52 protein-coding genes (1 of these 52 running past the window's edge) are annotated in these 57,671 nt (G+C 72.8%); 16 read left to right on the top strand and 36 right to left on the bottom strand.

Annotated elements, in window-relative coordinates; translation table 11 throughout:
- On the bottom strand, positions 1-356 hold the 5' end (the start) of the coding sequence (locus tag ABZS77_RS16860) for a glycosyltransferase 87 family protein (RefSeq protein WP_354823443.1). Its footprint begins 919 nt before the window's first position; 356 of the gene's 1,275 nt are visible here — the first part of the coding sequence; the start codon lies at positions 354-356; the stop codon falls past the left edge of the window.
- Between the two features lie 35 nt (positions 357-391).
- Here ABZS77_RS16860 and ABZS77_RS16855 point away from each other — a divergent pair, with 35 nt between their 5' ends.
- On the top strand, positions 392-973 hold the full coding sequence (locus tag ABZS77_RS16855) for a GNAT family N-acetyltransferase (RefSeq protein ID WP_354823441.1): 582 nt from the start codon (positions 392-394) through the stop codon (positions 971-973).
- 54 nt (positions 974-1,027) lie between these two features.
- Here the strand turns inward: ABZS77_RS16855 and ABZS77_RS16850 are convergent, their stop codons facing one another.
- The 7 genes from ABZS77_RS16850 to truB all read right to left on the bottom strand — a co-directional run bounded on the left by ABZS77_RS16850 (position 1,028) and on the right by truB (position 8,854).
- A complete protein-coding gene (locus ABZS77_RS16850) occupies positions 1,028-1,498 on the bottom strand; it encodes a GNAT family N-acetyltransferase (RefSeq protein WP_354823439.1) in 471 nt (156 codons plus the stop codon).
- Between the two features lie 67 nt (positions 1,499-1,565).
- Positions 1,566-2,315: a 4-hydroxy-tetrahydrodipicolinate reductase gene (gene dapB, locus ABZS77_RS16845; protein WP_354823437.1), complete on the bottom strand. Its 750-nt coding sequence runs from the start codon at positions 2,313-2,315 to the stop codon at positions 1,566-1,568.
- A gap of 96 nt (positions 2,316-2,411) precedes the next feature.
- Positions 2,412-3,809, bottom strand: coding sequence for a pitrilysin family protein (locus ABZS77_RS16840; RefSeq protein ID WP_354823435.1), 1,398 nt, complete (start codon positions 3,807-3,809; stop codon positions 2,412-2,414).
- A gap of 47 nt (positions 3,810-3,856) precedes the next feature.
- Entirely contained in the window at positions 3,857-6,247 is a 2,391-nt protein-coding gene (locus ABZS77_RS16835; protein WP_354823433.1) for a polyribonucleotide nucleotidyltransferase, read from the bottom strand.
- Between the two features lie 225 nt (positions 6,248-6,472).
- Positions 6,473-6,742, bottom strand: coding sequence for a 30S ribosomal protein S15 (gene rpsO / locus ABZS77_RS16830; RefSeq protein WP_030337594.1), 270 nt, complete (start codon positions 6,740-6,742; stop codon positions 6,473-6,475).
- Positions 6,743-6,933: 191 nt separating this feature from the next.
- Complete coding sequence (locus ABZS77_RS16825) at positions 6,934-7,863, bottom strand: bifunctional riboflavin kinase/FAD synthetase (protein ID WP_354823431.1); 930 nt, start codon at positions 7,861-7,863, stop codon at positions 6,934-6,936.
- A gap of 106 nt (positions 7,864-7,969) precedes the next feature.
- On the bottom strand, positions 7,970-8,854 hold the full coding sequence (truB, locus tag ABZS77_RS16820; RefSeq protein WP_354823429.1) for a tRNA pseudouridine(55) synthase TruB: 885 nt from the start codon (positions 8,852-8,854) through the stop codon (positions 7,970-7,972).
- Between the two features lie 150 nt (positions 8,855-9,004).
- Between truB and ABZS77_RS16815 the strand changes: the two genes are divergently transcribed.
- Entirely contained in the window at positions 9,005-9,307 is a 303-nt protein-coding gene (locus ABZS77_RS16815) for a hypothetical protein (protein ID WP_354823427.1), read from the top strand.
- Positions 9,308-9,317: 10 nt separating this feature from the next.
- Positions 9,318-9,680 carry a hypothetical protein gene (locus tag ABZS77_RS16810; protein ID WP_354823425.1) on the top strand — a complete coding sequence of 121 codons (363 nt, stop codon included), beginning with the start codon at positions 9,318-9,320 and terminating at the stop codon, positions 9,678-9,680.
- Between the two features lie 65 nt (positions 9,681-9,745).
- Here ABZS77_RS16810 and ABZS77_RS16805 read toward each other — a convergent pair whose 3' ends face one another.
- On the bottom strand, positions 9,746-11,086 hold the full coding sequence (locus tag ABZS77_RS16805; protein WP_354823423.1) for an MATE family efflux transporter: 1,341 nt from the start codon (positions 11,084-11,086) through the stop codon (positions 9,746-9,748).
- A gap of 194 nt (positions 11,087-11,280) precedes the next feature.
- Here ABZS77_RS16805 and ABZS77_RS16800 point away from each other — a divergent pair, with 194 nt between their 5' ends.
- Positions 11,281-12,123 (top strand): hypothetical protein, encoded by an 843-nt coding sequence (locus ABZS77_RS16800; RefSeq protein WP_354823421.1) that lies wholly within the window; start codon positions 11,281-11,283, stop codon positions 12,121-12,123.
- A 570-nt stretch (positions 12,124-12,693) separates the two neighbouring features.
- Here ABZS77_RS16800 and ABZS77_RS16795 read toward each other — a convergent pair.
- The 9 genes from ABZS77_RS16795 to rimP all read right to left on the bottom strand — a co-directional run bounded on the left by ABZS77_RS16795 (position 12,694) and on the right by rimP (position 20,656).
- Positions 12,694-12,903, bottom strand: a complete 210-nt coding sequence (locus ABZS77_RS16795; RefSeq protein ID WP_354823615.1) for a DUF6186 family protein — start codon at positions 12,901-12,903, stop codon at positions 12,694-12,696.
- The gene (locus ABZS77_RS16790) at positions 12,903-13,310 is read right to left on the bottom strand and encodes a hypothetical protein (RefSeq protein WP_139586908.1); all 408 of its coding nucleotides are present in this window, start codon (positions 13,308-13,310) and stop codon (positions 12,903-12,905) included. The genes ABZS77_RS16795 and ABZS77_RS16790 overlap by 1 nt, the downstream gene beginning before the upstream one ends.
- A 93-nt stretch (positions 13,311-13,403) precedes the next feature.
- Entirely contained in the window at positions 13,404-14,462 is a 1,059-nt protein-coding gene (locus tag ABZS77_RS16785) for a bifunctional oligoribonuclease/PAP phosphatase NrnA (RefSeq protein WP_354823419.1), read from the bottom strand.
- The gene (gene rbfA / locus ABZS77_RS16780) at positions 14,459-14,953 is read right to left on the bottom strand and encodes a 30S ribosome-binding factor RbfA (RefSeq protein WP_354823417.1); all 495 of its coding nucleotides are present in this window, start codon (positions 14,951-14,953) and stop codon (positions 14,459-14,461) included. The genes ABZS77_RS16785 and rbfA overlap by 4 nt, the downstream gene beginning before the upstream one ends.
- Positions 14,954-15,079: 126 nt before the next feature.
- A complete protein-coding gene (locus ABZS77_RS16775; protein WP_354823415.1) occupies positions 15,080-15,376 on the bottom strand; it encodes a DUF503 domain-containing protein in 297 nt (98 codons plus the stop codon).
- A 90-nt stretch (positions 15,377-15,466) separates the two neighbouring features.
- Complete coding sequence (gene infB, locus ABZS77_RS16770; RefSeq protein WP_354823413.1) at positions 15,467-18,481, bottom strand: translation initiation factor IF-2; 3,015 nt, start codon at positions 18,479-18,481, stop codon at positions 15,467-15,469.
- Between the two features lie 93 nt (positions 18,482-18,574).
- The gene (locus ABZS77_RS16765; protein ID WP_354823411.1) at positions 18,575-18,907 is read right to left on the bottom strand and encodes a YlxR family protein; all 333 of its coding nucleotides are present in this window, start codon (positions 18,905-18,907) and stop codon (positions 18,575-18,577) included.
- A 16-nt stretch (positions 18,908-18,923) separates the two neighbouring features.
- Complete coding sequence (gene nusA, locus ABZS77_RS16760; RefSeq protein ID WP_354823409.1) at positions 18,924-19,967, bottom strand: transcription termination factor NusA; 1,044 nt, start codon at positions 19,965-19,967, stop codon at positions 18,924-18,926.
- The gene (rimP, locus tag ABZS77_RS16755) at positions 19,964-20,656 is read right to left on the bottom strand and encodes a ribosome maturation factor RimP (protein WP_354823407.1); all 693 of its coding nucleotides are present in this window, start codon (positions 20,654-20,656) and stop codon (positions 19,964-19,966) included. The genes nusA and rimP overlap by 4 nt, the downstream gene beginning before the upstream one ends.
- 153 nt (positions 20,657-20,809) lie before the next feature.
- Between rimP and ABZS77_RS16750 the strand changes: the two genes are divergently transcribed.
- The 7 genes from ABZS77_RS16750 to ABZS77_RS16720 all read left to right on the top strand — a co-directional run bounded on the left by ABZS77_RS16750 (position 20,810) and on the right by ABZS77_RS16720 (position 27,340).
- The gene (locus ABZS77_RS16750; RefSeq protein WP_354823405.1) at positions 20,810-21,337 is read left to right on the top strand and encodes a hypothetical protein; all 528 of its coding nucleotides are present in this window, start codon (positions 20,810-20,812) and stop codon (positions 21,335-21,337) included.
- Positions 21,334-21,771: a ferritin-like domain-containing protein gene (locus ABZS77_RS16745; RefSeq protein WP_354823403.1), complete on the top strand. Its 438-nt coding sequence runs from the start codon at positions 21,334-21,336 to the stop codon at positions 21,769-21,771. The genes ABZS77_RS16750 and ABZS77_RS16745 overlap by 4 nt, the downstream gene beginning before the upstream one ends.
- Positions 21,772-21,823: 52 nt before the next feature.
- Positions 21,824-22,420 (top strand): PadR family transcriptional regulator, encoded by a 597-nt coding sequence (locus ABZS77_RS16740; protein ID WP_354823401.1) that lies wholly within the window; start codon positions 21,824-21,826, stop codon positions 22,418-22,420.
- On the top strand, positions 22,417-23,151 hold the full coding sequence (locus ABZS77_RS16735) for an ABC transporter ATP-binding protein (protein WP_354823399.1): 735 nt from the start codon (positions 22,417-22,419) through the stop codon (positions 23,149-23,151). The genes ABZS77_RS16740 and ABZS77_RS16735 overlap by 4 nt, the downstream gene beginning before the upstream one ends.
- Positions 23,148-25,934 (top strand): FtsX-like permease family protein, encoded by a 2,787-nt coding sequence (locus ABZS77_RS16730; protein WP_354823397.1) that lies wholly within the window; start codon positions 23,148-23,150, stop codon positions 25,932-25,934. The genes ABZS77_RS16735 and ABZS77_RS16730 overlap by 4 nt, the downstream gene beginning before the upstream one ends.
- A gap of 75 nt (positions 25,935-26,009) precedes the next feature.
- Entirely contained in the window at positions 26,010-26,510 is a 501-nt protein-coding gene (locus ABZS77_RS16725; protein ID WP_354823395.1) for a nitroreductase family deazaflavin-dependent oxidoreductase, read from the top strand.
- A 92-nt stretch (positions 26,511-26,602) separates the two neighbouring features.
- A complete protein-coding gene (locus ABZS77_RS16720) occupies positions 26,603-27,340 on the top strand; it encodes a nucleotidyltransferase domain-containing protein (protein WP_354823393.1) in 738 nt (245 codons plus the stop codon).
- Positions 27,341-27,346: 6 nt separating this feature from the next.
- On the opposite strand, the gene ABZS77_RS16715 is transcribed toward ABZS77_RS16720, so the two are convergent.
- The gene (locus ABZS77_RS16715; RefSeq protein ID WP_354823391.1) at positions 27,347-28,057 is read right to left on the bottom strand and encodes a VIT1/CCC1 transporter family protein; all 711 of its coding nucleotides are present in this window, start codon (positions 28,055-28,057) and stop codon (positions 27,347-27,349) included.
- Positions 28,054-28,911, bottom strand: a complete 858-nt coding sequence (gene map, locus ABZS77_RS16710; protein WP_354823389.1) for a type I methionyl aminopeptidase — start codon at positions 28,909-28,911, stop codon at positions 28,054-28,056. The genes ABZS77_RS16715 and map overlap by 4 nt, the downstream gene beginning before the upstream one ends.
- Before the next feature lie 95 nt (positions 28,912-29,006).
- On the opposite strand from map, the gene ABZS77_RS16705 reads away from it, so the two are divergent.
- On the top strand, positions 29,007-29,321 hold the full coding sequence (locus ABZS77_RS16705) for an STAS domain-containing protein (protein ID WP_354823387.1): 315 nt from the start codon (positions 29,007-29,009) through the stop codon (positions 29,319-29,321).
- A gap of 26 nt (positions 29,322-29,347) precedes the next feature.
- Here ABZS77_RS16705 and ABZS77_RS16700 read toward each other — a convergent pair whose 3' ends face one another.
- The 12 genes from ABZS77_RS16700 to pcaF all read right to left on the bottom strand — a co-directional run bounded on the left by ABZS77_RS16700 (position 29,348) and on the right by pcaF (position 45,508).
- Positions 29,348-33,007, bottom strand: a complete 3,660-nt coding sequence (locus tag ABZS77_RS16700) for a SpoIIE family protein phosphatase (protein WP_354823385.1) — start codon at positions 33,005-33,007, stop codon at positions 29,348-29,350.
- 194 nt (positions 33,008-33,201) lie between these two features.
- On the bottom strand, positions 33,202-33,753 hold the full coding sequence (locus ABZS77_RS16695) for a pyridoxamine 5'-phosphate oxidase family protein (RefSeq protein ID WP_354823383.1): 552 nt from the start codon (positions 33,751-33,753) through the stop codon (positions 33,202-33,204).
- Between the two features lie 42 nt (positions 33,754-33,795).
- Positions 33,796-34,512, bottom strand: coding sequence for a gamma-glutamyl-gamma-aminobutyrate hydrolase family protein (locus tag ABZS77_RS16690; protein ID WP_354823381.1), 717 nt, complete (start codon positions 34,510-34,512; stop codon positions 33,796-33,798).
- On the bottom strand, positions 34,509-35,276 hold the full coding sequence (locus ABZS77_RS16685; RefSeq protein WP_354823379.1) for a 3-oxoacyl-ACP reductase: 768 nt from the start codon (positions 35,274-35,276) through the stop codon (positions 34,509-34,511). Before ABZS77_RS16685 ends, ABZS77_RS16690 begins: the two co-directional genes overlap by 4 nt.
- A gap of 5 nt (positions 35,277-35,281) precedes the next feature.
- Positions 35,282-36,637: an aldehyde dehydrogenase family protein gene (locus tag ABZS77_RS16680; protein WP_354823377.1), complete on the bottom strand. Its 1,356-nt coding sequence runs from the start codon at positions 36,635-36,637 to the stop codon at positions 35,282-35,284.
- 98 nt (positions 36,638-36,735) lie between these two features.
- Positions 36,736-38,100, bottom strand: coding sequence for a glutamine synthetase family protein (locus ABZS77_RS16675; protein ID WP_354823375.1), 1,365 nt, complete (start codon positions 38,098-38,100; stop codon positions 36,736-36,738).
- A gap of 125 nt (positions 38,101-38,225) precedes the next feature.
- On the bottom strand, positions 38,226-38,639 hold the full coding sequence (locus tag ABZS77_RS16670) for a hypothetical protein (RefSeq protein WP_354823373.1): 414 nt from the start codon (positions 38,637-38,639) through the stop codon (positions 38,226-38,228).
- A gap of 34 nt (positions 38,640-38,673) precedes the next feature.
- Positions 38,674-40,227 (bottom strand): amino acid permease, encoded by a 1,554-nt coding sequence (locus tag ABZS77_RS16665; RefSeq protein WP_354823371.1) that lies wholly within the window; start codon positions 40,225-40,227, stop codon positions 38,674-38,676.
- A 352-nt stretch (positions 40,228-40,579) separates the two neighbouring features.
- On the bottom strand, positions 40,580-41,080 hold the full coding sequence (locus ABZS77_RS16660; RefSeq protein ID WP_354823369.1) for a DUF456 domain-containing protein: 501 nt from the start codon (positions 41,078-41,080) through the stop codon (positions 40,580-40,582).
- A 96-nt stretch (positions 41,081-41,176) separates the two neighbouring features.
- Entirely contained in the window at positions 41,177-43,333 is a 2,157-nt protein-coding gene (locus tag ABZS77_RS16655) for an EAL domain-containing protein (RefSeq protein WP_354823367.1), read from the bottom strand.
- A 4-nt stretch (positions 43,334-43,337) separates the two neighbouring features.
- On the bottom strand, positions 43,338-44,150 hold the full coding sequence (locus tag ABZS77_RS16650) for an SAM-dependent methyltransferase (protein WP_354823365.1): 813 nt from the start codon (positions 44,148-44,150) through the stop codon (positions 43,338-43,340).
- A gap of 152 nt (positions 44,151-44,302) precedes the next feature.
- Positions 44,303-45,508: a 3-oxoadipyl-CoA thiolase gene (gene pcaF / locus ABZS77_RS16645; protein WP_354823363.1), complete on the bottom strand. Its 1,206-nt coding sequence runs from the start codon at positions 45,506-45,508 to the stop codon at positions 44,303-44,305.
- Positions 45,509-45,614: 106 nt separating this feature from the next.
- Here pcaF and ABZS77_RS16640 point away from each other — a divergent pair, with 106 nt between their 5' ends.
- The 4 genes from ABZS77_RS16640 (at position 45,615) to ABZS77_RS16625 (ending at position 49,848) form a co-directional block, all read left to right on the top strand.
- The gene (locus ABZS77_RS16640) at positions 45,615-46,580 is read left to right on the top strand and encodes a glutathione S-transferase C-terminal domain-containing protein (RefSeq protein ID WP_354823361.1); all 966 of its coding nucleotides are present in this window, start codon (positions 45,615-45,617) and stop codon (positions 46,578-46,580) included.
- Positions 46,573-47,253, top strand: a complete 681-nt coding sequence (locus ABZS77_RS16635) for a DUF998 domain-containing protein (RefSeq protein WP_354823359.1) — start codon at positions 46,573-46,575, stop codon at positions 47,251-47,253. The genes ABZS77_RS16640 and ABZS77_RS16635 overlap by 8 nt, the downstream gene beginning before the upstream one ends.
- Positions 47,254-47,419: 166 nt before the next feature.
- A complete protein-coding gene (locus ABZS77_RS16630) occupies positions 47,420-48,712 on the top strand; it encodes a dicarboxylate/amino acid:cation symporter (protein WP_354823613.1) in 1,293 nt (430 codons plus the stop codon).
- Between the two features lie 68 nt (positions 48,713-48,780).
- A complete protein-coding gene (locus tag ABZS77_RS16625; protein ID WP_354823357.1) occupies positions 48,781-49,848 on the top strand; it encodes an NADH:flavin oxidoreductase/NADH oxidase in 1,068 nt (355 codons plus the stop codon).
- Between the two features lie 45 nt (positions 49,849-49,893).
- Here the strand turns inward: ABZS77_RS16625 and ABZS77_RS16620 are convergent, their stop codons facing one another.
- The 4 genes from ABZS77_RS16620 to ABZS77_RS16605 all read right to left on the bottom strand — a co-directional run bounded on the left by ABZS77_RS16620 (position 49,894) and on the right by ABZS77_RS16605 (position 57,156).
- Positions 49,894-53,409: an ABC transporter ATP-binding protein/permease gene (locus tag ABZS77_RS16620; protein ID WP_354823355.1), complete on the bottom strand. Its 3,516-nt coding sequence runs from the start codon at positions 53,407-53,409 to the stop codon at positions 49,894-49,896.
- A 96-nt stretch (positions 53,410-53,505) separates the two neighbouring features.
- Positions 53,506-54,099, bottom strand: coding sequence for a TetR/AcrR family transcriptional regulator (locus tag ABZS77_RS16615; RefSeq protein ID WP_354823353.1), 594 nt, complete (start codon positions 54,097-54,099; stop codon positions 53,506-53,508).
- Between the two features lie 10 nt (positions 54,100-54,109).
- The gene (locus tag ABZS77_RS16610; RefSeq protein WP_354823351.1) at positions 54,110-56,344 is read right to left on the bottom strand and encodes a YhgE/Pip domain-containing protein; all 2,235 of its coding nucleotides are present in this window, start codon (positions 56,342-56,344) and stop codon (positions 54,110-54,112) included.
- Entirely contained in the window at positions 56,341-57,156 is an 816-nt protein-coding gene (locus tag ABZS77_RS16605; protein ID WP_354823349.1) for an ATP-binding cassette domain-containing protein, read from the bottom strand. The genes ABZS77_RS16610 and ABZS77_RS16605 overlap by 4 nt, the downstream gene beginning before the upstream one ends.
- Positions 57,157-57,671: the final 515 nt, after the last annotated feature.

The following is a 57,671-nucleotide window of genomic DNA, read 5'->3' as shown; positions in this document are numbered from 1 at the left end:
CGGGTCCAGCCGGCGCGCCGGGCGATCGGGTCGACCAACCACCAGACCAGGACCGTGGTCGTGACCACGCTGGCCAGCACGCTCACCACGATCGCGGCCGTCCACGGCAGGTACGCCATCGGCAGCATGACGAGCGCGGCGAACGGCGGATAGGTGAAGCCGTACTGGGTGTTCGGCTTCAGGTAGTCGTAGATCTCCCCGCCGTCGTGCACCCACCACGTCAACGCGCCGTAGTAGACCTTCAGGTCGAAGAAGCCGTGCCGTACGGCCGCGACGGCGAGGAACGCGGTGACCGCCGCGGCGAGCACCACCACCCCGACGACCTGCGCGGTCGTCCTGTTGGCACCCTGCGCCACCGTCGCCTCCCTCGCCCTGCGTAGGCTTCCGTCCCATGGCTCTCGGGTACGTCCGCCCGGCGCGTCCCGAGGACGCCGGCGAGATCGCACGCATCCAGCTCGCGACCTGGCGGGTCGCGTACCGCCGGATCCTTCCTCGGCACGTCCTCGACAACCTGGACGAGGCGTTCCTCGCGCGGCGGTGGAGCGCCGCGGTGCTGGAGCCGCCGTCGGCCGCGCACCGGGTGCTGGTCGCCGTCGAACAGGCCGAGCAATCGTATCTGGTGGGTTTCGCCGCCTCCGGCCCGGCCGACGCCGAGGCGCTCGCTCCGGGTGAGCCGGCCGACGCGCTCGGCCCGGACGTGGCGGCCGTGACCGACCTGCTTGTCGAGCCGCGCTGGGGCCGGCGGGGGCACGGCAGTCGACTGCTCGCCGCGGCTGTCGACCTGTGGCGTGAGGACGGCCTGAGCCGCGCGGTGGCCTGGGCGTTCGAGGGTGACGAGGCGACCCGGAAGTTCCTGACCAGCACCGGCTGGGAACCCGACGGCGCGGCCCGGGCGCTCGACGTCGACGACATGCTGGTGCCGCAGGTGCGCCTGCACGTGGCCGTGCCGGCCGAGAAGGTCCCGACCGAGTGACGGGTGCGGAGATGTGCGCATTGTGTCGCGACGGGAAGTGCGTGATCGCGGGGGTCAGCGGGTGAGTTCGGCGATCAGCTCGTCGTCGTCCACGGCACCCGTGGGGTGGAAGCCGAGAGACTCGTAGAGGGTCGCGGCCGCGGTGTTGTCGGGGTGGTACGAGAGGCGGACCGGGGGATCGCCGGGTCGGGCCGCCAGCCACGGGGCCAGCGTCCGCACGGTGGCCCGGCCGACGCCCCGGCCCTGCTCGGCCTCGTCGATCAGCATCCCACCGATCCAGTGCGAGCCGTCGTCGTCCACGCCCCACATGACATGGCCGACGACGGTCTCGTCGGCGTACACCGCGAGCGACGTCCACACCTCGGAGCGCATGCTGAGCAGCAGGTAACGCGCCCCAAGCGCGGCCACGAACCGGCGCTGGTCGTCGCGCGGGGCGACGTCGGCCACCGCCCGCCAGTTGTCGTCGTCGACCGGCCGCAGCGTCACTCGCCGCCCGCCCCGGTCACCATGTCCACCATCGATCACCGGGGCAGCCTAGGGACAGCCAGGTCCGCGCCGCGACCAGGTTTCACCCGGGAGGAATCCCGCCCGGTCAGTCGAGCAGGGCGTCCAGGCCGACGGTGAGGCCGGGGCGGTCGCGCACCGCGCGGACGGCCAGCAGCACACCCGGCATGAACGACACCCGGTCGTACGAGTCGTGCCGGATCGTCAACGTCTCCCCCGTGGTGCCGAACAGCACCTCCTGGTGGGCGACCAGACCGGTGGCGCGGACGGCGTGCACGCGTACCCCGTCGATGTCGGCGCCGCGCGCGCCCGGCGCCTCGTCCCTGGTGGCGTCCGGCACCGGGCCGAGGCCGGCGTCGGCGCGGGCCTGGGCGATCTGTCGGGCGGTGTGCGTGGCCGTGCCGCTCGGCGCGTCCAGCTTGCGCGGGTGGTGCTGCTCGATGATCTCGACGGACTCGAAGTGTCGGGCGGCCCGCGCGGCGAACTGCATCATCAGCACCGCGCCGATACCGAAGTTCGGGGCGATGACCACGCCCACCCCGGGCTTGTCGGACAGCCAGCCGCGTACCTGCTCCAGCCGCTGCCCGGTGAAGCCGGTCGTGCCGACCACCGCGCTGATGCCCTGCTCGACGCACCAGCGGAGGTTGTCCATGACGACGTCCGGGGTGGTGAAGTCGACGACCACGTCGGCGCCGGAGACGGCGGAGCGGCTGTCGCCCTGGTCGATCGACGCCGCCAGGGTGAGATCGTCGGCGGCGTCGACCGCCTTGCAGACCTCCATGCCCATCCGGCCACGCGCACCGAAAACGCCGACCCGGGTCTTCTCCTGCTCAGTCACGGGGCACAACCTATCCCAATCGGGACGTGCCCCAGTCGTCGGAGCCGGTCGGCTCCACCGACCGGGACGCGCCGCCGGACCGGGCGGGAGGCGCCCTCAGACCGCGAAGTCGCGCTCCCCGAACGGGCCGACCACGGCCAGCGACATCGGGCGGCTGAGCAGTTCCGCGGCGAGAGTGTTGACGTCGTCCACGGTCACCTCGTCGACCCGGCGGAGCAGCTCGTCCACCGGCATCAGGTCGCCGTAGAGCAGCTCACCCTTGGCCAGGCGGCTCATCCGGGAACCGGTGTCCTCCAGGCCGAGCACGAACGAGCCCTTGCTCATGCCCTTGCCCCGGGCCACCTCGGCCTCGGTCAACCCGTCGGCGGCCACCCGGGCCAGTTCGGCGCGGGTCAGGGCCAGCACCTCGTCCACCTTGCCCGGCGCGCAGCCGGCGTAGACGGCGAACAGGCCGCTGTCGGCGTACTGGCTGGCGTACGAGTAGACCGAGTACGCGAGGCCGCGCTGCTCGCGGATCTCCTGGAACAGGCGGCTGGACATGCCTCCGCCGAGCACGTTGTTGAGCACCCCGAGGGCGAAACGCCGGTCGTCGAGGCGGTCGATGCCGGGGCAGCCGAGCAGGACGTGCGCCTGCTCGGTCTCCTTCGGCTCGACAAGGGTGGTCGCCGGCTTGGTGCGTACCGCCGGGGTGGCCGCCCGGTGCGGCGCCGGGCCGGCCGGGTCGCTGTCCAGTGGGGTGCCCCGGACCGCCTGGCGGACCAGCTTGACCACCGCGGCGTGGTCCAGGTTGCCGGCGGCGGCGATGACGATCTGCGGCGCCGTGTAGCGACCCCGGTAGAAACTCTGGATCTGCCGCCGGGTCATCGGCGTGACGGTCTCCTCGGTGCCGGAGATCAGCCGACCCAGCGGGTGGTCGCCGTAGACGGCGCGGGCGAAGAGGTCGTGCACCTCGTCACCGGGCTCGTCGTCGTGCATGGCGATCTCCTCCAGGATCACGCCACGTTCGGTCTCCACGTCGGCCGGCTCCAGCAGCGAGTCGGCGACGAGGTCGCACATCACGTCGATCGCCAGCGGCAGGTCCTCGTCCAGCACGCGGGCGTAGTAGCAGGTGTATTCCTTCGTGGTGAAGGCGTTCGTCTCGCCACCCACCGCCTCGATCTGCGAGGAGATCTCCAGCGCCGTGCGTTTGTGGGTGCCCTTGAAGAGCAGGTGCTCCAGGAAGTGCGCGGCGCCGGCCTGCGGGCCGGTCTCGTCACGCGAACCCACCGCCACCCAGACGCCGAAGGACACGCTGCGCATCGCCGGGATCGCCTCGGTGAGGACGCGCAGACCGCTGGGCAGCACGGTACGACGTACCGTGCCGCCCAACGGGTCGTCACTGAGCGTCCGGGTCACCGCGCGGGCGGTGCCGCCGGAGCGGCCCGTCCCGGTGGCCCGAGACGGAGCCACCCCCCGTCGACCCGGTGGAAACGGCGCACTGAAGGCCCGACTCACGTGGTGCTCCCGGTTCGACGAGGGGTGGGTGATGCGGTGTACGACTGTCAGCTGTGCCGGGTCCGGCGGCGCGGACGCTCGCCGCCCTCGCCACCACCCTCGCCGCCGCCGCCTTCGCCACGGTCGCCGCGCTCCGGGCCACGCCCGCCCCGGTCGCCGCCACGCTCGCGGTCGCCCCGGTCACGCGGACCCCGGTCGCCCCGGTCCCGGCCTGCCGGCCGGTCGCCGCCGGCGGACTCACCGGCGGCCGGCGCCTCGGCGCCCTCCGGGCGGACCTTGTCCAGGTAGATCTTGCCGCGGGCGTCGATGTCGGCGATCTCGACCTCGACCCGGTCGCCCACGTTGAGGAAGTCCTCGACGCGCTCGACCCGCTTGCCGTCGCCCACCTTGGAGATGTGCAGCAGGCCGTCACGGCCCGGCAGCAGCGAGATGAACGCACCGAACGCGGCGGTCTTGACCACCGTGCCGAGGAACCGCTCGCCCTGCTTGGGCAGGGTCGGGTTGGCGATGCCGTTGATCCGGTCGACGGCCGCCTGGGCCGACGGGCCGTTGGTGGCGCCGACGTAGATCGTGCCGTCGTCCTCGATGGAGATCTCGGCGCCGGTCTCGTCCTGGATCGCGTTGATGGTCTGCCCCTTCGGGCCGATCACCATGCCGATCTTGTCGACGGGGATCTTGACCGTGGTGACCCGCGGCGCGTAGTCCGACATCTCGGCCGGAGCCTCGATGGCGGCCTTCATCACGCCGAGGATGACCTGCCGGGCCTCGTTGGCCTGCTGAAGCGCGGCGGCCAGCACGTCCGACGGGATGCCGTTGAGCTTGGTGTCGAGCTGGAGCGCGGTGACGAACTCCGGCGTGCCGGCGACCTTGAAGTCCATGTCACCGAACGCGTCCTCGGCACCGAGGATGTCGGTCAGCGTCACGTACTGGGTCTTGCCGTCCACCTCGTCGGAGATGAGCCCCATCGCGATGCCGGCGACCGGCGCCTTGAGCGGGACACCCGCGGAGAGCAGGCCCAGCGTCGACGCGCAGACCGAACCCATCGAGGTGGAGCCGTTGGAGCCGAGCGCCTCCGACACCTGCCGGATGGCGTACGGGAACTCCTCGCGCGACGGCAGCACCGGGATCAGCGCACGCTCGGCGAGCGCGCCGTGGCCGATCTCGCGCCGCTTCGGCGAGCCGACCCGGCCGGTCTCACCGGTCGAGTACGGCGGGAAGTTGTAGTTGTGCATGTAGCGCTTGCGGTTCTCCGGGGACAGCGTGTCCACCATCTGCTCCATGCGGAGCATGTTCAGCGTGGTGACGCCCAGGATCTGGGTCTCGCCGCGCTCGAACAGCGCCGAACCGTGCACCCGGGGCAGCACGCCGACCTCGGCGGTCAGCGCCCGGATGTCGCGCGGGCCACGCCCGTCCATGCGGACCTGCTCGCGCAGCACGCGGTTGCGCACCTCGGACTTGGTCAGCGAGCGGAAGGCGGCGCTGAGCTCCTTCTCCCGACCCTCGAACCGGGCACCCAGCTCCTCGGCGACCCGGGCCTTGACCCGGTCCAGGGCCTCCTCGCGGTCGGCCTTGCCGGCGATGGTGATCGCCTCGGCCACGTCACCGAGGGCCAGCTCGGAGACCGCGTCGTAGACGTCGTCCTGGTAGTCCAGGAAGACCGGGAACTCGGTGACCGGCTTGGCGGCGACCTCGGCCAGCTCGCTCTGCGCGCGGCACAGCTCGCGGATGGCCGGCTTGGCGGCCTCCAGGCCGCTGGCGACGACCTCCTCGGTCGGCGCGGTGGCGCCGGCCGAGATGAGGGCGACGGCGTTCGGGGTGGCCTCGGCCTCGACCATCATGATCGCGACGTCGCCGTCGTCGAGCGTGCGGCCGGCCACGACCATGTCGAAGGTGGCGCGAGCCAGCTCCTCCAGGGTCGGGAAGGCGACCCACTGGCCGTCGATGTGGGCGACGCGGGTCGCACCGATCGGGCCGGAGAACGGCAGGCCGGAGAGCTTCGTCGACATCGAGGCGGCGTTGATCGCCACGACGTCGTACGGGTGCTGCGGGTCGAGCGCGAGGATGGTCTCGACGACCTGGACCTCGTTGCGCAGGCCCTTGACGAAGGACGGGCGCAGCGGCCGGTCGATCAGCCGGCAGGTGAGGATCGCGTCCTCGCTGGGCCGGCCCTCACGGCGGAAGAACGAGCCGGGGATGCGGCCCGCAGCGTACATCCGCTCCTCGACGTCGACGGTCAGCGGGAAGAAGTCGAACTGCTCCTTCGGGTGCTTACCGGCGGTGGTGGCGGAGAGAACCACCGTCTCGCCCAGCTGGGCGATGACGGAACCGGCGGCCTGGCGGGCCAGCCGACCGGTGGAGAAGGTGATCTCACGGGTGCCGAAGGACCCGTTGTCGATCACGGCGGTGCGGGATTCGGTGCCGAGTTTGGTCTCGGTCATGTGCTGTCGTGCTCCTTCGCGTCGTGGGCCCGCGACGTCGGGGAGCTGCTCAGCCGGCCGGTCTTCGATCGAAGCGCCCGGGTGGCCGGCACAATGCCGGGTTCCCGGGGGCCACTACCGGAGACCGGTACGCTGACCGGCTCCCTCTCGGGTGGTCGCGCGGCCCGTGTTCTTCAGGTGGGACGCGGTGCGGGGGAGCGGCCGGTCGGCCACTCCCCCGTCACGTCACCGGCGCAGACCGAGCCGCTCGATGAGCGACCGGTAGCGGGCAATGTCCTTCTTCTGGACGTAGTTGAGCAGCCGACGGCGACGGCCGACCAGCAGCAGCAGCCCACGGCGGCTGTGGTGGTCGTGCTTGTGCACCTTCAGGTGCTCGGTCAGCTCGGCGATCCGCTTGGTGAGGACCGCGACCTGGACCTCCGGCGAACCGGTGTCGCCCTCGGCGGTCGCGTACTCCGCGCGGATGCTGGCCTTGGCTTCCTGGTCGAGCGCCATGTTCTCCCTGTTTCGATGGGTTGATCAAATGGGTGTCCGTCGTCCCGATGGACCGGGAACGGACCGGTACCTCGCACCCGCGGCGTCGAGCAGGCACGCGAGGCCCCACGCCGGTCACCCGACGTCCCGGCAAGACTACCAGCACCAGCCGGTAACGCCCGGCCAAGGGCCCTCGACCGGGGTCGCGCCGGTCAGCGCAGAGCGCGTCGGGTGCGCTCGACGTCCTGGTTCATCTGGGCGATCAACGGCTCGATCGAGTCGTACCGGATCTGCCCCCGCAGGTGCGCCACGAAGTCCAGGGCGAGCCGCTCGCCGTACAGGTCGCCGGAGAAGTCCAGCGCGTACGCCTCGACCCGCCGCTCCCGGCCGGAGAAGGTCGGGTTGGTGCCCACCGACACCGCCGCCATCAGCGGTTCATGCTGCCCACGGCGGATCAGCCGGGCCGCGTACACCCCGTCGGCGGGCACCGCCGCGTACCGGTGGCAGAGCAGGTTGGCGGTGGGGAAGCCCAGCTCCCGGCCGCGCTGGTCACCGCGGACCACCACGCCCTCCAGCCGGTGCGGTCGGCCCAAGGCGGCGGCCGCCGCGCCGACGTCGCCCGCGTCGACGCAGGACCGGATGTACGTGGAGGAGAAGACGGTGCCGTCCTCGGCGACCAGCGGGGCGCCCTCGACGCCGAAGCCGAAGGTCCGCCCCAGCCGCTCCAGCAGCGCCACGTCGCCGGCGGCCCGGTGCCCGAAGCGGAAGTTGCCGCCGACCACCACCAACGCGGCGTGCAGGTGCTCGACCAGCACGTCGTGCACGAACTGCTCGGCCGGCAGTCGGGAGAACTCCGGGGTGAACGGCACCACGCAGAGCACGTCCACGCCGAGCGCCTCGATCAACTCGGCCTTGCGGGCCGGCTCGGTGAGCACCGCCGGATGCGAGCCGGGGCGCACCACCTCGGCCGGGTGCGGGTCGAAGGTGACCACCACCGACTGCACACCCAGCTCGCGGGCGCGGGCCACGGCGTGCCCGATGGTCGCCTGGTGCCCCTTGTGCACGCCGTCGAAGACGCCGATGGTGACGACCGAGCGTCCCCACCCTCCGGGCGCCGCGTCGTACCCCCGCCACCGCTGCATGCCGCTCCTCCCCTGCAAGGAAGGGCCCCCTCTTAACGCCTCAGGCATAGGAAGGGTCCCTTGTTAACACTGGCCAGGCGGCTGCACACCAGCCTGCACCCCGCCGTCACGCCGGGGCGAGCACGATCTCCGCGCGGGCCCGCCCGTCCCGCTCGCTGACGATAGCGATCAGGCCACCCGCCGGGCCGAAGACGGCGTACGGTCCGGTGCGTCCCGTGGGGTCCAGTGGGCCGCCGTGTGCGAGCACCCGCGCCTCGTCGGGCGTGGCGTCGCGGCGCGGGAAGAACCGGTCGGCCGCCGCGTCCAGCGGGAGGTTCACCACGGCGGGGGCGCGCTGCTCCAGCTCGTCGAGGGTCGCCGCCTCGTCGAGGGTGAAGCCGCCGACCGCGGTCCGGCGCAGGGCGGTCAGGTGCCCGCCGACGCCGAGCGCCAGGCCCGCGTCCCGGGCGATGGCCCGGATGTACGTGCCGGAGGAGCAGGTCACGTCCACGTCCACGTCGACCACGTCCGGTTCGGTACGGCGGATCGCCAGCACCTCCAGCCGGGAGATGGTGACCCGACGCGCGGGCAGTTCCACGCTCTCGCCGTCGCGGACCCGCTTGTACGCCCGCTGCCCGTCGATCTTGATGGCGCTGACCGCGCTGGGCACCTGGTCGACCTCGCCGCTCAGCGCCGCCAGCGCCGCCCGGATCGCGTCGTCGGTCACGAGACCGGCCGGGGTGGTGGTGATCACGTCGCCCTCGGCGTCGTCGGTGACGGTGGCCTGCCCGAGTCGGATGGTGCCGGTGTAGCTCTTGGCCGCGCCGATCACGTAGGTCAGCAGCCGGGTGGCCCGGCCCACACCGATGACCAGCACTCCGGTGGCCATCGGGTCGAGGGTGCCGCCGTGGCCGACCCGTCGGGTCTTCGCCAGTCGGCGGATCCGCGCCACGACGTCGTGCGACGTCATGCCGCCGGGCTTGTCGACCACGATCAGGCCATCGATGCTCACGTCGTGCAAGCCTGCCAGACGCCCCGTACGGGGAGGTGCGTGGGCGGCGCGTCGGGTGCGGCCCGCCACGGGACACGGACGGGGCGCCGCGCTGTCCGCGGAGATGCGATGATCATCCGCCCTGCCGCCATCTCCCCACCAGGACCGCCGATGACCGCCGACCGACGTCCGGCCACCGAGCACCGCGCCCCCGTCGACCTGCCGGACTGGATGCGCCAACCCGCCCCGACGCGTCGCACCCCCGCGCGGCTCCTCGACGACCTCGTCGAGCGCCAGCCGGGGTTGAACGCGGCCCGCCGGGCCTGGTGGCGGTGGCGCGACCGGACCCGGTGGAGCGACGCGCATCCACACGTCGTCGCGGTGGTGTCGTTCGTCGTCGCCGCCGTGCTGGGGACCGCCGCGGTGTTCGGCGCCTACTACCTGCTCGCGATTGCCCTGCGCAGCTACTACTGACGGAGGAACTGTGGCGGACACGCCGACGACTCGCGAGCCCACGTCGCCGTCGTCGGGACGGTCCCCCGGGCCCGCCCCGGTCGCCGAGGTCAACCCGGTCCACCTGCCGGACTGGATGCGGTCACCGGCGGTCGAACACCAACCGACCGGGTTCGACCGGTTGCGCTTCTTCTCGGCCCGGCACAACGGCGCACTGCTGCTCGGCGTCAGCCTGGCGGTGGCGCTCCTCATGGTGATCGGCTTTGCGATCATGGTCGGCTGGGTCGCCCACGGCGTCCGCGCGGCGACCACGCCGTGCGCCACCCCGGGCAGCGCCGCCCCGGTCGACGCGGCTGGCGCCTCCGCGTCGACCCCAGGTCCGACGCCCTGCTGATCCGGGGGTCGGGTCACTCCCTGCGGATCCGGGGGTCGGGTCACCCCCTGCGGACCCGGGTCGGGTCAGCGGACGGCCCCGACGACCGCCCACCTGCCGTTGCGTAGACGCAGCAGCAGGGCGACCAGCCGGATCACCACGAACAGGGTGAGCCCCGCCCAGATGCCGCCCAGCCCGAGATCCAGCACGTACGCCAGCCAGATGGCGGGCAGGAAGCCGCCGAGCGCCGCCACGATGGTGAGGTTGCGCAGGTAGCGCACGTCACCGGCGCCGATCAGCACGCCGTCGAGGGCGAACACCACCCCGGCCAGCGGCAGCATGGCGACGAACCACGGCCAGGCCACCACGGCCTGTTCGCGTACCTGCGGATCGGAGCTGAACCACGACGGCACGACGCCGGCGCCGGCGGCGATGAGCAGCGCGAAGACGATGCCGCAGACGCCGCCGAGCCTGCCGATCCGCCGGGCCAGCGCCCGGGCGTCGGCCGCGTCGCCGGCGCCGAGCGCGGCGCCGACCAGGGACTGCGCGGCGATGGCGAGGGCGTCGAGCACCAGCGCCGAGAAGAACCAGAGTTGCAGGGCGATCTGGTGGGCGCCCACGGCGGCGGCGCCGAAGCGGGCGGCGACGGCGGTCGCGGACAGGAAGCTGGCCTGGAACGCCACTCCCCGGATCAGCAGGTCCCGGCTGAGCACCAGTTGCTGGCGGATCACCCGGGGTTGCGGCCGCAGCGACACGCGTTCGGCGACCAGCGCGGCGGCGAAGAGCCCACCGGCGATGGTCTGGGCGACGACGTTGGCGACCGCGGAACCGACCAGGCCGAGCCCGCCGGGGTAGACCAGCAGCGGGCAGAGCAGCGCGGAGAGCAGGTTGGGGCCGAGCACGAAGTACAGCGGGCGGCGGGTGTCCTGCACGCCGCGCAGCCAGCCGTTGCCGGCGGCGGCGAGCAGCAGGCCGGGGGCGCCGAGGGCCGCGATCCGCAGCCACTGCGCGGCGGCGTCGGCCACGTCGCCGCCACCTCCGGCGAGGGTACGCGCCAACGCGCCACCGCCGAACTGCATGCCGATGGCGATCAGCAGTCCGACGCCGAATGCCAGCCAGGTCGACTGGACGCCCTCGGCGACAGCGGCGGCCCGGTCGCCCGCGCCGAAGCGACGGGCCGCCCGCCCGGTGGTGCCGTACGCGACGACGGTGCCGACCCAGGCGGTCAGCGTCATCACGGTGCCGCCGACGGCGAGCGCGGCGAGCGGAACCTGGCCGAGGTGCCCGACGACCGCCGTGTCGACGAGCACGTAGAGCGGCTCGGCGGCGAGCACCACGAGGGCCGGCAGGGCGAGCGCGGCGATGCGGCGCGGAGAGGCCGACCCGGCGGTGGCCGGCGCGGTGTCGGTCTGGGCTGACTGGCTCATCGCCGCCGATCCTGGCACGGCCACGGTAAGGAGTGCAAGGCACGTAATGACTTACGCGGGCGCTCTCCCGTCCGACGCGGACCGGCGGGGCGAACGTTGTCGGAACGAGTGCCGGGCGTCGCACTTGCAGGGCTCACTACCCTGACGACGTTCCCAGGATCTTGGCAACGTTCCGATAGCGATAAGGGCTTACGATGAGTGACCAATACCCTCCGTACGGGCAGCAGCCCGACCCGAACGTCACGCCCTGGAGCGGGCCTCCCGCGCCACAGCAGGGCGGGTACCCGCCCTACGGGCAGCCGCCCCCGATGCCGCAGTACGGCGCCCCCGTTCCGCCGGCGAAGAAGTCGAACAAGGGCCTGATCATCGGACTCGCGGTCGGCGCGGTCGTCCTCCTGCTCGCCATGTGCGGCGGCGGTATCGGACTCCTCGTCGCCTACGGGAGCGACGACGAGGAGCCCACGACTGCCACGTCCTCCGAACCCACCCCCGGCGCGACGGCCTCCCCCACGTCCGGGCAGTCGGAGGAGCCCTCGAGCGACAACAACTCGATGACGGCCCGCTTCTCCAGCGACATGTCGAACGTCTGCGAGGGCAGCCGGATCCTGAACGCGGCACCCTACAACGGCCCGGCCGGCGCCAAGGCGTACACGTTCTCGAACAGCCCGGACCGGCCGACGTTCTGGTCGTCGAAGTACATCGTGTCGACCAAGCCCTACTCGGCCAAGACCACCGAGTACGAGGCGGTGTCGGTGGTCGGCTGCCTGAAGTTCGTCGAGGGCAGCCAGGGTGAGCCGAAGAAGTGCCTGTACAAGGACAAGGACGGCAAGCAGGTCACCGTCGACTACATCTCGTCGCGCTACACCCTGACCTTCTACGCCGCCAAGACCGGCGAGAAGATCGGCGACGGTGGCACCGTGGCCGCCCCGGCGACCAGGTGCCCGAGCGTCATCTCGTACAACAACACCACCAGGAAGGCGTACGCGTCGCCGGACTCCGGCACCATCGAGAGCGCACTGGACAAGTTCCTGTCCTGAGCGGCTCCCACGGGCGGCCGGGGCAGGACGGGGACACCCGCCCGCCCCGGCCGCCCCGGCGGTGGGTTCGTCGCATTCGGGTCGAGCGGGACAGGCGCAGCACGGTGCAGACGCCGAGGATTGCCAGCGGCAACCGGGGCAGGGCGTCAAGCCGGACGCGTGGGCGCGCCGCCGCGGGACGCCTCGGCCGCGTCCCGCCGCCTGGAACGATCTACTGGCGGGTGTCCATCGACGTCTGCAGCGCGCGGCGGGCCTGCTCGCGGGCGTCGTCAGTGGTTTCCGGCTTGGGCTTGTTCGCCATGGTGGCGCTCCTTCCAGGGTGCGAGCCACCGGCGCGCGGCGGCCCTCACGGGCGGTCGTGCTGAGCGCCCCACGGCGGTCCGGGGTTACCGGAGCAGCCGACTGGGCAGCGTGAGCCCGGGTCGGTGCGACCCTGGAGGGAGGCGGCGCGAGGTGTGGCACCACAGCCCACGACCTGCACCGCAGCGCGGTGCCGGCCGTCTCCCAAGTTATCGTTCAGGTCCACATGCTGCTCATGGTTCCCGCCATTTGGACGGCCGGCATCCCCGTTCAGCGGGCCAGGAAGTGCCAGCCCAGCCACCACCAGAACCCGAACAGACCGATCCGGCCCACCGGTACCGGGCCGACCTCGTACCGCATCACGTACGCGCAGACCTCGCCCAGCGTCGGGATGCGGGAGCCCTCCCGCCGGGCCAGCCACTCCACCACCGCGAACAGGGCCAGCGCGGTCAGGAAACCGCCGATCGCGAGCGCCCGCATCATCGCCGCACCAGCCCCCAGAACGCGGCCAGCCAGGCGAACCACGCCGCCGAACGGGTCAGATGGTCCTCCAGCAGAGGATCGGCCAGCCGGGAGAAGGTGGGAAAGTCGTCGCCGACCGCCATGACGAAGGTGACGCCCTCGAAGACCCCGAACACCACCACCGGCAGCGCCCACCAGGCCGCGCCCGCCCCCAGCCGGCGTGGCGCCGGTCGGCGGGGCACCCGGTTACTCAGACCGAGCCAGATCAGCACGCCACCGGTGCCGAGGGTGTAAAGATTCGCCTCGGTGGAGAATGACGCGAACCGCCCACCGACGAGCGACAGGCAGACCAGGACGGGGACGGAGACGGCGGGCCGATCCCAGGCGCGGGGGGCCTCCACGGTGAGGTCGTGCGGCTGCTCCATCCCGCAATTCTTCCCGCTACCACGGAGCGCGGGAAGACCGACACTCCCCGGAGCTGACCCTGATCTTCCCGCGCGGGCCGAACGGCCGCCGCGTCAGACGTCGGCGGGGAGCACCGCCGCGTCCACCTGATCGCGGATCGAACCGATCACCTGCTCGGCGGTCCCACGACCGGTGAACCCCGCCGCGAACCGGTGGCCGCCGCCGCCCAGCGCGACCGCGACCCGGCTGACGTCGACCGCGCCCTTGCTGCGCATGGACACCGCCCACTCGTCGGGCCGGACCTGCTTCAACACGCAGCTCACGTCCGCCTCGGCGGTGCACCGCACCGAGTCGATGAGCGCCTCCAGCACGTACGGCCGCTGGTCGTGGCGGGCCAGGTCGTCGAGCGTGGCGTAGGTCCACACCAACCCGCGGCCGCCGGCGGCGGCCGGCTCCAGCCGGGCCCGGCCGAGCACCTCACCGAAGAGACGCACCGCGCCGAAGGGACGGGTGTCGAAGACCCGCCGGGAGATGTCACCGGGCGAGATGCCGGTGGCCAGCAACCGGGCGGCCAGGTGGTGCACCGCCGGGGTGGTCGCCTCGAACCGGAACGACCCGGTGTCCGTGGTCAGCGCCACGTACAGGCACTCGGCGATGGCCCGGTCCAGCGGCACGCCGAGCCGGGTCAGCAGCTGCTCGGCCACCACCGACGTCGCGGCGGCGGCCGGGTCGACCAGGTTGACGGTGCCGAAGCCCGCGTTGGACGCGTGATGGTCGAGCACCAACGCGGCACCGGCGCTCGTCAACCGCCCGGCCAGCTCACCCAGGCGCGACTCGCTCGCCGCGTCGAAGCAGATCACCAGGTCCGGCGCCGGGTCCACGTCACTCGACGGGACCAGCAGCTCCAGGCCGGGCAGCCCACGGAACGGCTCCGGCACCTCCGGCGGACCGGGGAAGGTCGCCTGCAGCCCGCCCACACCGAACCGCAGCAGCCCCAGGCCGAAGCCGAGCATGCTGCCCAGCGCGTCACCGTCCGGATTCACGTGGCAGATCAGCAGCACCCGCCCGGTCGGTGCGATAGTGCGGATCAGGGCCTCGGCCGCCGCCCAGTCCGCCTCGGCGGGGCCGGCGCCGACCGTCGGGGCGAGCTGCGCGCCGGCGGTGCCGGTCACCGCGCTTCCCCACCCCGAGGGGTCTCCGTGACGTCGGCGGCGTCCTCCGCCTCGTCCGTCTCGTCGTCGACCTCGTCCTCGACCCGGTACGGCTGCGCCTCGCCCGCGTACTCCGCCCGGGCGGCGAGCCGCTGCACCTCGGCGTCGGCGTTGCGGGCGGCGGCCAGCAGATCGTCGATGTGCTTCACCTGGTCCTGCACGTCGTCCAGGACGAACGTGAGGGTCGGCGAGTGCCGCAGCCCGAGGGCCTTGCCGACGGTGCTGCGCAGCAGCCCCTTGGCGCTCTCCAGGGCCGCCGCGGTGTCGGCCTGGGCCACCGCGTCACCCAACACCGTGTAGAACACCGTCGCGTCCCGCAGATCCGCGGTGATCCGGGCGTCGGTGATAGTGATCATGCCGAGCCGCGGGTCCTTGATCTGGCTCCGCACCACCGACGCGACCAGCTCACGCACCCGTTCCGCGTGCCGGCGTACCTTGGCCGGATCAGACATCTCGCCACCTCCACGGCGTCCTGCTCCCGGCCGGCCGGCGACCCGCAGGACGCCGGCCGACCGGCCAACAACTCGAACACTACCTTCGCGGCCGGACCCGGTCGCCCGGGCCGGCCGGCACCCTGGTCAGTCGTCGTCCGCGCCGTACAAATGGCGTCGTACCGACAGCAACTCGACCTCGGGGCGAGCCGCCACCAAGCGCTCACACGAGTCGAGCACCTCGCGGACGTGCGCCGCCTCGGCGGCCACCACGGCCACCGCTATCTCCGCTCGACCGTGCAGGTCGAGCGCACCCACCTCGGCGGCCGACACCTCGAAGCGGCGCAGAGCCGCCACGATCGGCCGTACATATGATCTCTTGGCTTTGAGCGACCGGGAGTCGCCTGGCAGCAGCAGGTCGAAGACCGCGTTTCCGGTGAACATCGCCCCGGACGATACCGCCACCCGGCCCCGCATGATCAAGGGGTTTACGCCGTCCGGCGTAAACCCCTTGATCAGCGTGTCACTGCCGGATCAGGCGCGAACCTTCTCCCGCATCTCGAAGGTCTCGATGACGTCGCCGACCTGGACGTTGTTGTAACCACCCAGGGTCAGACCACACTCGAAGCCCTCGCGGACCTCGGTGGCGTCGTCCTTGAACCGCTTGAGCGAGGTGATCGTGAGGTTGTCCGCCACGACCGCCCCGTCCCGAAGCAGTCGAGCCTTCGCGTTGCGTCGGATGATGCCCGACCGGACGATACAACCGGAGATGTTGCCGATCTTGGACGAGCGGAAGACGTCGCGGATCTCCGCGGTGCCCAGCTCGACCTCCTCGTACTCCGGCTTGAGCAGGCCCTTGAGCGCTGCCTCGATCTCCTCGATGGCCTGGTAGATGACGGTGTAGTACCGGATCTCCACGCCCTCGCGGTCGGCCATCTCACGGACCTTGTTCGAGGCCCGCACGTTGAAGCCGATGATCGTGACCGGCTCGGACGAGGCGCTCGCGAGCATGACGTTGCTCTCGGTGATCGCGCCGACGCCCCGGTCGAGGACCTTGAGCTGGACCTCCTCGGGGATGTCGAGGTTGAACAGCGCGTCCTCCAGGGCCTCCACCGAACCGGAGACATCGCCCTTGAGGATGAGGTTGAGCGACGTCTTCTCGCCCTCCTTGAGCTGCTCCATGAGCGTCTCGAGGGTGGCCCGGCCACGGGAGTTGGCGAATGCCGCCGCCCGCCGCCGCGCCTGGCGCTGCTCGGCGATCTGCCGCACCGTCCGGTCGTCCGCCGCGGCGAGGAACGTGTCACCCGCGCCGGGAGGCGCGGTCAGACCCAGGACCATGACCGGACGCGCCGGCCCGGCCTCGGAGAGCTGGTTGCCGTTCTCGTCGAGCATGGCCCGGACCCGGCCGTGGGCCCCACCGGCGACGATCGAGTCGCCCGCCCGCAGGGTGCCCTTCTGCACCAGCACCGTCGCCACCGCACCGCGGCCCTTGTCCAGGTGCGCCTCGATGGCCACACCCTGCGCCGGCCCGTCGATCGGAGCGGTCAGCTCCAGCGACGCGTCGGCGGTCAGCAGGACGGCCTCGAGCAGCTCCTCGATGCCGATGCCCGGCTTCGCGGCCACGTTGACGAACATGGTCTCGCCGCCGTACTCCTCGGCGACCAGGCCGTACTCGGTCAGCTGCTGACGGACCTTGTCCGGGTTGGCCTCCGGCTTGTCGACCTTGTTGACCGCGACCACGATCGGCACGTCGGCCGCCTTGGCGTGGTTCAACGCCTCGATGGTCTGCGGCATCACGCCGTCGTCGGCCGCGACCACCAGGATCACGATGTCCGTCACCTGGGCACCACGAGCACGCATGGCGGTGAACGCCTCGTGACCCGGGGTGTCGATGAAGGTCACCGCGCGGTCCACACCCTCGTGCGGAACGTGCACCTGGTACGCACCGATGTGCTGGGTGATGCCACCCGCCTCACCAGCGACGACGTTCGCCTTACGGATGGCGTCGAGCAGCTTGGTCTTACCGTGGTCGACGTGACCCATGACGGTCACCACCGGCGCACGGCTGACGAGACGCTCCTCGGCCACCTCCGCGTCGAGGTCGATGTTGAACTGCGCGAGCAGCTCGCGGTCCTCGTCCTCCGGGCTGACGATCTGGATGTCGAAGCCCAGGTGCTCACCCAGCAGCTGCAGGGTGTCGTCAGAACAGGACTGGGTCGCGGTGACCATCTCGCCCAGGTTGAACATCTCCTGGACCAGCGAACCCGGGTTGGCGTTGATCTTGTCGGCGAAGTCCGACAGAGAGGCGCCACGGGACAGCCGGACGACCTGACCCTGACCCCGGGGAGCACCCGAGCTCATGGTCGGAGCCGACAGGTTGTCGAACTCCTGTCTGCGCTGCTTCTTGGACTTGCGACCGCGCGTCGGCCGACCACCCGGACGCCCGAAGGCACCCGCGGCGCCGCCGCCACGGCCACGACCACCGGCACCCGGACGACCGCCGCCGCCGGACGGGGCACCCGGACGGAAACCGCCGCCGGGAGCACCGCCACCGCCGCCGGGACCGCCACGGTAGCCACCGCCACCGCCGGCACCCGCACCGCCACCAGGGCCGCCGCGGTAACCGCCGCCGCCACCGGCGCCACCGCCGGGGCCGCCACGGAATCCGCCGCCACCGCCACCGGGACGACCCGCGCCGCCACCGGGACGACCAGCGCCACCGGGGCCGGGGCGACCGGCTGCCGGACGCTGACTCGGCATGGACGCCGGGCTGGGCCGCGGCGGCATCGAGTTCGGGCTGGGCCGCGGCGGCATACCCGCCGGGCTGTTCGGACGAGGGCCACCCGCACCGGCGGCCGGGGGCCGCTGCTGCTGGCCACCCTGGATACCGAACGGGTTGTTACCGGCGCCGCGCGCCGGCGGGCGACCGCCCGGCCGGGCACCCGGACCGGGAGCCGGCGTGCTCGGACGAGCTGCCGGCGAACCGGGACGGGGAGGCATCGCGGCCGGACCCGGCCGAGGGCCGGGGCGGGTGCCGTCCGTCGGAGGCTCCCGACGAACGGGGTTGTCCCGCTGCTGCTGGCGGGCGGCCTGCGCGGCCTTGACCGCGGCCTCCTGCTCAGCCTTCAGCGCGGCGGCACGCGCCTCCGCGGCCGCCACCTCGATGTCGTGGGCACTCGCCGGCTTGGCGACCGGAGCCGCGGGCTGCGGCGCACCGGGCACCGGACCCTTCGGCTTCGGGCCGGGAGCCGGCGCGGCCGGCCGCCGGGGCGGCATCGGCTTGGCCGAGACCCGTGGCGCGCCCGGGGTCGGGGACGGCGTCGGGGTCGGGTTCGTGGCCGGCGCCGAAGCGGGCGCCGACGGGGCCGCGGGCGCCGGAGCACCGGCGGACGCGACGAATGCGTTACGCAGCCGACGGGCGACGGGCGCCTCGACGGTGCTGGACGCGGACTTCACGAACTCGCCCATTTCCTTCAACTTGGCGAGAACGGTCTTACTCTCGACCCCGAGCTCTTTTGCAAGCTCGTGTACGCGGGCCTTGCCTGCCACTGCACTCCTCACTCCGAGGTCGTGCGGGCAGCACCCGCAGCGACCTCACTCGTGCACTTGAAGCCTGGTCATTTCAGGGACTTCATCGTGTGCTCATGTCGGTCGTCCTACCCTGCTAGCGACCCTCGCCCGGTCGGGCTGACCGGACGTAGTGGTTGGCGCATCGACGTGCTCCGCCAGCGCACCGTGGTCCAGGACCTCGGTGATGCGCAACGCCCGCCCGAAGGCGCGGCGCCGCACAGCCAGCGCGAAGCAGGCCGGATCCGGGTGCATGTTCGCCCCCCGACCCGGCAGCCTGCGGCGTGGATCAGGCCGGAGGCTGTGACCAGCCTCGTCCCCGATCGCGACGACCCGCAGCAATTCGCTGGCCGGCGCACGTTTTCGGCAGCCCACACAGGTGCGCTCCGGCTGCGTGCGTCGTACCACTGGAGGAAGTCTACCCCTAGCTGCCCGAGATCGCGCCGCCCGGCTCCGGCACGTGATCAGTCGCCCCCCGCGCGGCGGGTGCGGTCTGCTCCGCGTCGGACCGGATATCGATCCGCCAACCGGTCAACCGGGCAGCGAGTCGGGCGTTCTGCCCCTCCCGCCCGATGGCGAGGGAGAGCTGGAAATCCGGAACGGTCACCCGGGCGGCCCGGCCGGCCAGATCCACCACCTCGACCCGCAGCGCCTTGGCCGGCGACAACGCGTTGCCGACGAAGGTGGCCGGGTCGTCCGACCAGTCGATGATGTCGATCTTCTCGCCGTGCAGCTCGCTCATCACGGCACGCACCCGCTGACCCATCGGGCCGATGCAGGCGCCCTTGGCGTTCACCCCGGGAGTGGTGGAACGGACGGCGATCTTCGTACGGTGACCTGCCTCACGGGCGATCGCACCGATCTCCACCGTGCCGTCGGCGATCTCCGGAACCTCGAGCGCGAACAGCTTCTTGACAAGCGCCGGGTGTGACCGGGACAGGGTGATCTGCGGACCGCGCATGCCCTTGGCCACGTGCACCACGACGCAGCGGACCCGCTCACCGTGGGCGTACCGCTCGCCGGGCACCTGCTCGGACTGCGGCAGCACACCCTCCAGCTTGCCCAGGTCGACGCTGACGATGCCCTTCTCGGTCCGCGTCTCGTGCGCCTGCACCACACCGGTGACCAGGTCGCCCTCACGGCCCACGTACTCGCCGAAGTGCACCTCGTCGGTGGCCTCCCGCAGCCGCTGGAGGATCACCTGCTTGGCGGTCATGGCCGCGATCCGGCCGAAGTCGTGCGGGGTGTCGTCCCACTCGCGCACCAGGCTGCCGTCGGCGTCCATCTCCTGCGCGTACACCAGGGCGGCGCCCGACTTACGGTCGATCTCCACCCGGGCGTGCGGCTCGGCGCCGTCGGTGTGCCGGTAGGCGGTCAGCAGTGCGGTCTCGATCGCCGCGAGAATCGTGTCGAACGGGATCTCCCGCTCGCGCTCGAGGGCGCGCAGCGCCGCGAGGTCGATGTTCACCTCTCCTCGTCCTCCACATCATCTTCGTCGTCGATGTCGTCTGAATCGTCGAACTCGTCGGTGTCGTCCGGCTCGCCCAGCTCGGCGAGGCGGGTGAACTCGACCTGCACCCGGCCCGGACCCAGTTGGGCGTACGCCCACGAGGTGCGGCCGTCGTCGGTCTCCAGCTGCACGCCGTCGTCGGCGGCGCCCACCACCCGGGCGGTCAGCTGACGGTCACCGGTGGGCTGCTCGCCGCGCTGTCCGGGCACCGACTCCGCCGCCCGGACGGTGACCTTGACCAGCCGGCCGACGTTGCGCCGCCAGTGCCGGGGCAGGGTGAGCGGCCGGTCCACGCCGGGCGAGCTGACCTCGAGCTGGTACTCCCCGGCGACGATGTCGCCGTCGGCCTCCTCGGCCGCGTCCAGCGCGGTCGAGACGGCGCGGGAGACGTCGGCGACGGCGTCCAGGTCGATCCCACCGTCGCGGTCCACGATCACCCGCACCACGTGCCGGCGGCCGGCCCGGGAGACCGACAGGTCCTCCAGGTCGTAACCGGCGCCGTTGACGACCGGCTCGATCACGGTCCGCAACCGGGTACGTCGCGCCGCGAGATCACCGCCGCGGGGACCGCCCTCGCGCGGCCCACGGGGACCCGCGCCGTCGCGGGGTCGACCCGTCGACCTGGTGGCACGGCCACGCTGCGTCATCTCCGCACCCTTTCCCTGGTCGACCGGGACGTCGTCCCGGCATGCCGGCACACCACCGGAGCGGACGCGCCGGTGGCTGCGCAGAGCGTAACGCGCCGGCCGCCCGGCGGGCCGGGCGGCGCACCGACGCCGGTGGCCCCCGCGGCGGCCCGGATGGTGTTGACTTGCCCGGTGGGGATCGGCAGAACGACACAGCGCGACCAACCATCCGGACAATCGCGGCGAAAGCTCCTGCGTACCGGAGCACTTCTCGCCCTCGGCGGCGCGGTGGCGCCGCTGACCGGCTGTGATCTTTTCGACCGTGACGACCAGCCGGCGCCGCCGCCGGACCCGCTGCGGCCCATGGTGGACGAGTCCCTCGGCCTCGCCGCGGCGCACCGGGCGAGCGCGACCGCGCACCCGGAGCTGGCCGACCGGCTCGGCCCGATCGCCGAGGCGCACACCGCCCACGCGACCGAACTGGCCCGGGTGATCGGCGTCGCGGTGCCCTCGACACCCGTCGCCGCACCGAGCACCACCCCGGCGGCCGACCCGGCCGGCGCGCTGGCCGCCCTGCGCGACCTGGAGAAGGTCGGCCAGCGGACCGCCACCGCCGCCTGCGCCGCCGCACCCGCCGAACGGGCGGCGCTGCTCGGCTCGATCGCCGCCGCCCGGGCCACCCACCAGGAGGCACTGAAGTGAGACAGCCGTCCGCCGCGGAGGCCCTCGCCACCGCCCTGTCCGCCGAGTACGCGGCCATCTACGCCTACGGCCGGATCGGCGTACGGCTGACCGGGGCGGCCCGGGACACCGCCCGCCAGGCGGAGGCCGCGCACCGACGCCGCCGCGACGCTCTCGTCGTCCAACTCAGCACCGGTGGCGGCACCGTCCCACCGGACCGCGCCGGGTACGCGCTGCCGTTCCCGGTCACCGACCGGGCGAGCGCGCTACGGCTCGCCGTCGAGGTGGAGGAACGCACCGCCGCGCACTGGCGGGCCGCACTCGCGTCGACCACGGGCGCCGACCGGGACCAAGCGCTCGCCGCCCTCGTCGAGTACGCCGTACGGGCCACCCGGTGGCGCAAGACCGCAGGGGTGACCCCGCCGACTGTCGCATTTCCCGGCCGTCCGACCTGAACCCGTCTGCTCCGGTTGCGGTGCGCATACCAGGTATGCATACTCCGTTGCCATGTCCATCCGTCACGGGCTGCTCGCCCTGCTCGAACGCGGCCAGATGTACGGCTACCAGCTGCGCGCCGCGTTCGAGGAGTCGACCGGCTCGACCTGGCCGCTGAACATCGGGCAGGTCTACACCACGCTGTCCCGGCTGGAACGGGACGGTCTGGTGCGCCCGCTGCCGGAGAGCGAGGCCGGGCAGCGCCCGTACGAGATCACCGACGCCGGCCGGGCCGACCTCGCGCTGTGGTTCGCCACCCCGATCAGTCGTACCGACCGCCCCCGCGACGAGCTGGCCATCAAGCTGGCACTCGCACTCACCACCCCCGGCGTGGACGTCCGCTCGGTGGTGCAGGCGCAGCGCAGCGCCACGATGCGGGCGTTGCAGGAGTTGACCCGGTTGAAGTACGGCAGCGACCGACCCGAGGATCTGCCGTGGCGGCTGGTCCTGGACTCGATGGTGTTCCAGGCCGAGGCCGAGGTCCGCTGGCTGGACCACTGCGAGACGAGCCTGGTGCGCCACCGACCCGCCGTGCCACCGCCGTCCGCACCCGGGCCGGGTGACACGCCCGATCCGACACGGTGGGCCGACGAGGAGGCACGACGGTGAGCGGACCGGACGACGCGGTGCTGGAGCTACGCGCCGTCCAACGCACCCACGGGGCCGGCCCGGCCGCCGTGCACGCCCTGCGGGGCGTCAGCCTCGTCGTCCGACCCGGTGAGCTGGTGGCCGTGATGGGCCCGTCCGGCTCCGGCAAGTCCACCCTGCTGGCCCTCGCCGGCGGGCTGGACCGCCCGACCGACGGCGAGGTGTTCATCGAGGGGCAGCCGTTGGGGACGCTCGACCGGCGCGGGCTGGCCCAGCTGCGCCGCCGCCGGATCGGCTACATCTTCCAGCAGCTCAATCTGCTGGGCAGCCTGAGCGCCGCGGAGAACGTCGCGCTCCCGCTGGAACTCGACGGCACCAGCGGCCGGCGGGCACGTTCGCTGGCCATGGCCGCGCTCACCGAGGTTGGCCTGCCGACGCTCGGCGATCGCTTCCCCGACCAGCTCTCCGGCGGCCAGCAGCAGCGGGTGGCCATCGCCCGCGCGCTCGTCGGCGAACGGCGACTGGTACTCGCCGACGAGCCGACCGGCGCGCTGGACTCGCAGACCGGCGAGGCGGTGCTGCACCTGCTGCGCCGCCGTATCGACGCGGGCGCGGCAGGCGTGCTCGTCACCCACGAGGCGCGGCACGCCGGCTGGGCCGACCGGGTGGTGTTCCTGCGCGACGGGGTGCTGGTCGACACGACGGCCCCGTTGGGCAGCGTCGAACAGTTGCTGTCCGGCAGCGACAGGTGACCATCCGCCGTACGCTGCGGACCGCCCACCGGGCCGTCGTCCCGACCCGGCGGCCGGTCACCCCGCCGGTCCGGACCGGTCGGCGGCGGTTCGCCGAGCTGACCGGCTCGTGGCGGGCGGCGCTGCGGATCGCCCGCCGGGAGGCACGCCGCTCCCGCCGGCGCACCGCCCTGGTACTCGCGATGATCGCCCTGCCGGTGCTGGTGCTGGCCTTCCTCGCGGCGAGCTACGACATGGCCGAGCTGACCCCGCAGGAGCAGGTCGACAGGCGACTCGGCGTGGCCGACGCGGAGCTGCGCTGGGTCTCCCAGTCCCCCGTCGAGCAGGACGAGTGGGGTGGGAGCTGGTACACCCGGGAGGGTGAATCCCTGCCCGCCGGCCCGGCCACCGCCGGGCAGGTCGCCGCGCTGCTGCCCCCGGGCAGCCGGGTCGCCGAGGTACGCGCCCGCGTTCCGTTGACCGTGCGCGGGCCGGACCGCGACGAGAACGTGGCCGGGCGGGTGCTGGACCTCGGCGACCCGCTGGCCCGGGGACTGGCCCGGTTCCGGGCCGGCCGCGCGCCGCAGCAGCCCGGCGAGGTGGCCCTGAGCCCCGCCGCACTGCGCCACCTTGACCTGCACCTCGGCCGGACGCTGACGATGGCCGACGGGAACGGGGCGTACACCGTCGTGGGGGTGGTGGAGTTTCCCGACGACCTCGGGCCGGTGGTGGCGCTGCACCCCGGAGCCGTGCCACGGACCGGTCCGGAGCTGGAGAGCGCCTGGCTGGCGGACGTTCCCGGCGACGTCGACGCCGCACTCGTCGACCGACTCAACGACCGCGGCGTCCTGGTCACCCCACGCCACCCGACCGTCTCCGCGCCCGAGCCGGAACGCGGTTGGGTCGGATCGATCGGCGCCACCGACACCAACGACCTGAGCACTGGCGTACTCATCGCCGGTCTCGGCCTGCTGGAGGTCGTTCTGCTGGTGGGGCCGGCGTTCGCGGTCGGCGTCCGGCGCCGACGGCGGGACCTGGCGCTGGTCGCGGTGGCCGGTGGAGACGCCGCCCAGCTGCGCCGGGTCGTGCTCGCCGACGGGGTGGTGCTGGGTGTGCTGGGCGCCGCCGTCGGCCTGGTCCTCGGCGTCGCGGCGGCGTTCGCCTGTCGTCCGCTCGTGGAGCAGTACGTCTTCGGCGCCCGCTTCGGCGGGTACCGCTGCTGGCCGGCGGCCCTGGTGGTGCTCGGTGGGGTCGCGGTGCTGGCCGGGGTGCTCGCCGCGCTGGCACCGGCGTGGACCGTCTCCCGGCAGGACGTCAGCGCCGGCCTCGCCGGGCGTCGTACGCCGCCGACCTCCCGGAGCCGGTGGCTGGCCCTCGGGTTGTCGCTCGTGGCCGGCGGTGCGGCGCTGGCCGCGTTCGGCGCGGCCCGGACGTCACCGGCGGTGATCCTCGCCGGCCTCATCCTCGGCGAGCTCGGCCTGGTGTGCTGCACGCCCACCCTGATCGGGGTGCTCGCCCGGCTCGGGCGGGTGCTGCCGCTGGCACCCCGTATCGCGCTGCGTGACGCCAGCCGCAACCGCGCCGCCGCCGCGCCGGCCATCTGCGCCGTGATGGCCGCCGTGGCGAGCAGCGTCGCGCTCGGCGGCTACCTGGCCAGCAGCGGTGCCCGGGACCGGAACGCCTACCAGCCGATGCTGCCGCCCGGACACGTGCTGGTCAGCCCGAACGACTCGACCCGGCCGCCGACCCTGGCCCATGTCACCGACGCGGCCCGGGCGCAGTTCGGCACCGACGCGGTCGTCGGGCTGTACGGGGCCACCTGCGTGTCGCCGAACGACGGCTACTGCGACATCGTGCCGGCGCTCCCGGCCGAGCAGGCCTGCCCGTGGCGGGCCGGGGACGACCTCTCCGCGGCGCAGCGCCGCCAGGCCCGGGCCGACCCACGCTGCCGGTGGCGCACGACGGACTACTACGGCGACTACGTGCAACCTCTGGTGGACGACGGGACGGCGCTTCCGCTGCTCACCAACGCCGATCCGGCGGCGGCCGCCGCCGCGACGGAGGTGCTGCGCGCCGGCGGTGTGGTGGTGACCGACCCGCGTTACCTGCACGACGGCCTGGTGACGGTGCAGGTCGGCCGGGTGGACCCCGGATCGGACGAACCACGGACCACCGCCGTCGACCTCCCCGGGTACGCGCTGCCCACAGCGGTCGGCCAGTCCCGCCTGCTGCTCTCCGCGGCCGCGATCCGACAACTCCACCTGGACCCGGCTCCGGCCGGCTGGGTGATCGGCACCTCGTCGCCGCCGAGCGGGGAACGGCAGGAGCGGTTCGCGGCCGCCGTGCGTCCCTTCGGGTCGGTGACGCTCCTGGTGGAGGACGGTGGCGGCCGGGGCGACATCTCGCCGCTGCTCCTGCTGCTCGCGGCGGCGGCCGGGCTGATCACGGTGGGGGCGGCCGGGATGGCCACGGCGCTCGCCGCCGCCGAGGGCCGCGCGGAACTGACCACCCTCGCGGCCGTCGGCGCGGCACCGGCGGTCCGCCGGATGCTGGCGATCTGCCAGGCCGGCGTCATCTCCGGACTCGGCTCGGTGCTCGGCATCGTGGCCGGGGTGGGCACCGCCGCGATCGTGCTGTTCTCGGTGAACCGGCAGTACGCCACGGCGTGGCCGGCACCCGTGCCGTACCCGTACCTGGTGCCGTGGCCGGTGCTCGGCGTGCTGGTGCTGGTGCCCCTGGTGGCGATGCTCGGCGCGGGACTGTTCACCCGCGCCCGGCTGCCGATCGAGCGGCGACTGGACTGAGCTGGCCGCGCGGTGGCCGAACCGGGACCGCGCCGGGGGTGCCGCCGGGGCGCGCCAGCCGGCAGACTGGTCGACGTGTCAGTGCTGGGAACCCTCACCCGCCGCGTCGGTCACCACCGATGGTTCGGCGTCGCCGCCCGCGTGCTCGTTCCGGCCGACCGGGTGGTCGGCCGGTTGACCCGGGGTCGGGTCGTCGCCCTCGGCCTGATCCCCTCCCTGGTGATCACCACCACGGGCCGCCGCTCCGGCGTACCCCGCAGCAATCCCCTGCTCTACGTGCCGGACGGCGACGCGTACGTGGTGATCGGCTCGAACTGGGGGCAGACCCAGCAGCCCGGCTGGGCGATGAACCTGCTCGCCGAGCCGACCGCCGAGGTGGACGTGAAGGGCCGGCGGATACCGGTGCGCGCCGAGCTGGCATCCGGCGCCGAACGGGACCGGCTGTGGCAGTTGCTGGTCACCGAGTGGCCGGCGTACCGGACGTACGTGCAGCGGGCCGGCGGCCGGGAGATCCGCATCTTCCGGCTGGTGCCCACCGGGCGCGGCGAACCGTCCGGCCCGCCGCCGGCTGGCTAGGCTGACGTCCGGTAGCAAGCCGGAGGCGGACCCGTGAGCGCGAGGAGTGAGCCGGGGTTGCGAGCCCCGCAGTCGCGAACAGAGGCGGACCCGTGAGCGCGAGCAGCGAGCAGGCCGGTGTCGACAGGCGCCTCGACGATCGTCGGTGGACGGTGGCCGAGCGGGTGGCCGAGGTCATCGGGCGGCGTTTCCCGGCGGATGTGCTCGCGGTCGCGGTGCACGGTCCTCTGGCGCACGGCGACGACGACGGCGGCGGGGACCGCGAGGTGGGGATGCTGGTGGTCACCTACCGGCCGGGCACCGGTCCGCCGGTGGCGACCCGTCGGGTGGACGGGGTGCTCGTCGACCTGACCGTGGCCGCCGCCGGGGACTATCTGGCGCAGGCCCGGGTGCTCTCCCCGCTCTGGCCGCTGACGGCGGACCGGTACGTCACCACCCGGGCGTTGCACGACCCGACGGGTTGGTTGCGGACGTTGCGCGACGAGCATCTCGGGCGTCTGGCCCGGGCGCGGCCCGCGGAGTTCAGCACGGCGGCACGGCAGGCCTGGTACCGGGGCAGCGCGGCGCACGCGCGGGCCGCCCGGTTGGCCGAGTGGTACGAGACCGACCAGGCGTTGCTGATGCTCGGCGAGGCACGGTTGGCCGCGGCGACGGTGACGGGGCTGCTGAGTCGCACCTACTTCCGTGATCCCGGTGACGCGGTTCGCCGTACGGGTCTGGCGGGCGCGGACATGACCGAGGTGGGCGTGGTGCTGGCCCGGCAGGCCGAGGAGTTGGCCGCCCGCGGCCGGCCGGTGGACGGCACGGTCGACGAGCTGCTCACCGGCTGACCGGGGTCACAGTCCCTGGACGCCGATCAGCGAGCCGATCAGGTAGGTGGCTCCGGCGGCGGCGGCGCCCAGCAGCAGCTGCCGTAGGCCGCTGGTCCACCAGGGCCGGCGGGTGAAGCGGGCGACGACAGCCCCGGCGGCGAACAGGCCGAGCCCGCCGACGGCGAGCGCCAGCCACAGTTCGGTGGCGCCGAACAGGTACGGCAGCAGCGGCACCAGCGCCCCCACCGAGAAGAACACGAACGACGAGACCGCCGCCGACCACGGGCTGGGCTGGTCGTCGGGGTCGACGCCCAACTCCTCGCGTACGTGCACCCGCAGGGCCTCCTCCGGGTCGCGCCGCACCGCCTCGGCGACCTGGGTGGCGAGGTCGCGGGGGAGGCCACGGGCCACCCAGGCGTCGGCCAGTTCGCGGGCCTCCGCCTCGGGGTGCCGCTCCAGTTCCCGCCGTTCCTTGGCGACCTCGGCGGCGACCTGCTCGTTCGCGGAGCGGACGCTCGTGTACTCGCCGAGCCCCATCGAGATCGCCCCGGCCACCAGGCCGGCGGTGCCGGTCAGCACGATGCTGCGGGGTGACACCCCGCCGCCGCCGACGCCGGCGATGAGGGCGATGTTGGTGACCAGTCCGTCCATCGCGCCGAAGACGGCCGGTCGCAACCAGCCTCCGGAGACGTCGGCGTGGTGCGCCTCGCGCAGGGCGGCAGGCGTGTCGGTCACGGCAGGGTCAGGATTTCGTGGCCGTCGTCGGTCACCACGATCGTGTGTTCGAACTGGGCTGTCCATTTCCGGTCCTTGGTGACGACGGTCCACCCGTCGTCCCACATGTCGTACTGGTAGGTGCCGAGGGTGATCATCGGCTCGATGGTGAAGGTCATACCCGGCTCCATGATGTCCGTGGGCCGTGGGCTGTCGTAGTGCGGCACGTACAGGCCGCTGTGGAAGGACTCCCCGATGCCGTGGCCGGTGAAGTCGCGGACCACGCCGTAGCCGAACCGCTTCGCGTACGACTCGATGACCCGGCCCACGACGTTGATCTGGCGGCCGGGGGCGACCGCGCGGATGCCGCGCATCATCGCCTCGTGGGTCCGCTCGACCAGCAGGCGGGCCTCCTCGCTGACCTCGCCGACGCAGAAGGTGGCGTCGGTGTCGCCGTGCACCCCACCGATGTACGCGGTGACGTCGACGTTGATGATGTCGCCGTCCCGGATGACCGTGGAGTCCGGGATGCCGTGGCAGATGACCTCGTTGAGGCTGGTGCAGCAGGACTTGGGGAAGCCCTTGTAGCCGAGCGTCGACGGGTACGCGTCGTGGTCGCAGAGGAACTCGTGGACCACCTTGTCGATCTCGTCGGTGGTCACGCCGGGCTTGCAGTGCTCGCCGGCGAGCTGGGTCGCCTGGGCGGCCAGCCGGCTGGCGATCCGCATCTTCTCGATGGTCTCCGGCGTCTGCACGTGGGAACCACGCCACTCCTGTGGGCGCTTCTTGCCCACGTACTCCGGTCGGGTGATGTGGGACGGCACCGGTCGCATCGGGGAGAGCGCGCCTGGTGTCAACGGCGGACGGACGGTCATGGCGCAAGCCTATCGCCGGAGCCGTTGGTGACCCGCGCCACGGCCACGGCGGACCGGTTGTTGCCCCGCCAGGTCGGCTGTGCCATGGTGTCTGCGTGGATCAAGGGGGAGCACCACCCGTCTTCTCCGCCAGCGCGGAGATCGACGGTGACCACCTCCACGTGGTGGTGACCGGCGAGGTCGACATGGCGACCGCCGACACCATGCTCCAGACCGCGCTGCGCGAGCCCGCCGAGCAGATCACACTGGATCTGAGCGCGGTCACCTTCTTCGACTCGGCCGCCATCCACGCCCTGGTCCGGCTCGCCCAGCAGTTCCCCGGCACGCTCACGGTGCTGCCGTCGCGGCAGGTCCGCCGGGTGCTGGAGATCTCCGGTCTGGGCGAGCAGAGCTGGTTGCGCCCGGCCTGAGCCACCGGCTCCCGCCGGGCGCGGTGTCAGCCCTGGAGGCGCCGGCGCAGCGTCACCTCGGTGCCCTCATCGGTACGCCGCACCGACAGGTCCCCCAGTGCCTTGATCAGCGACAGGCCGCGCCCCCGGAACCCGGAGCCGGTCGACTCGCGCCACCGCCCGCTGTCACGCACCGTGGCGGTCACCGTGCGGTCCTCGATGGCCACCTCCACGCTGATCGTCGGCTCGGCGGGGTGCACCGGGTGCTCGATGGCGTTGGCGGCGGCCTCGGAGACCGCCACGGTCAGGTCGAACAGGTCGGTCTCGCCGACCGAGTGCGCGACGAGGAAGTCCTCCAGTCGCTTGCGCAGCACGCTCAGCCGGGTCGGGTCCGCCGGCAGCCGCAACGCGAAGCGGTTCAGCTCGGCGGCCTCCAGGCCGAGCACCGCAACGTCGTCCCGGCGTGGCTGCCCGACGACCCGTTCGACCACGGCGTCGATGAGGTCCGCGACGTGCTCGCCCGGGGTGGCGGCGTCGACGCGGAGCTGGGTGAGCCCGGCGTCGATGCCCAGTTTGCGGTCCTCGATGAGGCCGTCGGTGTAGAGCAGCAGTCGTTCGCCGGCGCGCAGGTCCCCGTCGACCGTCCGGTACGTCGTGTCGGGGATGGCGCCGATCGGCGGCCCCAACGCACGGCCGTGCAGGAACACCACGTCGCCTCCTCGGATCAGCAGTGGGGAGGGGTGGCCGGCGCTGGCGTACCGCAGTCGGCCGGTGCGCGGGTTGAACAGCAGGCAGACCACGGTCGCGAAGGAGCGACCCTCGGGGGAGCCGACCAGCCGGTTGAGCCGGGTCAGTGACGCACCCGGGTCGAAACCCTCAAGCACGTACGCCCGCAGCGCGTTGCGCAGTTGCCCCATCGCCGCTGCGGCCCGGACGCCCTTGCCGACGACGTCGCCGATGACGAGCACCAACTCGTCGCCGTCCAACGCGATCACGTCGTACCAGTCGCCGCCGACCTCGACGTCGGCGCTGCCTGGCAGGTAACGGCTGGCCACCACCGCGCCCGGCAGTTGCGGCAGCGACTGGGGCAGCAGGCTGTGCTGAAGGGTGGTGGCGATGCGGTGTTCGGCCTCGTAGAGCTGGGCGTTCTCCAACCGCACCCCGACGAGCCGGGCCAGCTGGGTCAGCGCGGCGTCGTCGGCCTGCGCGTCGTCGCCGGCGGCTCGCCAGACGCGCAGCTCCCCGAGCTGCTCGCCGGTGGTGCCGGTCAGGTCGGCCGCGAAGGATGGGTCGGTGGCGGTGGTGCCACCGCCGTCCGCCTCGGAACGCGCGTCGGCGGCGGTGACCACCACCCGGGCCGCCTCGGCGAGGCTGAGCGCGTGCCGGGCCGCGACCTTGAGCACGTCGGCGGTGGACCGGGCGGTGTTCACCGCGACCGCCGCGTCGGCCAGCGCCCGGAGTCGACGGATTATCTGCCCGCGCAGCTGCCCCAGCTCCACGTTGGCCCGCACCCGGGCGATCAGTTCCTGCCCGGAGAACGGCTTGGTGAGGTAGTCGTCGGCGCCGATGGAGAGACCGGCGACGGCCTCCGCCGAGCCGGCGCGGGCGGAGAGCAGCACGATCGGCACATGCCGGGTACGCGGGTCGCCGCGCAGGGCGGTCACCAGCCCGAACCCGTCCAGGCGGGGCATCATCACGTCGGTGAGCACCAGGTCGAAGGCGCCCTCCTGGGCCAACGGCAGGGCCGCCAGCCCGTCGGCGGCGGTGACCACCTCCCAGGTCGGCGAGAGCAGACGGGTGACGTGCTCACGCAGGTCCACGTTGTCGTCGACCACGAGGATCCGGCCGGCCGGGCTGACCGTCACCGGGCCGCTGTCGAACTCCGGCGCGGGCGTCGCGCTGGCCCACAACGCGGTCTCGGCCACGTAGAGCCGGGCCTGTTCGGGTTCGCCGGCGGGCAGCGGGCCGAACGCCGCCACCCGGTCGGCGGGCAGGTGCGCCGACCCGAACGGGATGGTGACCGTGAAGGTGCTGCCCTCGTCGATCCGGCTGGTCAGCCCGACCTCGCCGCCGTGCATCTCGACCAGTTCCCGGACCAGGGCCAGGCCGATCCCGGTGCCCTCGTGGGTGCGGGCGCGCACCCCGGGCACCCGGTGGAAGCGTTCGAAGACGTGCGGCAGCTCGGCGGGAACGATCCCCACACCGGTGTCGGTCACCTCAAGCCGGGCGCCCGCCTCGACGGCCCGGACCCGGACCCGGATCTCACCGTCGAAGGTGAACTTCACCGCGTTCGACACCAGGTTGAGGACAATCTTCTCCCACATGTCCCGGTCGACGAAGACGGGCGTGGGCAGCGGCGGGCAGTCCACCACCAGCCGCAGGCCGGCCCGGTCGGTGGCCGAGCGGAACGTGCTGGCCAGCCGGGCCGTGTAGCCGGACAGGTCGGTGGGCTGGTAGCGGGCGGCGAGCCGACCCGACTCCAGCCGGGAGAAGTCCAGCACCGTGTTGACCAGCTTGAGCAGGCGCAGGGCGTTGCGGTGCATCATCGTGAGGCGTTCGGTGTCGCCGGGGGGCAACCCCGGGTCGGCCAGCATGTCCTCCAGGGGGCCGAGCACCAGGGTCAACGGGGTACGGAACTCGTGGCTGACGTTGGCGAAGAAGTTGGTCTTCGCCAGGTCGAGCGCGGCCAGTTCGGCGGCACGGGCCCGCTCCTGCTCGTACGCCCGCTGCTTGCCGACCGCCCGGGAGATCTGCGCCGCGACCAGGTCGAGGAAGTCGCGGTAGTCGTCGCCGAGCGGCAGCCGGCGGGCCACCCCGACGACAATCGCGCCAACCGCCTCGTTGGCCGCCGTGACGGGCAGCACCAGTGCCTGGCCCGCCGCGTCGGCCGGTGGCGGGTCGAGCAGCTCCGCGACGTCGACGGTGGCCGCTTCGCCGTCGGCGGCGACCCGGGCGAGCAGGTCCGCCGAGACGTCGACCCGCGTCGAGTCCGTGCCGCTGGCTCCAGCGAGCGCGAGGCGACCGCTGGCGTCACTCAGGTAGATCAGCGCGAAGGGCACGTCGGCCCGGTACCGGTCGAGCACCGCGGCGGCGGCCCGGCCGAGTTCCCCGGCGCTGCCCACGTCGGCCAGGTCGGCGCCCAGTTCGGCGAGTGCCCGCAGCCGGCGTTCGCCGAGCACCCGGCCGGTGGTCTCGTTGACGATGCAGTAGACGCCGCTGACCGTGCCGTCGTCACCCCGGATCGGGTCGTACGAGACGTTGAAGTAGGTCTCCTCGACGAAGCCGTACCGGTTGAGCAGAAAGGGATGGTCCTCGCCCCGGTAGGAACGGCCGGTGCGCCGGACGCCCTCCAGCAGCGGGCCGAGCACGTCCCAGGTCTCCACCCAGTGCTGGCGGGCCGGCTGGACGAGGACGTCCGGGTGCTTGGCGCCGATGGTGGGGCGGTAGGCGTCGTTGTAGAAGGCGAGCTGGTCGTCGCCCCAGAACATCACGATCTGCGCACTGGAGGCGAGCATCATGCCGACCGCGGTGGAGAGCACCGCCGGCCAGCGCGCGGGCACACCGAGCGGGGTGGCGGACCAGTCGAGGTCGCGTAGCCGCTGGCCCATTTCGCCGCCGGCCGCAAACGCAGCCTCCAGCATCGGAGGGATCTCCCCACCGTCCGCGAAGGGATGCCCGGTGTCCGCGCCCCCCTGGGCCGAGCTCATGCAGCCTCCCGCTCCGGCCGTGCCCCTCAGCCGTTGATCTCCACCCGCTGTGCTCCGACTTGTACCCCGGCGGACCAGCAACGTAACGCATGGCGCTCCGCCGACGCTGGTTACCTCCGCCTTGTCGGTCGCGCACCCGACAGTCGAGGTGCGCGGCACCCGCCGCAACGGCGGCACCGGAACGCCCGAGCAGGTCAGAAAACGGGCAGCCCATCGATGCTCGCCGCGTTCTTGGTGGCCCGGTAGGTCACCAGATCGTCGGCGCTGCGACGGGAGTGTGAGGTGAGCAACAGGTCTCGTTCGGCGCGGAAGTCCATCAGGGGAACGGCGTAGCCGCAGGAGTCGCTGACCCGTTCGACCTCGACACTGATCACGGCCCGCACCCCGTGCACATCCGGGGGTGCGGGGAACTCGGCGATCCGGTCGGCGAAGGCGTCGTCGGTGACCGCGACGCTGCTGCCCCGCCCGTGCAGCCGGACGATCTTCGGTGGCCCGTCGAAGGCGCAGAACATCAGCGTGATCCGGCCGTTGTCCCGCAGGTGGGCGATGGTCTCGGCGCCGCTGCCGTGATAGTCGAGGTACGCCACCCGGTGCGGGCCGAGGATCACGAAGGTGCCCCGCATGCCCTTGGGTGAGACGTTGACGTGCCCCTCGGCACCTGACGGCGCGGTGGCCACGAAGAAGACCGGCTGGGCCGTGATGAAGTCACGCAGCCGACCGTCGATCTCCGGATACACCTTGCCCATACGCCGATCCTCCCACCGGCCACCCCACCCGGCGGGGGCGACCTACGTCACACCCGACCGGGACCGTCCGGCCGCCCGGACCAGCGCGCCGATCGGACGCGGATCCGGATCGTTCTCCGGATGCCACTGCACGCCCAGCACGAACGGCAGGCCCGGATCCTCCACCGCCTCGATCACGCCGTCCGCCGCCCACCCGCTGACGGTCAACCGACCGGGGTCGGCGACCGCCTGGTGGTGGTACGAGTTGACCCGCCGAACCCCCGCCAACACCGTCGCGGCGAGGCTGCCCTCCGCGAACCGCACCGGGTGGGAGCCGTAGACCCCGGGCGCCGGGCGATGCTCCTCGTGCCCCACCACGTCCGGCAGGTGCTGGTGCAGGCTGCCGCCGTAGGCGACGGCGAGCAGCTGCATTCCCCGGCACACACCGAGCACCGGCAACCCGGCATCGAGCGCGGCCGCCAGGAGGGTCAACTCGCCGGCGTCCCGCTCCGGCCGGTCCTCGGTACGCGGGTGCGGCGGCTGCCCGTACCGCCCCGGACCGACGTCGGCGCCCCCGGCCAGCAGCAGCCCGTCGAGGACGGCGAGCACGTCCGCGTCCTCGTCGTCCGGGGGCAGGACCACCGCCCGGCCGCCGGCGGCCGTCACCGCCCGCGCGTACGCCTCGGGCACCAGGACGGCCGGCACGCCCCGCCAGACCGCCCAGTCGACGGGTTCGACGTACGCGCTGATGCCGATCAGCGGCCGGGTCCGCGCGGTCACAGCGGTGTGACGTACGCGCCGGTGATGCCGCCGTCGACCACGAACTGCGCGGCTGTCATGAACGAGGCGTCGTCGCTCGCCAGGAACGCGACCGCGGCGGCGATTTCCTCCGGCTCCCCGAACCGTCCCATCGGCACGTGCACCAGGCGGCGGGCGGCCCGTTCCGGGTCGGCGGCGAACAGCTCCAGCAGCAGCGGGGTGGCCACCGGGCCGGGGCAGAGCGCGTTGACCCGGATGCCCTCGCGGGCGAACTGCACGCCCAGCTCCCGGGTCATCGCCAGCACCCCGCCCTTGCTCGCGGTGTACGCGATCTGCGACGTCGCCGCGCCCATCAGCGCCACGAACGAGGCCGTGTTGATGATCGACCCCTTGCCCTGGCGGCGCATGTGCGGAATCGCGTACTTGCAGCACAGGTAGACGCTCGTCGTGTTGACCCGCAGCACCCGCTCCCAGGCGTCCAGGCCGGTGTCCAGGATGGAGTCGTCGTCCGGCGGGGAGATACCGGCGTTGTTGAACGCGATGTCGACCCGCCCGTGCCGCTCGGCCACCCCGTCGAACAGGTCACGTACCGCCGCCTCGTCGGCCACGTCGGCGCGGACGAACTCGCCGCCGCACTCCCGCGCGGCCTTCTCGCCGGCCTCCGTGTCGATGTCCACGCAGACCACCCGCGCCCCCTCGGCGGTGAACCGCCGCACGGTGGCCAACCCGATCCCGCTGCCCGCTCCGGTGACCACGGCCACCCGGTCCTGCAACCGACCCTGCACTGGCGTCACTCCTCCGTCGCGATGAACACGTTCTTGACGTCGGTGAAGGAGTGCAGGGCGTCCGGGCCCAGCTCACGGCCGAGCCCGGAGCGCTTCATCCCACCGAACGGGGTCCAGTAGCGCACCGAGGAGTGCGAGTTGACGCTGAGGTTGCCCGCCTCGACTGCGCGGGCCAACCGCAGGGCGCGGCCCACGTCCCGGGTCCAGATCGAGCCGGAGAGGCCGTACTCGGTGTCGTTGGCGAGCCGGACCGCGTCGGCCTCGTCGTCGAACGGGAGCACCGACACCACCGGGCCGAAGATCTCCTCCCGCCAGTGCCGGTCGGCCGGCGAGTCCGTCAGCAGCACAGTGGGCGCGTGCCAGAAGCCGGGGCCGTCGGGGCAGGAGCCGGTGAACGCCACGGTCGCCCCGCTCACATAGCCGGCGACCCGGTCCCGCTGGGCCGCCGAGATCAGCGGACCCATCTCGGCCGTGTCCCGAGACGGGTCCTCGACGCGCACCGCGCGTACCGCCGGTTCGAGCAGTTCCAGGAACCTGTCGTACACCTGGCGTTGGACCAGGATCCGCGACCGCGCGCAGCAGTCCTGGCCGGCGTTGTCGAAGACCGCGCCGGGCGCGGTCGCGGCGGCGCGTTCCAGGTCGGCGTCGGCGAACACGATGTTGGCGCTCTTGCCGCCCAACTCCAGGGTGAGCCGCTTCACCTGCGCGGCGCAGCCGGCCATGATGCGCGTGCCGACCTCGGTGGAGCCGGTGAAGCAGATCTTGCGGACCGCCGGGTGGGTGACGAACCGCTCCCCCACCACCGCGCCCTCCCCGGGGAGCACGGTGAACACGTCGTCGGGCAGGCCGGCCTCGCGGGCCAGTTCGGCGAGCCGCAGCGCGGTGAGCGGGGTCAGCTCGGCGGGTTTGAGCACCACGGTGTTGCCGGCCGCGAGGGCGGGGGCGAACCCCCACGCGGCGATCGGCATCGGGAAGTTCCACGGCACGATCACCCCGACCACGCCGAGGGGCTCGTGGAAGGTGACGTCAAGCCCGCCGGGCACCGGGATCTGCCGGCCGGTCAACCGCTCGGGCGCCCCGGCGTAGTAGTCCAGCACGTCGCGGACGTTGCCGGCCTCCCACCGGGCGTTGCCGATGGTGTGCCCGGAGTTGCGGACCTCCAGGGCGGCCAGTTCGTCCAGGTGCGCGTCGACGACGGCGGCGAACCGCCGCAGCAACCGCCCCCGATCCCCGGGCCCCACCCGACGCCAGGACTCGAAGGCGACGGCGGCCCGCGAGACAGCCGAGTCCACCTCCCCCACCGAGGTCGCGGCGACCTCCCGAAACCCCACCCCAGAAGCCGGATCAACAACCCTGGTCACGCCCTACCCCCGCCCTCCCCGCGCGATCTTGCACTTTCTGCCCCGACGACTCACCACGTGCCCGCGACACAATCCGCAAGATCGCGCGGGGACACGGGTTAGAGGCGTTCGAAGCCACGGGTCAGCTCCCAGTCCGTCACCGCCGCGTCGAAGGCCTTCAGCTCGACCCGTGCCTGGTTGGCGTAGTGGGCCACCACCTCTTCGCCGAAGGCCTCCCGGGCCACCGTCGAGGACTCCCAGAGGGTCAGGGCGTCGCGCAGGGTGCTGGGCACCCGCTCGGCCTGCGGGTCGTCGTACGCGTTGCCGGTGCACTCCTCGCCCAGCTCCACCTCCCGCTCGATGCCGTGCAGCGCGCCGGCGACCAGCCCGGCGATCGCCAGGTACGGGTTGACGTCCGCGCCGGGCACCCGGTTCTCCACCCGCATGCCCTGCCCGTGCCCGACCACCCGCAGCGCGCAGGTGCGGTTGTCCACCCCCCAGCGCAGGGCCGTCGGGGCGAACGACCCCGGCTGGTAGCGCTTGTACGAGTTGATGTTCGGGGCGAAGAGCAGGCTGAACTCCCGCATGGTGGCGAGCAGCCCGGCGAGCACCCGCTGCCCGGTCTGCGACAGGTGCGCCGGCCCGTCACCGAGCATCGCCGACGAGCCGGACCGGTCCCGCAGCGAGAAGTGGATGTGGCAGGAGTTGCCCTCCCGCTCGTTGGGCTTGGCCATGAAGGTGATCGCCATGCCCTCCTGGGCGGCGATCTCCTTGGCCCCGTTCTTGTAGATGACGTGGTGGTCGGCGCAGGCGACCGCCTCGTCGTACCGGAAGGCGATCTCGTGCTGACCGAGGTTGCACTCGCCCTTGGCGCTCTCCGGGGTGAGGCCGGCGGCGGCCATCTCGGTGCGGATCCGGCGCAGCAGCGGCTCGACCCGGGCGGTGCCGAGCAGCGAGTAGTCCACGTTGTACTGGTTCGCCGGGGTGAGGTCGCGGTAGCCACGCCGCCAGGCGTCCTCGTACGAGTCGCGGAACAGCACGAACTCCAGCTCGGTGCCGGCGTACGCGGTGAGCCCGTGCTCGGCCAGCCGGTCCAGTTGCCGGCGCAGGATCTGCCGGGGTGAGGCGACCACGTCACCGGAGCCGTCCAGCCAGGTCAGGTCGGCCAGCAGCAGCGCGGAGCCGGGCTGCCAGGGCACCCGGCGCAGGGTGGCGAAGTCGGGCACCATGGCGAAGTCGCCGTAGCCGCGTTCCCAGCTCGACATGGCGTACCCGTCGACGGTGTTCATGTCGACGTCGACGGCGAGCAGGTAGTTGCAGCCCTCGCTGCCGTTGGCCACCACCTGGTCGAGGAAGTAGGGCGCGTGGAACCGTTTGCCCTGCAACCGGCCCTGCATGTCGACCAGGGCCAGCACCACGGTGTCGATCTCACCCTCGGCGACGGCGACCCGCAGTTGTTCAAGCGTGAGCGGAGCTTTCCTCATTCGCGGGCCTCCATCACCAAGGTCTACTGGCAAACCGGATCACCGTCAATGCCCCGACCCGCCGGGGCGCGAAACCGGGGATCGCGTCCGCGCCGGTGTCCGCTGCTCGGACACCGGCGCCGCATTCATCTCACGGTCCCCATCGACACCACGACGTCCTCGTTGCCGGTGTGCGACCAGAACACCGGCTCGTCCGAGTAACTCAATGCCGCCTCGGCCCAGAGGGGGTGGGACGAGACCACGAACCAGTCATGGCTGCGGGACAGCAGGTAGACGTCCCAACCGGGGTCGACCACCAGGTCGTGCAGGTCCGTCAGACGGCGCGTCTGCTCCGGATCCGCCCTGCGCAGCGACAGGCCGCGCAGCACGAAGGGCACGCACAGGTACTTCACGTCCTGGAACAGCACCTCGAGCCGGTACTGGTGACTGGAGTTGGCATCTGCCTGAAGCCACAGCTGTGTGTGCGTCCGGCTCACGTGGGTGATCTGGAACAGCCGGTCCGGCGCCTCAAGCTCGGCGGTGGTCTCGTTGCGGATCATGCGCTCACATTCCCATGGACCCGGCCGCCGCCCATCAGTCGCGGCGTTCGTCGACGGTGCGGACCGGGCCGGTGAACCACTTGCGGGCCGAGGCGTACCACCAGACGGCGACCACCAGTAGCACCCCGCCCACGGCCAGCGGCGCGTAGTTCACCGCCGACCAGGTGAAGTCGTCGTTGCCGGGCACCCCGGCGGGCACGATCGGCAGCACGAAGTAGACCGCGATGATCGCGATCTCGATGACCGCGATCCAGCCGAGCAGTTTGTACTTCCGCCCGAGCGTCCACGGGCCGGGGGTGAACCTGTCGCCCATCCGCAGCCGCAGCGCGATCGGGATGAGGAACGACAGGTAGAGCCCGAGCACCGCGACGGACACCACCGCGTAGAAGGCGATCGGGATGCCGGCGGAGCTCTCGTACAGCGCCGGCAGGGTGAGCACCAGACCGGCCACGGTGGCGCCGATGATCGCCTTGACCGGGGTGCCGTTGCGGTCGACCGAGGACCACAACCGCCAGCCGGGGACCGCCCGGTCGCGGCTGAATGCGTACGCCATCCGGCTCATCGAGGTCACGCAGCTCATCCCGCAGAAGAACTGCCCGATTGTGGAGATGATGATGACGATCTTGAAGAAGACCGGGGTCAGGGCGGATTCGAAGATGGCGCCGGAGAAGCCCCCTGCGGCGTTGACGGCCTCGACGTCGGTGGCCGCGAACAGGAACGCCAGCAGCAGGATCCAGCCGCCGACCGCCGAATAGAAGATCGACTGCCAGAGTCCACGAGCGGCGGCCTGCGAGGCGCCCCGGGTCTCCTCGGAGACGTGCGCGCACGCGTCGAAGCCGGTGATCGTGTACTGGGTGAGCAGGAAGCCCAGCGGCAGCACGTAGAACCAGAACGTCAGCCCGCCGACGTCCCCGTCACCGAAGCCGGAGTTGTTGAACCGCTCGGTGAACACGAACTGGAAGCTCTGGTGGTTGTCGGGAACGAGGACCAGGATGGCCACCACGACTGCCGCGCCGGCGACGTGCCACCAGACCGAGACGTTCTGGAGTACGTCGATGATCCGGTGCCCGAAGATGTTGATCAGGCCGTGCAGCACCAGGATGACCACGAAGAGGAGGAACGCCTGCCGCAGCGTCCCCGCCCAGCCGTCGAAGAGCGCCGACAGGGTGAGGTTGAGGAACGTCGCGCAGCCGTAGTCGACCGACGCGGTGACCGCGACCAGGCCGATCAGGTTCAGCCAGCCCGTGAACCAGCCGTGCACCGGGCGACCCATGGTCGCCGCCCACCAGTAGATGCCGCCGGCGGTCGGGTACGCGGACACCAACTCGGCCATGCAGAAGCCGATGATCAGGATGAACAGTGAGATCAGCGGCCATCCCCAGGAGATGGCGACCGGTCCGCCGTTGTTCCACGCCTGCCCGAAGGTGGTGAAACAGCCGGCCAGGATCGAAATGATCGAGAACGAGATGGCGAAGTTGGAGAAGCCGCTCCACTTGCGGCGCAACTCCTGTTTGTAGCCGAGTTCGGCGAGCCGTCGGGCATCGTCGTCCATTGGTTGCTCGGCGGTCGGCACGGGCGTCGTGGCCACTGCACACCTCCCTGAGGTGATTCCGCGTACGAGTGCGCAAAGTGTCGTCCCGCCGATCAAGGGCGGTCAATACGGTGCGAGTGGGAATCTCACCGCCGTCGGGCTAATTGCGTTGCCGCCCGGCCACTGCGACCCGCATCCTTGACCTCGTGACCAGGCCCGATCGCGACGGGCCACCGCCGGGCGCTCGGACCGCCCGGACCGCGGCGGCGCGGGGCACACCTCTCTCTCACGCACCGGTACGGTGCCCCGCGCCCCCATCTCCTCCACGGTGATCAAGAGGTTCGCGTCAGATCTGGCGCGCTGCCTGACGCAAACCTCTTGATCACCGTGGCAAGGGTCGACCCCTGGGTCAGGTCAGGAGGAGGCCGGCCAGCCACAGGGCGGCGACGAGCAGGCACGCGGTGAACTCGACGAGCATGGACAGGCCGGCGGCCTTCAGGGCCTGCACGGTGGACGGCCAGGCCAGCTGGTTGCTGCCCAACCGGAGGCGTTCGGCCGCCCACACCCCCGCCACGAAGCCGAGCACCAACCCGACCACCGGCACCACGAAGAAGCCGATGATCCCGAGCACCCCGCCGGCGAGCAGCGTGGACGTGGGCACGCCAGTGCGCTTCAGGTTCCGGCCGGGCCAGGCGTACTTGATCACCGTGCCGCCGGCGGCGACAAGCGTCGCGGCGGCGAAAACCGCCCAGCCACCCAGCCCGGCGCCGCCGAAGATCGCCCAGACGAGCACGCCGCCCCAGCACAGCGGCACCGCCGGCAGGCCGGGCACCACCACACCGGCCAACCCGGCCAGGATGGCCAGCCCGGCCACCACGGTCACCGCCGTCTGCGAGTCCGTCAGGTCCACGCCGCCACCCTCCGTCGCCACCCTCCGGACCGGGTCGGTCCCCCGCTCCGCTCCGTGCCGCCGCTACGCGTCACGCTGCCGCGCCTGCCAGCTCGCTCACGCCGCCGTCCCGTCGCGCAGCCGGGCGGTGATCACCTCGGCCGGGGCGGGGGCGCCGAAGTACCGCCCCTGCCCGGTGTCGCAGCGTAGGGCGCGCAGCCGCTCGGCCTGCACCCCGGTCTCCACCGCCTCGGCGGTCACCCACAGCTCCAACGCGTGCGCCAGCCGGACCAACGCGTCGACGATCCGCTCGTCGCGGTGGTCCGCCGCGACGTCCGTACCGTCGGCGCGGATGCCCTCGACGAACGGGCCGGCCAGCTTCAGGCAGTGGATCGGCAGGCGGCGCAGGTACGCCAGATTGGAGTAGCCGGTGCCGAAGTCGTCCACGGCCAGCCGGACGCCCAACGCGGCGAGCCGGTGCAGGCTGCGCAGCGGCTCACCGGCGCTGCCCATCACGGCGCTCTCGGTCAGCTCCAGTTGCAGCAGCTCCGCCGGCAGCCCGCTGGTGTCCAGCGCGTCCGCGACGGTGTCCACGATCGCGGGGTCGTCGGCCTGCCGGGCGGCGAGGTTGACGCTGACCACCAGCCGCGCGCCGGGGAACTCCCGCCACCACCGCTCGGCGTCCCGGCACGCGGTGCGCAGCACCCATTCGCCGAGTCCGACGATCAGACCGGTCTCCTCGGCGAGGCCGATGAACCGGTCCGGACCGATCAGGCCCAGCTCGGGGTGCTGCCAGCGGACCAACGCCTCCACGGCGAGCATCCGGCCCTCCAGCAGCGACACGATCGGCTGGTAGTGCAACACGAACTCGCCCCGCTCCAGGGCTGCCGGCAGCCCGGCGACGAGCGCCGCGCGGGCCAGGTCCCGGGCGCTGCGCTCCGGGTCGTAGACCGCGTACCGGCCCCGGCCCGCCGCCTTGGCCCAGTAGAGCGTCGTGTCGGCGGCCTTCATCAGCTCCGAGGCGGTGGTCTCCTCCGCCGGGCACTCCACGACTCCGACACTCGCCGACACCGCCAACTGCTTGTCGCCGACGTGCACCGGGGCCGCGACGGCGGCCAGCGCCGTCTGCGCCACCGCCACCGCGTCCTGGCCGCCGTCGACCAGGATCACGAACTCGTCGCCGCCCATCCGGGCCACCAGGTGACCGTGCTCGGCCACGCACTCGGCCAGCCGACGGCCGATCACCACCAGCAGCCGGTCGCCGAGGTCGTGGCCGAGACTGTCGTTGATCGCCTTGAAGCCGTCCAGGTCGAGGAAGCACACGCCGACGCGGCGTTCCGGCGCGGCGACGTCGAAGACCCGGCCCAGCGTCTCGAAGAACAGCGTCCGGTTGGGCAGCCCGGTCAGCGGGTCGTGCAGGGCCTGGAAGCGCAGCCGTTGCTGGAGTTCGTACCGCTCGGTGATGTCCTCGATCATCGCGACGGTGAACCGGGGCCGGCCGTCGTCGTACCTGATCAGCGACACGGCCAGGTCCGTCCAGACGACGCTGCCGTCCTTGCGGTAGTAGCGCTTCTCCAGCCGGGCCGAGTCCTGCTTGCCCTCGATCATCTCCTGGTACAGGTCCCACATGCCGGCGGCGTCGTCGGGGTGGAACAACTCCGCCACGTTGGTCCGGCGCAGCTCCTCGATCGAGTAGCCGAGCATGTCGGCGAACGCCTGGTTGACGTCGATGATCTGCCCGTTCACCCCGGCGATGCCGATCCCGATCGCCGCGCCTGTGAAGACCGCCCGGAACCGCGCCTCGCTGTCGCGCAGCGCCTGCTCGACCTCGTCGCGGGCCTGCCAGGCCGACCGGGCGATCCGTTCCTGCTGGTCGAAGGTGCGGTCGCGCAGCGCGCGGGCGTACCCGGCCGCCAGCCCGCCCTGCACGGCAGCGATCCGCTCGCTCAGGTCCGCCGGCCAGCCCTCGGCGGCCAGCACCCGCCGGGGGAAGTCCGCACCGAGCGAACGCAGCGCCCATTCCAGTGCCCTCGGCTCGGTGAGATGTGCCTCCACCAGGGCACGGCCGACCTCCTCCGCGGGACGGGCCGTGAACGGCTCCGCGCGCACCGCCCGCGCCAACCGGACGGTGTACGCCAGCAGCAGCCGCTCGGTCTCGGCCGCGCTGAGCGGCACGAAACCGAGCCGGCGTACCGCGCGGGCCCAGTCGGCGGCGTAGCCCTGGGCACCGCCGGAGCCGACGTCGGCCCCGATGGGCTCCGGGACGGCGGCCACGGGATCAGCTGGCGGAGTGGTCGTACCGGGCGACGCCTCCGAAGGCGCCGAACCGCTCCGGGTGCTCGTCCACGTCGGACGGCGAGTCGGGACGCCAGAGCGGCATGTGCACGACACCCGGTTCGAGGACGGTCCAGTCGCCGAAGAAACCGGTGATCTGGGCGCGGGAGCGCAGGGTGATCTCCGTGTCGGTACGCGCGGAGAGGCGCTGGGCGTCGAGCATCTCCTGGGGCTGGTCCTCGAAGGTGGAATGCGAGATGACCAGGAAGCTGCCCGGCGCGGCGGCGGCCCGCAGGGTGGACAGGATCTCCTCGGGACGGTCGGAGTCCGGGACGAAGTGCACCACCCCGGCCAGCAGGATGCCCATCGGCCGGCTGAAGTCGATCAGGTTGAGCTGGTGGGTCTCGGTGAGGATCCGCTCCGGCTCCCGCAGGTCGGCGTGGATCACACCGGTCAGGTCGTTGCCGGCGAGCAGTTCACGGCTGTGCGCGACGGCCACCGGGTCGATGTCGACGTAGACCACCCGGGCCTTGGGGTTCGCCGCCTGGGCCACCTCGTGCACGTTGCCCACGGTGGGAATTCCGGAGCCGATGTCGAGGAACTGGTCGATGCCGGCGTCGAGCAGCGCGCGGACGGCACGGCGCAGGAACTCCCGACCGGACCGCATGGTGGCGGCGAGGTTCGGGGTCATGCTCGCGATCTGCTCGGCCAACTGCCTGTCGATCTCGAAGTTGTGCGCCCCGCCCAGGAAATAGTCGTACACCCGGGCCGCGCTCGGCCTGGTCAGATCGATCTCGGTCGGCAGTCCGTCCGGCATCAGCGTGCTCCCCAGTTCGTCGCTGCGCCGCAGGGCGGCACCGGCGTCGACGGGCGTGCGCGACCACCGGCGGACCCGCGGGTCGTGTGGTGTGGACCACTCTAGGCCGCCGACTCCAGCGTTCGGGAGATCCCTTCACGCTGTTTCCGCGCTCAGTCGGCGGACTCCAGCAACAGCGAGATGCCCTGACCGACGCCGATGCACATGGTGGCCAGGGCGCGACGGCCTCCGCGCCGGCGCAACTCCAGGGCGGCGGTCAGCGCCAGCCGCGCGCCGCTGGCGCCGAGCGGGTGCCCCAACGCGATGGCACCACCGTTCGGGTTCACGTGCTCGGCGTCGACGGGCAGCCCCAGCTCGCGCAGCACCGCCACGGACTGCGCGGCGAACGCCTCGTTCAGCTCCACCACGTCGACCGCGCCCAGCTCGACGCCGACCCGGTCGAGGAGCTTGCGGGTGGCCGGCACCGGCCCGATCCCCATGATCCGGGGCGGCACGCCGGCCGCCGCCGCTCCGCCGATGCGGGCCAGCGGGGTGAGGCCGTACCGGGCCACCGCCGCCTCGCTGGCCACCAGGAGCGCGACCGCGCCGTCGTTGACACCCGACGAGTTGCCGGCGGTCACCGTGCCGCCGTCGCGGAACGGGGTGGGCAGCGCGGCGAGCTTCTCCAGCGACGTCTCCCGGGGGTGCTCGTCCACCTCGACCAGGCGGGTCTCCCGGCGGCCGGCCGGCACGGACACCGGCACGATCTCCTCGGCGAACCGGCCGTCGGCCTGCGCCCCGGCCGCGCGCTGCTGCGAGCGGTACGCGAACGCGTCCTGCTCGGCGCGGCTCACGCCGTACTCGGCTGCCACGTTCTCCGCCGTCTCCGGCATCGAGTCGACCCCCCAGCCGTCGCGCATGAGCGGGTTGACCAGCCGCCAGCCGAGCGTGGTGTCGTACACCTCGGCCGAGCGGGAGTACGCCGATGTCGCCTTGGGCATGACGAACGGCGCCCGGCTCATGCTCTCCACGCCGCCCGCGACCACCAGCTCGGCGTCCCCGGCGACGATCGACCGGGCGGCGGTGGCCAGCGCGTCCAGGCCGGAGCCGCAGAGCCGATTGACCGTGCTGCCCGGCACCTGCTCGGGCAGGCCGGCGAGCAGCGCCGCCATCCGGGCCACGTTGCGGTTGTCCTCGCCGGCCTGGTTGGCGCAGCCGAGCACCACGTCGTCCACCCGCGCCCAGTCCACCGACGGGTGGCGGGCGACCAGCTCGCGGATCACGTGCGCGGCCAGGTCGTCGGGGCGGACTCCGGCCAGCGCGCCGGCGTACCTGCCGATCGGGGTACGGACACCGGCCACCAGGTATGCCACGGTCATCGCGAGTCCTTCGGGGTGCAGACGGCGGGGGTGGGGCACACCCACCGGGTCGCGGCGGGCTGCCGGCCGCCAGGATATCCGCGCTCGCAGCGGATAGGTTGACGGCATGGCCCGGGCCCAGTTCAGCGCAGAGACAAGCGGCGGCGGCGCGTTCGTCCGCCAGCCCAACCGGTTCACCGGCCGGGTCACCGCCGACTCGGCCTCCCCACCCGGCGGCGGCCCGGACGAGCAGGACCGCTGGCCGCTGGAGGCGGGCCGTTACCGGCTGATCTGGTGCCGCGCCTGCCCGTGGGCGCACCGGGCGAGGATCGTGCGTGACCTGCTCGGGTTGGACGACGCGATCTCGCTGGGCACCGTCGACCCGATCCGTGACGAGCGGGGCTGGGCGTTCGCCCTCGACCCGGACGGCTTCGACCCGGTCCTCGGCGTCGGGTTCCTCTCCGAGGCGTACCTGGCCACCGACCCGGACTACACAGGCCGGGTGACCGTGCCGGCGCTTGTCGACACCCTGACCGGCCGGGTCGTCACCAACGACTACCCCCAGCTCACCCTCGACTTCTCCACCGAGTGGCGGCGGCTGCACGCTCCCGACGCACCGGACCTGTACCCGGTCGAGCTGCGCCCGGAGATGGACGCGCTGATGGCCGACATCCACGCCGACGTCAACAACGGCGTCTACCGGTGCGGGTTCGCCACCTCCCAGGAGGCGTACGACGAGGCGTTCCTAGCGCTCTTCGCCCGGCTCGACATGCTCTCGGAGCGGCTGGCCGGGCAGCGCTACCTGATGGGCGACGCGATCACCGAGGCCGACGTGCGGCTGTTCACCACCCTGGTCCGCTTCGACGCCGCGTACCACGGGCACTTCAAGTGCAACCGGCAGAAGCTGACCGAGATGCCGGTGCTCTGGGCGTACGCCCGGGACCTGTTCCAGACGCCCGGCTTCGGCGGGACTGTCGACTTCGACCACATCAAGCGGCACTACTACGGGACCCACCGGGAGATCAACCCGACCGGGATCGTGCCGCTGGGGCCCGACGAGTCCGGCTGGACGACTCCGCACGGGCGTGGCTGAGCGGGGGCGGGCCGGCACCACGAGCGCGCCGGTCATCGGCGGGGACGTCGCCCGCCGGGTCGCCGCTTCGGTCGCCGCCGGCTGCACGTTGGCCGGGGCGGTCGCGGTGATCGTCGCGGTGCTCGCCGGTCCCGGTCCGGGTCTGACCGGGTACGTCAGTGAGGCGGGTATCGCCGGCAGCGGCCACGCCGCGACGTACCGGATCGGTGTGCTGGCCCTGGCCGGTGCGTTGCTGCTGATCGCGGCGGCTCTGCCGCCGGGGATACGGGTGGCGTCGGCGCTGCTCGCCGTCGGCGCCGTCTGCACGGCCGTGTCCGGGGCGGTGACCTGCTCGGCGGGCTGCCCGCTCCCCCCGTTCGAGGAGACCACGGTGGCCGACCTGGTGCACGGCGGGGCGAGCATCGCGGCGACCGCGGCTGTCGTCCTGTCGATGGTCGCGCTGGCCGTCTCGGGTGCGGCCGGTCGGACGGTGCGCCGCCTGGGCGCCTGGGCCGCCGTGCTGGCCCTGCCGCTCTGCGCCGCGGTGGGGCTCGGCATGCTCGTCGTGGGTCGGGGCGCCCTGGTGGGTGTGCTGGAGCGGCTGGTCCTCGCGCTCGCGGTGCTGTGGGGCGTGGCGACCGCGACCGCACTGGCCCTCTGTAAGGACCGTCACGCGGATCACCCCTTGCGTTGACCGGCGACGGGGGTATCGTCGGTCAACGATGACCAATGTCTGGGGCCTCACCGTGCGCCTGTATGTCGATCTCCGACTGCAGGCCAGCGGCATCTGTCCGGCGTAGCGCACTCCACTCGCCCACCCCGCTCGGCCCAGACAATTGGAAACCCCCATGCCCTTCGGCCTGCGCAAGATTCCCTTCTCCGTGCAGATCCTGCTCGGTCTCGTCCTCGGTGTCGCCCTCGGCTTCGTTGCCCGCAGCAACGACCTGAGCTGGCTGACCAGCACCCTGCACACCGTCGGCAGCCTCTTCATCCAACTCCTCAAGCTGGCCGTGCCGCCGCTGGTCTTCACCGCCATCGTGGTCAGCGTCGTCAGCCTGCGCGGTGTCGCCAACGCCGCCCGCCTCGCGCTGAAGACCCTCATGTGGTTCGGCATCACCGCGCTGATCGCGGTGAGCATCGGCATCGGCCTCGGCCTGCTCACCAACCCCGGCAAGGGCGTGACCCTCGACGTGGGTGGCGCGGCGCCGCCGAAGAACACCGGCTCGTGGACCGACTTCCTCACCGGCATCGTGCCCACCAACCCGGTCGGCGCGTTCGTCGAGGGCAACGTCCTGCAGATCGTCTTCCTCGCCCTGGTCGTCGGTGCCGCCGCCCTGCTCGTCGGCGAACCCGCCGAGCCGTTCGTGGCGCTGAACCGCTCACTGCTGGAGATCGTCCAGAAGGCGCTCTGGTGGGTCATCCGCCTCGCCCCGATCGGCACCCTCGGCCTGATCGGCAACGCCGTCGCCTCGTACGGCTGGGACCTGCTGGCCCCCCTGGCGAAGTTCACCACGGCCGTCTACGTCGGCTGCGCCATCGTGCTGTTCGTGGTCTACCCGCTGGTGCTCATCCTCGCCGGCCGGCTCAACCCGTTGCGCTTCTTCGCCGGCGCCTGGCCCGCCATCGAACTGGCCTTCGTGTCCCGCTCCTCGGTGGGCACCATGCCGGTGACCCAGCGTTCCGTCGAGCGCCTCGGCGTGCCCCGCGAGTACGCCTCGTTCGCGGTGCCCTTCGGCGCCACCACGAAGATGGACGGCTGCGCCGCCATCTACCCGGCGCTCGCCGCGATCTTCGTGGCCCAGGTGTTCGGCGTCCAGCTCGGCGTCACCGACTACCTGCTGATCGCGTTCGTCTCGGTGGTCGGCTCGGCCGCCACCGCCGGCCTGACCGGCGCGATCGTGATGCTCACCCTCACCCTGAGCACGCTGGGTCTGCCGCTCGCCGGCGCCGGACTGCTGCTCGCCATCGACCCGATCCTCGACATGATCCGCACCGCCACCAACGTGGCCGGGCAGGCTCTGGTGCCGACCGTGGTCGCCGCCCGCGAGGGCACCCTCGACCGCGCCGCGTACGAGTCCGCAGGCAAGCGCGACCTGACCGAGCCGGAGCCGGCCACCGAGCCCCGGCCCGAGCTGAGCCCCGTCCCCGCCTGATCGGTTCCCACCACGACGATGGGCCCCTCACCCGAGGGGCCCGTCGTCGCGTCGGAGAGGATGACGACATGAGTTCCCTGTTCACACCGCTGGCCCTGCGCGCGGTCACCCTGCCCAATCGGATCGCCATGGCGCCGATGTGCCAGTACTCGGCCGGCCCGGACGGTTTGCCCACCGACTGGCACCTGATCCACCTCGGCACGCGCGCCGTCGGTGGGGCCGGCCTGGTGCTGACCGAGGCCACCGCCGTCGTCCCCGAGGGGCGGATCAGCCCGCAGGACACCGGGCTGTGGTCCGGCGCGCACGTGGACGCGTGGCGACCGGTGACCGCGTTCGTCGCCGCACACGGCGCGGTGCCGGCCGTGCAGCTCGCGCACGCCGGGTTCAAGGCCTCCACGTACCGGCCGTGGGCACCGGAGCGCGGCGGCGTACCCGACGACGAGGGCGGCTGGACCCCGGTCTCCCCCGGTTCGGAACCGTTCACCGCCGGCTACCGGACACCGACCGCGCTCGACGCGGCGGGTGTCGCGGGCGTGGTCGACGCGTTCGCCGCCGCCGCCGAACGGGCGCTGGCCGCCGGGTTCGCCGCCGTGGAGATCCACGCGGCGCACGGCTACCTGCTCAACGAGTTCCTCTCCCCGCTGACCAACCACCGCACCGACGGCTACGGCGGCGACCGGGCCGGCCGGATGCGACTCACCCTGGAGGTCGCCCGCGCGGTACGCGCCGCCGTCGGCGAGAACGTCCCGGTGCTCACCCGCATCTCCGCCACCGACTGGGTCGAGGGCGGCTGGACGATCGAGGACAGCGTGGTGCTCGCTGGCGAACTGGCAGGTGTCGGCGTGGACCTGGTCGACGCGTCCTCCGGCGGTGTGAGCACGGAGCAGCGCATCCCGCTCGGCCCCGGCTACCAGGTGCCGCTGGCCGCCCGGATCCGCCGCGAGGCCGGCGTGCCGAGCGGCGCGGTGGGCCTGATCGTGGAGCCGGAGCACGCCGAGCAGATCATCGCCAGCGGCGACGCCGACCTGGTGCTGCTCGGGCGTGAGTTGCTGCGCGACCCGTACTGGCCGCGCCGCGCCGCCGCGAAGCTCGGCGTCACGTACACCGGTCCGGCGCAGTACGCCCGCGCCGCCTGATCCCCGCCGGTCGGGCGGCTGCCGTGTCCGGCAGCCGCCCGACCGTCAGCCGGCCAGGTGCGACCAGTCGCCCTCCAGGTCACGCCAGGCACCCTGAGCCGCGACGACTCCGCCCAGCAGCACCACCACGTGGTCGGCGCGGACCAACGCGGCCCGCTTCGCGGTCGACCCGACCACGGTCACCCCGTGCGCCCGCAACGCCTGCCACAACGCCAGCTCGGTGGTGACGTCGAGCGCCGAGGACACGTCGTCGGCGACCAGCAGTTCGGTACGCGGTGCCAACGCCCGCGCCAGCGCCAACCGCTGCAACTGCCCGCCGGAGAGCCGCGTGCCCTTGTGCCCGATGAGCAGACCCAGCCCGCCACCGGCGGCGGCCAGGTCGTGGTCGAGCTGGGCGGTGCTCACCGCTCCGGCCGCGTCCACCTGGTGCCCGAGGGCGATGTTGTCGGCGACCGTGCCGGAGAGCACCCGGGGCAGCTGGGCGACGTAGCCGACCTGGTTGGGGCGCAGGAACAGCTCCGGCTCGGTGACCGGGTCGCCGTTCCAGGACAGCTCACCGGTGTGGTGCACGATGCCGGCGAGCGCCCGCAGCAGCGACGACTTGCCCGACCCCACCGGCCCGACGACCAGCACCAACTGGCCCCGTTCGACGGTCAGGTCCACGTCCCGGACGGCGACCGTGCCGTCGGAGTGCACCACGCCGAAGCCGCGCAGCTCCAGGCGACGCAGCGGGTGGCGGGGCGGTGGCGTCGGCGCGGGTGCCGTACCGCCGGCCAGGTCGACCGCCGGCACCGCCGCGGAGTACGCGCCCACTCCGGTCATCGCCACCGTACGGCGGGTCCAGACCCGCGCGGACGGCAGCTGGGAGATCAACGACGCTGTCGTCCAGGCGAACCAGCGGGCCGCTCCCAGGGTGGAGACGGCCACCAGCACCGCACCGGCGGAGAGGTCACCGGCCAGGTAGAGCGCCCACGCGCCGATCGGCAACAACCCGCTCGCCATCGACGGGGTGGAACGCGACCACACCTGCACCGAGATCTCCCGCCGCTGCCGGTCGCTGCGCACCGCGTCCAGGTCCGCCAGGTGGCGCAGCACCGCCCCCGTCGCACCGGCGAGCTTCACCGTCCGCGCCGCGGAGAGCGCCGACACCAGCGCGGTGGCGAACGCGGCCCGCGCCGTCACCGTCGCCCGGGCGGCACGCTCCAACGTCGGCCCGAAGAGGGTCGCGGCCAGCCCGGAGACGATGATCGTGCCGAGGAAGAACAGCCCCGGTACGACGCTGCCGGTGACCGCCGTCATGGCGACCAGGAACACCAGCGCGACGACCTGGTCCAGTACGTTGTCGGCGAGCTGGACGACCCGCTCCGTGTCCCCGCCCTGTGCCACCACCTCGGCCGGGGTGTGGGAGCTGACCCGCCGCGGCCCGGTCTGGCCGTGCACCAGTCGCAGGCCGATCCGCAGCATCTGCCGCACCCACCAGTGCGGGAACCAGACGTGGGTGTAGAACGGCAGCGGAAGGGCGACCAGCAGTCCGACCACGATCCCCATCGCCGGCAGGTACGGACTGCCGGTCCCGTCCACCACGTCGGCCCAGAACCAGGGCAGCACCGGACCGTCCAGCCCGAGCAGGCTGAGCCCGAGGAACAGCCCGATCGCGGACATCCCGTACCGGGGATCGTTGAGGCAGAGCCGGAAGATCTCCCGCATCGTCCGGGCCCGCGGCACGGGCGGCAGCGGCGGCGGGTCGGCGCGGGTCGGCCCGACCGGTTCGGGCGCCTCCGCCGGCGTGGTCGCCGGCTCGCCCGGCCAGGAGTCGACCGGTTCGGGGCCGACCAGCAGGTCGGTCCCGGCGCCGGCGCGACCGGCCGGCGCCGACGCGGCGTACGCGGCGGCGTGACTGGTCGCCAGCAGTTCGGCGAAACGCGTCGACGTCTCCAACGGGCCGGCCTCGACCACCGCGCCGTCGGCCAGCACCACCACCTCGTCGCAGCGGCGCACCGAGGAGAGCCGGTGCGCGATGACGATCCCGATCCGGTCGCGCAGCAGTCGTTCGGTGGCGCGCTGCACCCGCGCCTCGGTCACGGGATCCAGACGCGCGGTGGCCTCGTCGAGGATCACCACGTGCGGGTCCCGCACCAGGATCCGGGCGAACGCCACCAACTGCTCCTGCCCGGCGGAGAGCACGTGACCGCCCTCCCCCAACCGGGTCGCCAGGCCCTGCGGCAGCTCGGCGATCCAGCCGGCCAGGCCCAACTCGTCGAGTGCGCGGGCGGCGGCGGCGAGCAGGTCCGGGTCGAAGAGCGCCACGTTCTCGGCGAGCGTGCCGGCCAGGATCTCGGTGCGCTGCGGCACCAGCGCCACCCAACGGCGCAACTGCTCGACGTCGAGATCACACAGGTCGGTACCGCCGAGGAAGACCGTTCCCGGCGGCACGTCGACCGCCCGGGTGAGCACCTTCGCGAGGGTCGACTTGCCCGAACCGGTCCGCCCGATCAGCGCGTACGAGCGGCCCCGCGCGAAGGTCAGGCTGAGCCCGCGCAGGGCGGCACCCCGTCCACTCTCCGGGCCGCTCACCTCGTACTCGAAGGTCAGGTCACGGATGCGCAGGTCACCTGAGGTGGGGCTGGCTCCGCCGACGGGTTCCTGCCGGGCCCGCTGGAGCAACCGCACCCGGGCCCACGCTCCGAGGGCCTCCTGGATCTCCGGCACCATCCGGCTGACGTGCTCCGCGGTGGCCCCGAAGGCCAGGGCGAGCAGCCAGATGCCGGTGAGCCGGGCGGCGTCGATCCGGCCGGTGGCCAGCGCCCACGCCCCACCGAGCACCACCGCACCGATGCCGCCCCGGATCGTCGCGGTGGCGATAGTGGCCACCCGGGCCGACATCACCCAGACCCGGTTCCCCCGGGACAGCACAGCAGCGGCGCGGCGGGCGTACAGCCGCAGGACGTACGGCCGGGCCAGACTGGTCCGTACGTCGTCCTGGCCGTGCACCGCCTCCTCCATCACCGCGGCCAGGTCCGACCACGCCTCCTCCTCGGCCATCCGGGCCGGGCCGATCCGTGCGGTGGGCCGCCGCAGTCCGACCGCGAGCACCACCGTGAGCAGCAGCATCGCGATCCCGGCCGGCCACCACACGGCCAACGCGACCACCATCGACAGCAGCCCGACGCAGAGCCCCTGCGCGAGCCGGGTGCCCTGGTTACGGATCGCCGCCGCCACCTGGTAGACGTCACCGTCGATGCGGTCGAGCATCTCGCCAACCGGGGTGGTCTCCAACGCGGGCAGGTCCTGCCCGAGGGCCACCCGGCAGAGCCGACGACGCACGTCGGCCGACCAGTCGGCGGTCAGACCGGCCATCAGCAGGCTCACCACGAGGTCGCTGAGCACCACGGCGACCAGCGCCGCGGCCAGCACGGCGAAGAAGCCGGCCGAGCGGTGCACCAGCACCGCGCCGGCCAGTGCCGAGGCGCCCGCCTGACCGGCGGCACCGAGCACGATGAGGACGACCACGACCGTCATCCGGCGCGGCGAGGTGCCCCACATATCTCGGAGCAGGCGCATGGAGAGTCCCTCCGGACGTGGGTGGCTGAGCACCCAGCCTGCCGGCAGCGACCCTGTCCGCTCAACCGAATTACCCGCTCTGAGCAGGACTTCCGATCACGTCTGGGCGACCCGGCGGACGATGCCGAGCAGCGCCTCCTGCACGTCGGAGATGGGCCTGTCGGGTTGGAACACCAGCCAGTCCACGGCCACCACCAGGCCCACGCCGAACAGCGCCGAGGAGGCGGTCGGCACGTCCAGGTCGGCTGGCAGGTCGCCGCTGTCCACCCCGGCCCGCACCGTCTCGGCGATGACCTCGATCGCCTCGCCGCGCAGCAGCCGCAACGTCTGCTGCCACTCCCGGTTCGTCCGCCACATCTCCGACAGCAGCAACTGGGCGAACGCCCGGTACCGGCGGATGTACTCCAACTCGGCGCGGACGAGGGCCGCCAGCGCGGCGCGCGGCGGCAGCCCGGCGACCGCCGCCCGGAACTCGGCGGTGAGCAGACCGATGCCGTGCCGCAGCAACTCCTCGAAGAGCACCGTCTTCGACTCGAAGTTGTAGTAGACCGTCCCCTTCGCGACTCCGGCCCGCGCCGCGATGTCGTCCACGGTGGTCGCGGAGAAACCCTGCTCGGCGATGAGTTCGACAGCGGCGACGAAGAGGCGCTGACGGGTGTCCTCGCGCCGCCTCGACCGTCCGTCCGTCACCGGCACATCCTCACATGGCCAACTCGGGGTGCAGCTTCGACGGGGTGAGCCGGCGCGAGCGGCGGGCCGCGAAGGTGGTCAGGACCAGCGCCGCCGCCCCGAAACCGACAAGCACCAGCACCGCCCGCAGCACCGGATCGGTCGGGCCTCCGTTGAGGGTGTGCCGCAGCCCGTCCACCACGTAGCTCATCGGCAGCCACGGGTGGATCGCCTGGAAGAAGCCGGGCGAGGTCTGCACCGGGTAGGTCCCTCCGGAGGAGGTGAGCTGGAGCATCAGCAACGCCAACGCGGCGAGCCGCCCGGCCGGGCCGAGCTGGGCACCGAGCCACTGCATGATCGCGGTGAACGCGAGCGAAACGAGTGCGAGCAGCCCCAGCGTCGCGGCGGGCCGGACCGGGTCCAGCCCGAGCAGCAGCGTCACCACCGCGAACAGCACCCCGGCCTGGGCCAGCCCGACCGCCGCGGCGGGCAGCCAGCCCGCCAGCGCCACCCGCCAGGCGGGCGCTCCGGACATGACGTGCCGCCGGTTGACCGGCCGCAGCAGCATGTACGTGATCATCGCGCCGACCCAGAGTGCCAGCCCGAGGAAGTACGGGGCGAAGCCCACACCGTACGAGGCTGCCGGGTTGCGGGCCGAACGGTCCAGGGACACCGGATCACCGAGTACGTCGGCGCGGGCGTCCGTGTCGTCGTACCCCGGGATCTTCTTCTCTCCGGCGGTCAGGCCGGCGGCGAGGTCGCCGGCCCCGCCGTCCAGGCGGGTCAGCCCGGAGGCCAGCTCCCCGGCGCCGGTCTCCAGCCGGACCAGACCGTCGGCGAGCTGGTCGCTGCCGCTGGTGAGCTGGTTGAGCCCGCCGTCCAACTCCCGCGCACCGGTGGCGAGTCGGAACAGTCCGCCGCGCAGCCGTTCGGCACCGGTCGCCGCGTCACCCAGGCCGTCGCGCAGTTCGGCGCTGCCGTTGGCGAGGGCGCCCAGGCCGGCGGCGAGCTCGTCGACCTTGCCACGCGCGGCGGCGACGTCGTCGGCCAGGTGCGGTGCGGCGTCGGCGATCTGCCGGGCGGTGGCCGCCACCGCGGTCATGCGGTTCCGCAGCGCCGTCAGGTCGGCCCGGTCGAGACCGGAGACGACCGCCCGGGCCGCCTCGACGGTGGCCGTCGCGGCCGTGCGGGCGGCAGCCACGTTCGGATCGTCGGCCAGCTCGGGGTGCGCGGCGACCAGGGCGTCGAGGCGCTCGCGTACCGTCTCGGCCTGGCTCAGGGCCCTCTGCGCCCGCTGCGGCAGAGCGTCCAGTCCGTCGGCGAGCGCCTGCGCACCGTCGGCGATGGCCGTCGCCGACCGCTCGATCCGCTCGGCGTTGTCCCGCAGCACCGGCTCGACTTTCGCTGCCGCACCGTCCACCGTGCTGGCCACCGCCCGGGTCGCGGTGGCCGCACGGGCGGTGCCGTCGGCGAGCTGCGCCGCACCGGTCCGTAGCTGGGCAAGTCCGGCGGTCAACCCGTCGGCGCCCCGCGCGCTCTGGTCCAGGCCGGCGGAGAGGCTTCCGGCGCCGTCGGCGGATCGACCCAACCCGTCGGCGACCTGCCCGGCCCCCGAGACCGACCGGTCCAACCCGTCGGCGATCCGACCCGCGCCGGCCCGGGAACTGCCAAGCCCGTCGGCGAGCTGACCCGCACCGTCGGCGGCTCGGCCCGTCTCGGCCTTGGCGTCGGTGAAGCCGACAAGCATCCGGGCGAAGTAGCCCGACGCGGCGCTCTCCGCGGCGGCGGCCCGGATCTCGCTGAACGCCGACCGGGCGAGCAACCCGGACAGGTAGTTCGTGGCGTCGTCGTTCACCACCTTCAGCTCGCCCCGGCGCGCCGGCTGGTCGGGCTGCGGGCTCGCCGCGAGCGTGGCGGAGAAGTCCTCCGGGATGGAGAACACCAGGTGGTAGCGGCCGGTGCGCAGGCCCGCCGCGGCGTCCTTCGCGTCGGTGACCCGCCAGCCGAACACCCGCCGGTCGATCAGCTCGTCGGCCAGGTCCTGCCCGGCGTGCACCACGGAACCGTCGCCGGCCTTCGCCGGCCGGTCGGCGTTGACGAGCGCGACCGGGATCCGGTCCATCTTCCCGTACGGATCCCAGAAGGCGTACAGGTAGAGCGCCCCGTAGAGCAACGGGATGACGGTCAACACGGCGAGCGCGGCGCGGGGCAACCGCCCCCGGGTCATCCGGCGCAGTTCGAACCAGGCGAGTCGGACAACGCTCATCGGGTCACCTCGGCGTGCTGGATGGGAACGGTGGCGGTGCGACCCGCCGCAGCGGGTGCGATGTCCTCGACGGCGGGCCGCTTGGCAGTCGCCTCCTCGACGGCGGGCTGCTCCTCCTCGGCGGCGGGTTGCTCGGCGGCGTCGGTGGGGGGCTCGCCCAGTCGGTGGATGAGCGCCGTCGAGGGTGGCTCCACCTCGCGGGCGGTGACCACCACGGCGACGCCCCGGCTGGCGAGCCCACCGAGGATCGTCCAGAGCAGGGCGCGTTCCGCGGAGTCCGTGCCCGCGTCGATGTCGTCGGCGAGGATGAGCCCCGGCCCGCTCAGGGCGGCCAGCGTGAGGCCGAGCACCTGGCGCTGCACCGGGGTCAGGTCCCGCCCTCGGCGGGCCGGATCGAGGAGTGCCTCCGCGCCCAGCCCGGCGCTCTCGATCGCGGCGGTCGCCGCGTCCCGTCGACCCGTCCGTCGGCGCCACGGCGGTCCGCCGGGCCGGGCGCCGGGCGCGGACGCCGCGAGACCGACCCGTCGGCCGAGCAGGAGCAGTCGCTCGGTGATGTGCTCGGCGACCGTCAACTCCGGGTCGGGTTCGTGCACACCGGCCACCAGGCCCAACGCCGCCGGCGCGTGGTGCCGTAGCTCCCCTTCGCTCGTCGGAAAGCGATCCGCCAGGGCTAGCAGCAGGGAGGTGCGTCCACTCCCGGGCGGGCCGACGATCGCGTGTACCTCGCCGGCCCGCACGGCGAGGTCGACACCCCGGAAGACCCACCCCCGACGGGTACGCAGACCGAGCCCACGGGCTTCGACGACCACCATCACTCGACCCCGATCGTTGTACTGACTGGTCAGTCTAAAAACATCCTCAGCATAGGTCGCGTCCCTCGCAGACGGGACATCCGGGCCGAGTGATTCAGATCTACCCGCACGGACCAGCCGCCCCGGCCCGGCCCTGAGCTGCGGTGTGGCGGCAGCGCGTCGTCCCGACAGCCCCAGATCGCCGATTGGCGTTGGATCAACCCTGGCCGCCGAGCATCGGCCCCGACCGGTCGGACGGGATGGGAGCTTTGTCCGCTTTTAGCGTGACCGGTCACACCGATGCGGCGGAATCATGGCTGGCCGGGGGTCGTTACACATCCTGACGATCGCAGGACCACGGCCGCTCGGCCCACCCCGCACGGGGTGGAATGCTCGGCCCGGCCCGGTCGTTACACACAGACCCCCGGCACCGCCTCAATACGGGTGCCGCCGGCCCGGAATCATCCCGGCCCCCGGGTCGTTACACACGGACCCGGCGCCGTGAGCCCCCCGGCTCGCAGGCCGCCGACCCCCTG

The organism is Micromonospora sp. NPDC005298 (assembly GCF_040607375.1).
Taxonomy (GTDB): domain Bacteria; phylum Actinomycetota; class Actinomycetes; order Mycobacteriales; family Micromonosporaceae; genus Micromonospora.
Note: the sequence above shows the minus strand (reverse complement) of the source record. Positions and strands in the feature narration are given on the sequence as shown.

Excerpts from the sequence above, each read along its gene's own strand:
- ABZS77_RS16620 (WP_354823355.1), bottom strand. The coding sequence starts at position 53,409 with ATGCGCCTGCTCCGAGATATGTGGGGCACCTCGCCGCGCCGGATGACG.
- ABZS77_RS16605 (WP_354823349.1), bottom strand. The coding sequence starts at position 57,156 with ATGGTGGTCGTCGAAGCCCGTGGGCTCGGTCTGCGTACCCGTCGGGGG.
- ABZS77_RS16675 (WP_354823375.1), bottom strand. The coding sequence starts at position 38,100 with ATGAGGAAAGCTCCGCTCACGCTTGAACAACTGCGGGTCGCCGTCGCC.
- ABZS77_RS16695 (WP_354823383.1), bottom strand. The coding sequence starts at position 33,753 with ATGGGCAAGGTGTATCCGGAGATCGACGGTCGGCTGCGTGACTTCATC.
- ABZS77_RS16650 (WP_354823365.1), bottom strand. The coding sequence starts at position 44,150 with ATGCCGGACGGACTGCCGACCGAGATCGATCTGACCAGGCCGAGCGCG.
- ABZS77_RS16825 (WP_354823431.1), bottom strand. The coding sequence starts at position 7,863 with ATGCAGCGGTGGCGGGGGTACGACGCGGCGCCCGGAGGGTGGGGACGC.
- ABZS77_RS16855 (WP_354823441.1), top strand. The coding sequence starts at position 392 with ATGGCTCTCGGGTACGTCCGCCCGGCGCGTCCCGAGGACGCCGGCGAG.
- rpsO (WP_030337594.1), bottom strand. The coding sequence starts at position 6,742 with ATGGCGCTCGACCAGGAAGCCAAGGCCAGCATCCGCGCGGAGTACGCG.
- ABZS77_RS16790 (WP_139586908.1), bottom strand. The coding sequence starts at position 13,310 with ATGGAGCAGCCGCACGACCTCACCGTGGAGGCCCCCCGCGCCTGGGAT.
- pcaF (WP_354823363.1), bottom strand. The coding sequence starts at position 45,508 with ATGACCGTGGCATACCTGGTGGCCGGTGTCCGTACCCCGATCGGCAGG.
- ABZS77_RS16610 (WP_354823351.1), bottom strand. The coding sequence starts at position 56,344 with ATGAGCGTTGTCCGACTCGCCTGGTTCGAACTGCGCCGGATGACCCGG.
- ABZS77_RS16815 (WP_354823427.1), top strand. The coding sequence starts at position 9,005 with ATGACCGCCGACCGACGTCCGGCCACCGAGCACCGCGCCCCCGTCGAC.
- ABZS77_RS16835 (WP_354823433.1), bottom strand. The coding sequence starts at position 6,247 with ATGACCGAGACCAAACTCGGCACCGAATCCCGCACCGCCGTGATCGAC.
- ABZS77_RS16800 (WP_354823421.1), top strand. The coding sequence starts at position 11,281 with ATGAGTGACCAATACCCTCCGTACGGGCAGCAGCCCGACCCGAACGTC.
- ABZS77_RS16640 (WP_354823361.1), top strand. The coding sequence starts at position 45,615 with ATGGCCCGGGCCCAGTTCAGCGCAGAGACAAGCGGCGGCGGCGCGTTC.
- rimP (WP_354823407.1), bottom strand. The coding sequence starts at position 20,656 with ATGACGCAGCGTGGCCGTGCCACCAGGTCGACGGGTCGACCCCGCGAC.
- ABZS77_RS16775 (WP_354823415.1), bottom strand. The coding sequence starts at position 15,376 with ATGTTCACCGGAAACGCGGTCTTCGACCTGCTGCTGCCAGGCGACTCC.
- ABZS77_RS16795 (WP_354823615.1), bottom strand. The coding sequence starts at position 12,903 with ATGCGGGCGCTCGCGATCGGCGGTTTCCTGACCGCGCTGGCCCTGTTC.
- ABZS77_RS16625 (WP_354823357.1), top strand. The coding sequence starts at position 48,781 with ATGAGTTCCCTGTTCACACCGCTGGCCCTGCGCGCGGTCACCCTGCCC.
- ABZS77_RS16670 (WP_354823373.1), bottom strand. The coding sequence starts at position 38,639 with ATGATCCGCAACGAGACCACCGCCGAGCTTGAGGCGCCGGACCGGCTG.
- ABZS77_RS16700 (WP_354823385.1), bottom strand. The coding sequence starts at position 33,007 with ATGAGCTCGGCCCAGGGGGGCGCGGACACCGGGCATCCCTTCGCGGAC.
- rbfA (WP_354823417.1), bottom strand. The coding sequence starts at position 14,953 with ATGTCTGATCCGGCCAAGGTACGCCGGCACGCGGAACGGGTGCGTGAG.
- ABZS77_RS16805 (WP_354823423.1), bottom strand. The coding sequence starts at position 11,086 with ATGAGCCAGTCAGCCCAGACCGACACCGCGCCGGCCACCGCCGGGTCG.
- map (WP_354823389.1), bottom strand. The coding sequence starts at position 28,911 with ATGACCGTCCGTCCGCCGTTGACACCAGGCGCGCTCTCCCCGATGCGA.
- ABZS77_RS16750 (WP_354823405.1), top strand. The coding sequence starts at position 20,810 with ATGGTGTTGACTTGCCCGGTGGGGATCGGCAGAACGACACAGCGCGAC.
- ABZS77_RS16740 (WP_354823401.1), top strand. The coding sequence starts at position 21,824 with ATGTCCATCCGTCACGGGCTGCTCGCCCTGCTCGAACGCGGCCAGATG.